Source organism: Halobacterium sp. NMX12-1 (assembly GCF_040435975.1).
In the GTDB taxonomy this organism is placed as follows: Archaea; Halobacteriota; Halobacteria; order Halobacteriales; family Halobacteriaceae; genus Halobacterium; species Halobacterium hubeiense.
The window spans coordinates 2,551,108-2,608,778 of sequence record NZ_CP159204.1; the positions used below are offsets into that span (position 1 = coordinate 2,551,108).

Annotated in this window: 53 protein-coding genes and 1 pseudogene (1 of these 54 running past the window's edge); 26 read left to right on the top strand and 28 right to left on the bottom strand. The window is 53.3% G+C overall.

Features of this window, described 5'->3' with window-relative positions:
- From ABSL23_RS15315 to ABSL23_RS15335, 5 genes are all read left to right on the top strand, one after another.
- Nucleotides 1-118: the final stretch of a methyl-accepting chemotaxis protein gene (locus ABSL23_RS15315; RefSeq protein ID WP_353634400.1), read on the top strand. Its footprint begins 2,156 nt before the window's first position; 118 of the gene's 2,274 nt are visible here — the last part of the coding sequence; the start codon falls outside the window, past its left edge; its stop codon occupies nt 116-118.
- The gene (locus ABSL23_RS15320; RefSeq protein WP_353634401.1) at nt 115-828 is read left to right on the top strand and encodes a bacteriorhodopsin; all 714 of its coding nucleotides are present in this window, start codon (nt 115-117) and stop codon (nt 826-828) included. Before ABSL23_RS15315 ends, ABSL23_RS15320 begins: the two co-directional genes overlap by 4 nt.
- A 171-nt stretch (nt 829-999) precedes the next feature.
- Entirely contained in the window at nt 1,000-2,391 is a 1,392-nt protein-coding gene (locus ABSL23_RS15325; RefSeq protein ID WP_353634402.1) for an FAD-dependent oxidoreductase, read from the top strand.
- 210 nt (nt 2,392-2,601) lie between these two features.
- Nucleotides 2,602-2,817 (top strand): hypothetical protein, encoded by a 216-nt coding sequence (locus ABSL23_RS15330; RefSeq protein WP_353634403.1) that lies wholly within the window; start codon nt 2,602-2,604, stop codon nt 2,815-2,817.
- 314 nt (nt 2,818-3,131) lie between these two features.
- Entirely contained in the window at nt 3,132-4,115 is a 984-nt protein-coding gene (locus tag ABSL23_RS15335) for a hypothetical protein (protein ID WP_353634404.1), read from the top strand.
- A gap of 4 nt (nt 4,116-4,119) precedes the next feature.
- On the opposite strand, the gene ABSL23_RS15340 is transcribed toward ABSL23_RS15335, so the two are convergent.
- From ABSL23_RS15340 to ABSL23_RS15350, 3 genes are all read right to left on the bottom strand, one after another.
- Nucleotides 4,120-5,352, bottom strand: a complete 1,233-nt coding sequence (locus ABSL23_RS15340; protein ID WP_353634405.1) for a hypothetical protein — start codon at nt 5,350-5,352, stop codon at nt 4,120-4,122.
- Nucleotides 5,345-6,571, bottom strand: coding sequence for an AAA family ATPase (locus ABSL23_RS15345; protein WP_353634406.1), 1,227 nt, complete (start codon nt 6,569-6,571; stop codon nt 5,345-5,347). The genes ABSL23_RS15340 and ABSL23_RS15345 overlap by 8 nt, the downstream gene beginning before the upstream one ends.
- A gap of 63 nt (nt 6,572-6,634) precedes the next feature.
- Nucleotides 6,635-7,441, bottom strand: a complete 807-nt coding sequence (locus ABSL23_RS15350) for an AAA family ATPase (RefSeq protein ID WP_353634407.1) — start codon at nt 7,439-7,441, stop codon at nt 6,635-6,637.
- Between the two features lie 200 nt (nt 7,442-7,641).
- On the opposite strand from ABSL23_RS15350, the gene ABSL23_RS15355 reads away from it, so the two are divergent.
- Nucleotides 7,642-8,664 (top strand): AAA family ATPase, encoded by a 1,023-nt coding sequence (locus ABSL23_RS15355; protein ID WP_353634408.1) that lies wholly within the window; start codon nt 7,642-7,644, stop codon nt 8,662-8,664.
- Here the strand turns inward: ABSL23_RS15355 and ABSL23_RS15360 are convergent.
- Complete coding sequence (locus ABSL23_RS15360) at nt 8,656-9,051, bottom strand: hypothetical protein (protein ID WP_353634409.1); 396 nt, start codon at nt 9,049-9,051, stop codon at nt 8,656-8,658. The two genes, ABSL23_RS15355 and ABSL23_RS15360, sit on opposite strands and share 9 nt — an antisense overlap.
- A 731-nt stretch (nt 9,052-9,782) precedes the next feature.
- Nucleotides 9,783-11,027, bottom strand: coding sequence for a tyrosine-type recombinase/integrase (locus ABSL23_RS15365; RefSeq protein ID WP_353634410.1), 1,245 nt, complete (start codon nt 11,025-11,027; stop codon nt 9,783-9,785).
- Nucleotides 11,028-11,273: 246 nt separating this feature from the next.
- Here ABSL23_RS15365 and ABSL23_RS15370 point away from each other — a divergent pair, with 246 nt between their 5' ends.
- A complete protein-coding gene (locus tag ABSL23_RS15370; protein WP_353634411.1) occupies nt 11,274-11,990 on the top strand; it encodes a hypothetical protein in 717 nt (238 codons plus the stop codon).
- Between the two features lie 28 nt (nt 11,991-12,018).
- Here ABSL23_RS15370 and ABSL23_RS15375 read toward each other — a convergent pair whose 3' ends face one another.
- On the bottom strand, nt 12,019-14,010 hold the full coding sequence (locus ABSL23_RS15375; RefSeq protein WP_353634412.1) for an ATP-binding protein: 1,992 nt from the start codon (nt 14,008-14,010) through the stop codon (nt 12,019-12,021).
- Nucleotides 14,011-14,145: 135 nt separating this feature from the next.
- Here ABSL23_RS15375 and ABSL23_RS15380 point away from each other — a divergent pair, with 135 nt between their 5' ends.
- From ABSL23_RS15380 to ABSL23_RS15395, 4 genes are read left to right on the top strand one after another with little or no spacing between them, the layout of a single operon-like run.
- Nucleotides 14,146-16,170, top strand: coding sequence for a class I SAM-dependent DNA methyltransferase (locus ABSL23_RS15380; protein WP_353634413.1), 2,025 nt, complete (start codon nt 14,146-14,148; stop codon nt 16,168-16,170).
- Nucleotides 16,170-16,433, top strand: a complete 264-nt coding sequence (locus ABSL23_RS15385) for a hypothetical protein (RefSeq protein ID WP_353634414.1) — start codon at nt 16,170-16,172, stop codon at nt 16,431-16,433. The genes ABSL23_RS15380 and ABSL23_RS15385 overlap by 1 nt, the downstream gene beginning before the upstream one ends.
- Nucleotides 16,434-16,477: 44 nt before the next feature.
- Nucleotides 16,478-17,155, top strand: a complete 678-nt coding sequence (locus tag ABSL23_RS15390; protein ID WP_353633501.1) for an IS6 family transposase — start codon at nt 16,478-16,480, stop codon at nt 17,153-17,155.
- Nucleotides 17,156-17,158: 3 nt separating this feature from the next.
- The gene (locus ABSL23_RS15395; RefSeq protein ID WP_353634415.1) at nt 17,159-19,360 is read left to right on the top strand and encodes an RNA-binding domain-containing protein; all 2,202 of its coding nucleotides are present in this window, start codon (nt 17,159-17,161) and stop codon (nt 19,358-19,360) included.
- A 140-nt stretch (nt 19,361-19,500) separates the two neighbouring features.
- On the opposite strand, the gene ABSL23_RS15400 is transcribed toward ABSL23_RS15395, so the two are convergent.
- The 3 genes from ABSL23_RS15400 to ABSL23_RS15410 all read right to left on the bottom strand — a co-directional run bounded on the left by ABSL23_RS15400 (nt 19,501) and on the right by ABSL23_RS15410 (nt 22,601).
- A complete protein-coding gene (locus ABSL23_RS15400) occupies nt 19,501-20,775 on the bottom strand; it encodes an IS4 family transposase (RefSeq protein WP_353635392.1) in 1,275 nt (424 codons plus the stop codon).
- Between the two features lie 101 nt (nt 20,776-20,876).
- Complete coding sequence (locus ABSL23_RS15405; protein ID WP_353634416.1) at nt 20,877-21,212, bottom strand: hypothetical protein; 336 nt, start codon at nt 21,210-21,212, stop codon at nt 20,877-20,879.
- 399 nt (nt 21,213-21,611) lie between these two features.
- On the bottom strand, nt 21,612-22,601 hold the full coding sequence (locus ABSL23_RS15410) for a DUF932 domain-containing protein (protein ID WP_353634417.1): 990 nt from the start codon (nt 22,599-22,601) through the stop codon (nt 21,612-21,614).
- Between the two features lie 141 nt (nt 22,602-22,742).
- Here ABSL23_RS15410 and ABSL23_RS15415 point away from each other — a divergent pair, with 141 nt between their 5' ends.
- On the top strand, nt 22,743-24,455 hold the full coding sequence (locus ABSL23_RS15415) for a hypothetical protein (RefSeq protein WP_353634418.1): 1,713 nt from the start codon (nt 22,743-22,745) through the stop codon (nt 24,453-24,455).
- A 392-nt stretch (nt 24,456-24,847) separates the two neighbouring features.
- Here ABSL23_RS15415 and ABSL23_RS15420 read toward each other — a convergent pair whose 3' ends face one another.
- From ABSL23_RS15420 to ABSL23_RS15430, 3 genes are all read right to left on the bottom strand, one after another.
- Nucleotides 24,848-25,579 carry a M48 family metalloprotease gene (locus ABSL23_RS15420; RefSeq protein ID WP_353634419.1) on the bottom strand — a complete coding sequence of 244 codons (732 nt, stop codon included), beginning with the start codon at nt 25,577-25,579 and terminating at the stop codon, nt 24,848-24,850.
- Between the two features lie 291 nt (nt 25,580-25,870).
- On the bottom strand, nt 25,871-27,040 hold the full coding sequence (locus tag ABSL23_RS15425) for an ISH3-like element ISH27-3 family transposase (protein ID WP_353633369.1): 1,170 nt from the start codon (nt 27,038-27,040) through the stop codon (nt 25,871-25,873).
- A gap of 20 nt (nt 27,041-27,060) precedes the next feature.
- Nucleotides 27,061-27,996, bottom strand: a complete 936-nt coding sequence (locus ABSL23_RS15430; protein WP_353634420.1) for a hypothetical protein — start codon at nt 27,994-27,996, stop codon at nt 27,061-27,063.
- Nucleotides 27,997-28,163: 167 nt separating this feature from the next.
- Here ABSL23_RS15430 and ABSL23_RS15435 point away from each other — a divergent pair, with 167 nt between their 5' ends.
- Complete coding sequence (locus ABSL23_RS15435; RefSeq protein WP_353634421.1) at nt 28,164-28,424, top strand: hypothetical protein; 261 nt, start codon at nt 28,164-28,166, stop codon at nt 28,422-28,424.
- Between the two features lie 207 nt (nt 28,425-28,631).
- Here ABSL23_RS15435 and ABSL23_RS15440 read toward each other — a convergent pair whose 3' ends face one another.
- The gene (locus tag ABSL23_RS15440) at nt 28,632-29,078 is read right to left on the bottom strand and encodes a hypothetical protein (RefSeq protein WP_353634422.1); all 447 of its coding nucleotides are present in this window, start codon (nt 29,076-29,078) and stop codon (nt 28,632-28,634) included.
- Between the two features lie 206 nt (nt 29,079-29,284).
- Between ABSL23_RS15440 and ABSL23_RS15445 the strand changes: the two genes are divergently transcribed.
- The 7 genes from ABSL23_RS15445 to ABSL23_RS15475 are packed head-to-tail and all read left to right on the top strand — an operon-like array spanning nt 29,285 to nt 35,543.
- A complete protein-coding gene (locus tag ABSL23_RS15445; protein WP_353634423.1) occupies nt 29,285-29,602 on the top strand; it encodes a hypothetical protein in 318 nt (105 codons plus the stop codon).
- Nucleotides 29,603-29,608: 6 nt separating this feature from the next.
- The gene (locus ABSL23_RS15450) at nt 29,609-30,691 is read left to right on the top strand and encodes a hypothetical protein (RefSeq protein WP_353634424.1); all 1,083 of its coding nucleotides are present in this window, start codon (nt 29,609-29,611) and stop codon (nt 30,689-30,691) included.
- Entirely contained in the window at nt 30,688-30,939 is a 252-nt protein-coding gene (locus ABSL23_RS15455; RefSeq protein WP_353634425.1) for a hypothetical protein, read from the top strand. The genes ABSL23_RS15450 and ABSL23_RS15455 overlap by 4 nt, the downstream gene beginning before the upstream one ends.
- A complete protein-coding gene (locus ABSL23_RS15460; protein WP_353634426.1) occupies nt 30,936-32,702 on the top strand; it encodes an ATP-binding protein in 1,767 nt (588 codons plus the stop codon). The genes ABSL23_RS15455 and ABSL23_RS15460 overlap by 4 nt, the downstream gene beginning before the upstream one ends.
- A complete protein-coding gene (locus ABSL23_RS15465) occupies nt 32,699-33,196 on the top strand; it encodes a hypothetical protein (RefSeq protein WP_353634427.1) in 498 nt (165 codons plus the stop codon). The genes ABSL23_RS15460 and ABSL23_RS15465 overlap by 4 nt, the downstream gene beginning before the upstream one ends.
- Nucleotides 33,193-35,112, top strand: coding sequence for a type IV secretion system DNA-binding domain-containing protein (locus ABSL23_RS15470; protein ID WP_353634428.1), 1,920 nt, complete (start codon nt 33,193-33,195; stop codon nt 35,110-35,112). Before ABSL23_RS15465 ends, ABSL23_RS15470 begins: the two co-directional genes overlap by 4 nt.
- A complete protein-coding gene (locus ABSL23_RS15475; RefSeq protein WP_353634429.1) occupies nt 35,109-35,543 on the top strand; it encodes a hypothetical protein in 435 nt (144 codons plus the stop codon). The genes ABSL23_RS15470 and ABSL23_RS15475 overlap by 4 nt, the downstream gene beginning before the upstream one ends.
- Here ABSL23_RS15475 and ABSL23_RS15480 read toward each other — a convergent pair.
- The 6 genes from ABSL23_RS15480 to ABSL23_RS15505 form a co-directional block, all read right to left on the bottom strand.
- Entirely contained in the window at nt 35,540-37,177 is a 1,638-nt protein-coding gene (locus ABSL23_RS15480; RefSeq protein ID WP_353634430.1) for an ATP-binding protein, read from the bottom strand. The two genes, ABSL23_RS15475 and ABSL23_RS15480, sit on opposite strands and share 4 nt — an antisense overlap.
- Nucleotides 37,178-37,795, bottom strand: a complete 618-nt coding sequence (locus ABSL23_RS15485) for a hypothetical protein (RefSeq protein ID WP_006601328.1) — start codon at nt 37,793-37,795, stop codon at nt 37,178-37,180. It abuts the gene before it with no gap.
- Between the two features lie 3 nt (nt 37,796-37,798).
- Complete coding sequence (locus ABSL23_RS15490) at nt 37,799-39,010, bottom strand: DNA double-strand break repair nuclease NurA (RefSeq protein WP_353634431.1); 1,212 nt, start codon at nt 39,008-39,010, stop codon at nt 37,799-37,801.
- Complete coding sequence (locus tag ABSL23_RS15495; protein WP_353634432.1) at nt 39,010-41,718, bottom strand: SMC family ATPase; 2,709 nt, start codon at nt 41,716-41,718, stop codon at nt 39,010-39,012. The genes ABSL23_RS15490 and ABSL23_RS15495 overlap by 1 nt, the downstream gene beginning before the upstream one ends.
- Nucleotides 41,715-43,088 (bottom strand): metallophosphoesterase, encoded by a 1,374-nt coding sequence (locus ABSL23_RS15500; protein ID WP_353634433.1) that lies wholly within the window; start codon nt 43,086-43,088, stop codon nt 41,715-41,717. The genes ABSL23_RS15495 and ABSL23_RS15500 overlap by 4 nt, the downstream gene beginning before the upstream one ends.
- Nucleotides 43,089-43,187: 99 nt before the next feature.
- Complete coding sequence (locus ABSL23_RS15505) at nt 43,188-44,204, bottom strand: TOPRIM nucleotidyl transferase/hydrolase domain-containing protein (protein ID WP_353634434.1); 1,017 nt, start codon at nt 44,202-44,204, stop codon at nt 43,188-43,190.
- Nucleotides 44,205-44,223: 19 nt separating this feature from the next.
- On the opposite strand from ABSL23_RS15505, the gene ABSL23_RS15510 reads away from it, so the two are divergent.
- The gene (locus ABSL23_RS15510) at nt 44,224-45,498 is read left to right on the top strand and encodes an IS4 family transposase (RefSeq protein WP_353635392.1); all 1,275 of its coding nucleotides are present in this window, start codon (nt 44,224-44,226) and stop codon (nt 45,496-45,498) included.
- Here the strand turns inward: ABSL23_RS15510 and ABSL23_RS15515 are convergent.
- Nucleotides 45,473-46,573 carry an AAA family ATPase gene (locus tag ABSL23_RS15515; RefSeq protein WP_353634435.1) on the bottom strand — a complete coding sequence of 367 codons (1,101 nt, stop codon included), beginning with the start codon at nt 46,571-46,573 and terminating at the stop codon, nt 45,473-45,475. The two genes, ABSL23_RS15510 and ABSL23_RS15515, sit on opposite strands and share 26 nt — an antisense overlap.
- An 83-nt stretch (nt 46,574-46,656) precedes the next feature.
- On the opposite strand from ABSL23_RS15515, the gene ABSL23_RS15520 reads away from it, so the two are divergent.
- Complete coding sequence (locus tag ABSL23_RS15520) at nt 46,657-47,481, top strand: IS5 family transposase (protein WP_353634436.1); 825 nt, start codon at nt 46,657-46,659, stop codon at nt 47,479-47,481.
- A gap of 57 nt (nt 47,482-47,538) precedes the next feature.
- Here the strand turns inward: ABSL23_RS15520 and ABSL23_RS15525 are convergent, their stop codons facing one another.
- On the bottom strand, nt 47,539-47,751 hold the full coding sequence (locus tag ABSL23_RS15525) for a KTSC domain-containing protein (protein WP_353634437.1): 213 nt from the start codon (nt 47,749-47,751) through the stop codon (nt 47,539-47,541).
- Nucleotides 47,752-47,895: 144 nt separating this feature from the next.
- Here ABSL23_RS15525 and ABSL23_RS15530 point away from each other — a divergent pair, with 144 nt between their 5' ends.
- A complete protein-coding gene (locus ABSL23_RS15530; RefSeq protein WP_353633369.1) occupies nt 47,896-49,065 on the top strand; it encodes an ISH3-like element ISH27-3 family transposase in 1,170 nt (389 codons plus the stop codon).
- A 334-nt stretch (nt 49,066-49,399) separates the two neighbouring features.
- Here ABSL23_RS15530 and ABSL23_RS15535 read toward each other — a convergent pair whose 3' ends face one another.
- From ABSL23_RS15535 to ABSL23_RS15560, 6 genes are all read right to left on the bottom strand, one after another.
- Nucleotides 49,400-49,630 (bottom strand): hypothetical protein, encoded by a 231-nt coding sequence (locus tag ABSL23_RS15535; protein ID WP_353634438.1) that lies wholly within the window; start codon nt 49,628-49,630, stop codon nt 49,400-49,402.
- 97 nt (nt 49,631-49,727) lie between these two features.
- Nucleotides 49,728-50,162 (bottom strand): JAB domain-containing protein, encoded by a 435-nt coding sequence (locus ABSL23_RS15540; protein ID WP_353634439.1) that lies wholly within the window; start codon nt 50,160-50,162, stop codon nt 49,728-49,730.
- Nucleotides 50,163-50,165: 3 nt separating this feature from the next.
- Nucleotides 50,166-50,480, bottom strand: a complete 315-nt coding sequence (locus ABSL23_RS15545) for a hypothetical protein (protein ID WP_353634440.1) — start codon at nt 50,478-50,480, stop codon at nt 50,166-50,168.
- Between the two features lie 249 nt (nt 50,481-50,729).
- Nucleotides 50,730-51,128, bottom strand: a complete 399-nt coding sequence (locus tag ABSL23_RS15550; RefSeq protein ID WP_353634441.1) for a hypothetical protein — start codon at nt 51,126-51,128, stop codon at nt 50,730-50,732.
- Between the two features lie 186 nt (nt 51,129-51,314).
- Complete coding sequence (locus ABSL23_RS15555) at nt 51,315-52,247, bottom strand: tyrosine-type recombinase/integrase (RefSeq protein WP_353634442.1); 933 nt, start codon at nt 52,245-52,247, stop codon at nt 51,315-51,317.
- Nucleotides 52,247-52,750 (bottom strand): hypothetical protein, encoded by a 504-nt coding sequence (locus tag ABSL23_RS15560; protein WP_353634443.1) that lies wholly within the window; start codon nt 52,748-52,750, stop codon nt 52,247-52,249. The genes ABSL23_RS15555 and ABSL23_RS15560 overlap by 1 nt, the downstream gene beginning before the upstream one ends.
- A 265-nt stretch (nt 52,751-53,015) precedes the next feature.
- On the opposite strand from ABSL23_RS15560, the gene ABSL23_RS15565 reads away from it, so the two are divergent.
- Complete coding sequence (locus ABSL23_RS15565; protein WP_353635393.1) at nt 53,016-53,798, top strand: formate/nitrite transporter family protein; 783 nt, start codon at nt 53,016-53,018, stop codon at nt 53,796-53,798.
- A gap of 132 nt (nt 53,799-53,930) precedes the next feature.
- On the top strand, nt 53,931-55,076 hold the full coding sequence (locus tag ABSL23_RS15570) for a cobalamin-independent methionine synthase II family protein (RefSeq protein WP_353634444.1): 1,146 nt from the start codon (nt 53,931-53,933) through the stop codon (nt 55,074-55,076).
- Here the strand turns inward: ABSL23_RS15570 and ABSL23_RS15575 are convergent.
- Entirely contained in the window at nt 55,073-57,220 is a 2,148-nt protein-coding gene (locus ABSL23_RS15575; protein ID WP_353634445.1) for a hypothetical protein, read from the bottom strand. The genes ABSL23_RS15570 and ABSL23_RS15575 overlap by 4 nt on opposite strands.
- A 146-nt stretch (nt 57,221-57,366) precedes the next feature.
- On the opposite strand from ABSL23_RS15575, the pseudogene ABSL23_RS15580 reads away from it, so the two are divergent.
- A pseudogene (locus ABSL23_RS15580) lies at nt 57,367-57,560 on the top strand (cold shock domain-containing protein).
- Nucleotides 57,561-57,671 lie beyond the last annotated feature (111 nt).

Consider the following 57,671-nt stretch of genomic DNA (forward strand, 5'->3'; position numbering starts at 1 on the left):
GACCGAGACGCTCTCGGAGGTCGGGGACGCCGCGGCGAATCTCGCGGAGCGCGCGGTCACGCTCGAAGACCTGCTCGCGGACTTCGACGCCCGCGGCGACGGGGGTGACCTGCAGTGACGCCCGAGACGTGGTTCTGGGTCGGCGCGGTCGGCATGGCGCTCGGCACGCTGTTGCCCGTGCGCGACGCCATCTACAACCCCTCGCGGCGGCGCTTCGACGCCGTGCTCATCGGCGTCACCGGCATCGCCGCGGTCGCGTACGCGCTGATGGCGGTCGGCGTCGGCAGCCTCGACGTGAACGGCTACACGGTCCAGCTCGCGCGGTACGCCGACTGGCTGGCGACGACGCCGCTGCTCGTGCTGTACCTCGCGATGCTCTCCCGCCCCGGGAAGCGGACCTACGCCGTGCTCGTGGTGGCAGACGTGGTCGTCATCGCGGCCGGCATCGGCGCGGCGCTGACGCCGGCGCCCGAGAAGTGGGCGTTCTACGCGGTCGGCTGCGTCGCGTACGTCGCGCTCCTGTACGGGCTGCTGCGCACGCTCCCGGCGGCGCTCGGCGAGGACGCCGACCCGCGCGTGGACGCGACGTTCACGACGCTGCGGAACCTCACGGTCGTGCTGTGGACGCTGTACCCGGTGGTGTGGCTGCTCGCGCCCACGGGAATCGGCGTCCTCCAGCCGGAGATGGAGGCCATCGTCGTGGTCTACCTCGACTTCATCAGCAAGGTCGGGTTCGTCGCGTTCGCGGTGCTGGGCGCCGACGCCATCGACCGCGTCGTCGGCGCGACCGAGCGCGCCGCCCCGGCGCCCACGGCTGACGACGACTGACGAAACACCCCTTCGTCACGTGGCGACTTTATCGCGAAAAATACTCCTACAAGCCCTGTAGCCTTCGTTTTCGCCGTTTCGAAATTCTTGCGCTCGTGCGGAGAAAGGGAGAGTTAAGTAGTCGAATCGCAACCCACGAAACTGTACGGAGTACGCGCGGGAGCCACAACCATGAGAGACGAATACGACCTACTCATCGTCGGCGGGGGTATCAGCGGAGCTTCGCTGCTGTACACGGCCGCGAAGTTCACGGACATCGAGAACATCGCGCTCGTGGAGAAGGAAGACGAGATTGCGGCCATCAACTCCCACAGCACGAACAACTCCCAGACGCTGCACTTCGGGGACATCGAGACGAACTACACCCTCGAGAAGGCCGAGGACGTCAAGGAGGGCGCGGAGCTGCTCGCCGGCTATCTCGAGGGCGCCGACCCCGACCGCGAGATGCACAGCAAGCGCTCGAAGATGGTGCTGGGCGTCGGCGACGAGGAAGTCCAGAAGCTCGAACAGCGCTACCACGAGGAGGGCTTCGGCGACCTCTACCCGAAGCTCCGGGCCATCGACCGCGAGGAAATCGCGGAACTGGAGCCGAAGGTCGTCGAGGGACGTGACCCCGACGAGGAGATGCTCGCGCTCCAGACCCCGGACGGCTACGTCGTCGACTACGGGATGACCGCCCAGTCGTTCGTCGACGAGGCGAAGGAGGTCAACGGCGTCGATGTCTACACCGGTACGGAAGTCGAGGAAATCAACGACACGGGCGACGAGTTCCTCGTGGAGACCGACGCCGGCTGGTTCGAGAGCGACGTGGCCGTCGTCGCCGCGGGCTCGCACAGCCTCCAGATTGCCAAGCAGATGGGCTACGGCGAGAACATGAGCCTGCTGCCGGTCGCGGGCAGCTTCTTCCTCGCGGAGGACTTCCTCAACGGGAAGGTCTACACCCTCCAGATGAAGAAGCTCCCGTTCGCCGCCGTCCACGGCGACGCCGACGTCCACGACGACTCCATCACGCGCTTCGGGCCGACCGCGAAGCTCGTGCCGACGCTCGAACGCGGCGAACTCGACACCGTCGGCGACTTCTTCGACGTGTTCGGGCTGAACGTCGACTCCTTCCTGAGCTACGCGAACATCCTCGCCGACCGCATCCTCTTCCCGTACGTCGTCCGCAACCTCGTCTACGACGTGCCCGAAATCGGGAAGCGCACGTTCCTCCCGGAGGTCCAGAAGGTCGTGCCGAGCGCGACCCTCGACGACATCGAGCGCGCGAAGGGCTACGGCGGCGTCCGCCCGCAGATCGTGGACACCGAGGCGAAGTCCCTGGACATGGGGGAGGCCAAGATTACGGGCGACGGCATCATCTTCAACATCACGCCGTCGCCGGGCGCCTCCACGTGCCTGAAGAACGCGATGCGGGACACCGAGCAGCTGCTTGAGTTCTTCGACGACGACCACGAGTTCGACGAGGACGCGTTCCGCGACGCGACCATCCGGAACTTCCCGCGCCTCGACGACGCGGACGCCGACGCCGACGACGCCACTGCCAGCGCCGCCGCCGACGACTGACGCGCCTGCGCCGCGACCCACCGCTCGACTCCGTTTTCTGCCGCCCGGACACGACGCCCGCCAGTTTGTCGTCTCTCGTCCCGTAGACGTACAGGAACTTTTATTATAGTTCGCGTCGCAGTCCGGGACACGTCATGTCGGTCCTACCTGTACGCGAGTGACTCCTTCCGGCCGTACAGCCTCCAGACCGACCCGCTACACACCCCACTCGTGATCACACACCCCCAGTACGCGACCGAATCGAGCCCGACCACCGACGCGCCGACCGAGGCGACGCCCGCCGAGACGGCGGCGCAGGCCACGCCGCCGGCCGACGACGCGGCGTCGTGGGTCGCCCGGTGCCAGTCCCAGTTCGACGCCGGCGGCTCCGCCCGCCTCCGCAACCTCGCCGACGACGCCAACCACGCGATGCCCGACGGCGTCTGACCGGCGGCGCCCGCGCTCGGAATCCTCTTGTCCGTGGCTCCAGTACCGCCACGTGGCCGATGACGACGCAACCGGGCCGACCCGGGGTGGCTCCCGCGGGACGACGAGCCCTATGAGTGCCGAGGCCTCATAACTAACGTTAGACTCAACGTGCTCTTTGCACTAGAGTCTAACGGGGTTATAAACAGTATTTTAGAAGTTAAAGCTCTGAGCTTCTTGTTCTACTTCCGGGTCGAGTGAGGGGTCTGTATCTGAGGCTGGTTGATCTTGTGGGTAGAAATTTAGTATTCGGGGTGTCACGCCTATTTGAGATAATGGGGAGCGGCCAACCAAATTCTGAGGAATTCATTGTCAAAGCAAAGTACTTCCTCCCTCTAGAGCCGACGGAAGAGAATCTGCGGCAGATTCAGACCCGGTTCACTAAGATTTTGCGAGAAGAGGGATACATTACAGACGACGCACCTCTTCCCTATGTCACTCTCGACCGAACAATGGAGTTTGTCAAAATTCCTCCTGAGCCAAAGAAATCTCGCTGGGATAAACTAAAGGAGAAGATCGGGCCTGGAGGGAGTGATGACATCCGTGAGAGACTGACGGACACGCAAAAATTCCTGAGTGGATTAGAGCGGGTTGCGGACGACATACCATTCCGCTTTGTATTCCGGTTCAAAACGTTTCACGGAGATGAAGTCGAAGGATACGATCTATTTGTCGAGGTCACGCCAGCTCTCCTTCAAAAGTCACGTCAACTTCGACTATCTGAGAACTACAGCTACAACACCGATAACATCGTAGACCGGAACAAACGAGAGCTACAGCGGATACTCGGCCGTCTGGAACTTGAACCAATCCAAGGCCCATACACCGAAGCCGAAACCCTGGATACACGGTTAAGTGAAACAACTATCGACCAGCTTGAAGAACACTCCTACGGTAAAACCGCTCTGAAATACATTAATGAAGGCGATCAATCTCTACGACGGGGTCTGCTTCATGCAGCCCTCTCTTGCTACATCCAAGGCATCGAATGGACCATCCTCTACTATAAAATACAGCAAGATGACGAAGACCTCGTCGAAGAACAACAAAACGGGGAAATCGGGCCTGTCTACTTCTCAGACCTGACTGAAGAACTAGAAGAAGATACTCCGGCCAGCCAAAAGACCATAAGCAAACTCAGTAACTTCAACCAGGCAGAGAGACGCTGGATGGCTCACCACAAATCCGGCGAACTGCAACGCCAAGACGTCGAAAACGTGCGGTCGACTCTTCTTCGGCTAAGCGACGAGCTATTTTAGAATATTACCAGTAGATGGCCACGAAGCTAACCTCTAGATATTTCCCTCCCTCTGTTGAAATAGAGACATCTTGACTCTCTTGATCGCTTGTTAGAGCCATACGAAGGTCTGAAAGCTCTCCTCTGTCCAAGTCGACGTCTTCCTGATCCTCCACCAGGTCGGTTATCTCTCGTAGTACCTCAGCTCGTGTCTCCATCCCTGAACCGCTTTCACTCGATACCCTCTCCGCAATTGCTCTCCCTACAAATTCCTGCCTGCTCTCTCCGTCAATCTCGATATCGCCTTGCTCCTCAATACGGGCAAAATACTCGTTATGATCTTCAGAGATCAAGACTTCGGAACCCCCGCCTTCTTCCAAATCTGAGTCATCTATCTCCTCCTTAGCCTGCTTCAGACCGAACTCAATCATACCACTCAGCTTATCACCAACATCCTCAGAAATACTCCTAATCACACGAGTTAGCTTAACGGGGTCCCAGTCATCTTGGAATTCTGCTTCAGGCACCCGAACATACGCCGTAAATTGATTCTCCTCATACAGAAACGTACTCGGATCTTGCCAAAGCATATCGGGGTCAAGTGTTCCTACAACTTCCAATGGTTCGGCTTCCGAATCCTCATCGATCATATCGGAGGACCGAATCTCATCATCAACAACCCTATAGTTCGCTGCCTCACCTACCACCGGAATTTGATCCCCAAAGAGCGACCCCATCAATTCAACAGTCTGCTTTTGTTCCTGATCCATCTCCTCTACATGCTCCTCAAACACATCAAAGAGATACTGATACGCCTTGTAGAAATGGTACAGCTCGTGTGCAGAGAACTCAATATCAAGTTCCATAACCCCGCCCTCTTCCAACTCCGAAACGGGGATATCTATCTCATCTTGTTCAGGCCCCAATTCGAATTTGCCGGCCGTCTCACCATACAACTCATCAAACTTCGACTGGATCTCAGACTTTCTAACTACCTCTTCAGTATCTCGATTTATGTTCAAATGTTCACGCGTTCCACCGAACCCAGGAATTTTCGATGTGAACGCACGAAGACGGAATCTCGTTCTTCGCTGACGTTCTGAGGTCTCCGTATCTGTCCGCGATTCCGTAATCTCACGAGTTAGCGAAGCTAAGAGGCTAACAACACTGACCTCATCCAAATATATGAATTCCCTTAGCGTGAGATCTTCATCCTCAGAAGATCCGAAAAACGGTACCCAACTTGGAAGACTAACCATCGTCCTCACCTGCCTGAACCTTTTCCTGCTTCTTCTTCCGAGACCGCTCAATTCTCCTAAATGCAAGCTCTAAATCCTCGGTTCGTATCTCCGTACGTTCATCCCTAATAGCATTAACAGCAGCATCATTTAACAGGCGCTTTAGATCAGCACCAGTCCACTTCTCAGCCTTCTCAGCATAGACCTCAAAATCCACGGAATCAGCCACATTCATATCTTCAGAGTTTGCAACAGTCTCCAAAATATCGACCCGGTCACTTACTGGCAGCTCCGAAGGAAACTCAACCTCACGGTCAAACCTTCCTGGTCTCAAAAGCGCCTGGTCAATATCCCCCGGCCGATTGGTCGCAGCTATCACACTCACATTATCATAGTCTTCAAATCCATCCATCAAAGTGAGAAGCTGAGCTACGAGCCGTCGGTCCACATCTCGTGAACCCTCGCGGGATGACGCTATACTCTCAATCTCGTCAATAAAGATTATAGCTGCTCCTTCCTGATCTCCTGCGTCCTCGAAAATTCGACGTAGTTGCCGCTCGCTTTCTCCATACCACTTATTCAGTATCTCGGGGCCTTTGATATTGTAGAAAGTACCCTCCTCAAGACTATTAGCAACTGCACGAGCAAACATTGTCTTTCCAGTACCTGGCGGGCCATAAAATAGAACTCCAGAAGGAGCTTTAGCACCGATCTCTTCAAACTCGTCCCCCTTGCTTAGCGGGAGTTCCACTACCTCCTTCACTCTCTCCTTGATATCCTCAAGACCACCAATATCGCCGAAGGAGTCACCTGGATTTTCTGTCTTGTACTCGTCAACATCGAATTCTTCCTCTTGAGCTTCGAAGGACGGAGGATCGACACCTTCGACTTTCCTTAGAATTCTTCCAGCGGCGGCGTTTAATTCGACGGTGTCTCCTTCTTCGATGTCCTCATCTTCAGGATTAGGAACTCCAATATGGGTGTTTTCGGTTTGAACAACAACTCTCTCAGATGTTTGTCGCTTTACTACCCCAACCAGATTCCCTGTATCATAGCCACCTTCTCTGACTAAATCGGTCGCATACTGGACTTGCTCATCTATGCGGACAATATCCCCAGCAGAGATCTCCTCCCCTGTGGAATCCTCGACTATGAATGAGTTCTGGTTATCGAAGATGACGATTAACTCTCCAGAATCCTCCAAAACAGACTTCACAGTGGCAACATTATTGTCAGGCATAAATTTACGACACCGATTTACATAATACGTGCATACCCGAAATTCATAACCTTACTGCTGAGATTAGCCATCTTGGATATAGCCAGATCTTAGCTTTGTTGCGTTGTCTCTATCGGCTTTTCTTCCTGCTCTTAGTAGTGTGCTAAGGGCTTGTCTACAGTCCCCGCTGTTTTCTGCGACTTGCTCCGCGATCTCTTTGATTACTTCGTCGGGTACTGCTCCGGGTCTGAAGGCCTGTTCTGCTCGTTGTTCCAGGATGTTGATTAGTTGTGGTGTGTCATATGGATTGAATTGGAGTGTGTGGCAGTTGAGGCGGGAGCGACTACGTGGATCTAGCTGGACCTTTGATGGATGGTGGTTGGATACCATTACGATTCCCAGCGAGTTCTCGGCCTCCTCGTTCAGCATCTGCAGGTCGTAGATCACCTCAGTCCTATCTTCCAGTTGATCGAATTCGTCGAGAGCCAGGGCTACTCCACGGTTCTTGTCCATCCATTCGCGGATTTTCGATAGTAGTTCGTCTACTGGTTTTCCTTTCCGAGGTGCTGGATATCCGAGCTGGATCAAGAGCTCTGTAAGCAGAGAGGAACGCGTGTTGTACTGCCAGCAGTTGATGTACACCGACTTGACGCCTGCTTCTTCCTCCAACCGGTCGAATACGTGCTTGACACAGGTGGTCTTACCAACGCCCGCCGGCCCATACACCAACAAGTTATCTGGCTTCTTTCTACGGGCTAAAGGCCGGACAGCATCAGCTATCGAATTGATTTCAGCTTCTCTACCCACCGGTTCGTCAGGCAAGTAATCCGTCGTCAGGTAGGATTCAGACCGGAGTACGCCGCTACCAGATTCCGAAGTCTCATTAAACATTCTTCGAGTTACAACCCCCTCTCCCCAAAACTTGTTGGAGAATATATGGTTTGTAGTAGCTCACCTATCTTGAAATATTGCTTCCCCGGACCCCGTTTCGCTTGGAACCAAGACTATATCAAAATCAGTTCCACTCAATTTTCTCATACGAAACCTGGTGAAGCTCAACCCCCGTAACACTCCACCTTTCCTAAACCAATATGGAACTCGCCAACGATGAAACACCACTTGAACAAGGCCACGTCCCTGAAAAAGTAGCCAACAGAGACACCGAAACCCAACAGCTCACCCAGGCTGCAAAACAGCTACACAATATACATCTACACGGACCTCGCGGCACCGGGAAAACACATCTCACCAAGAAAACTCTAGAGAAAGCTGAAGCAAAGATCTGCTATCTCTCCTGCATCGAATACGACACTCAGTACAAGGCCCTACGGAAAATCTACTCAGAGCTAACCGGAGAATCAATCGGAACCGGCCACCACACCTCCGAGCTACAAAGAAAAATCAAGGAACGAACCGGAGCCGTCGAAACCATCATCGTACTAGATGAGTTAGACTTCCTCCTTCTCAACGATGGAGACGACCTACTGTACTTTCTCTCCCGTCTAGAAACCAACGGCAACCTTGGTCTAGTTCTGATCACGGCCAACCACCAGGATCTCGAAGAACAAGTCGAACCACGGACATACAGCACCCTGCAACCACAGAGAATCGGATTCGAACCATACACCGGAGAACAGACGTATGAAATCCTTGCTGACCGGGCCTCGAAAAGCCTGAAACCTCGGACAGTACACCGAGCCGCGTTGACCTACATCGCCTCCTCAACACAGAACACCGGGTATGCGCTCACCTGGTTCAGAACTGCAGTCAACAACGCCGACGATGTCGTCACCGAAGAATTAGTCAAAAGGCTTCAGGAGAAGGCATACAGTCTCTACGTCGAAAATCAGTTATCACCACTATCTCAACACCACAAAATCCTCTACCAGGCAATCACCGAACTCTCCCAAGAATCCGGGCCGGTCATCAACACCGGAAGCATCTACAACCGATACGAGATAATCGCCGAAGAAAGAGGCAGCAAACCGTTGTCAGGCCGTCGGATCAGCGACTACCTGAAACAACTTGAACAGCTCAACCTGATCTCAGCCGACTACCATTACGGAGGAGAAAAAGGGAAAACACGGGAGATCCGGCTTGCCAGTCTACAGTAGGTCAGAAACCGAATCAAGCTCCTCCAACTCCTCCAGCTCACGTAATATCTCTCTTCTCTCCTTTTCCAAACGCTGCCGATCACTCCAATGACTCTGCCTCTCCTCCCGGATCAAACGATAGAACTCCTCGATCTCCCCCTTCAAATTCTGTATACGTTCCTCAGATTGGCCTGAAAAGAAGCTCTGATACTCTTCATTCAACTCATCGACGGCCTGCTCAAGGCTTGACGTCAACTCCTCCAGGGACTCCTGAAACAACTGATACCGCTGATCCAGCTGCTCTTTAATCCTCTCTAGCTCCTTCTCTAATCGCTGCTCCTGCCGACGACCCGAATCCTCCAGAAAATCTTCCACATCAAAACCCGACGAGTCTTCGTAGTAATCCACACCAAGTAATAGATAGAAAGAACAGGAAACCAGTTACTCCTGGCCCGTGTTCGCTAGCCGCCGAAATTCCCTTGCCTTCTCCCGATACAAACGCGGCAAACCCTCAATCTCATCCTCCGTCCAAGAATCAACCTCTGAAAGGAGTTCCTCCGCTTCGCTTAGTCTTGGAAACTTAGCCATAAACCAAGGTCACTCAAGAACAAAAATATACGCTGCTCAAGGCCACCTATCGGTTGGTGGAGTAAGCTTTTGTATTTTAAATCAGTAGTATTCAACGATAGAATGGCCTCCACTGTCTCAAGACTCTGGACTGGTGCCTCCTTCGTGAAAAATTGCGGAGAGGCCATTTCGACTGGCGGCAAATCTGAAATGAAAGAGATGGCCAGCGGCGTAAGCTGTGCCCGAAGCACGGCAAAGCTCTGGAAACAGGAGTGCGAAGAGGGAACTATCCCTGAGCAGTTCTGCCCTCCTTCCTGGCGGCCCCAAACGGAGTTCTCTCAGATACCCGCGCAGACACAGGAGGACCCATTCAGCTCACCACCAGTACACGAACCAATAGATCACAGCCAGTTCCAAAAGTTCGAGTCCGGTCACAGCTGCCCACGTTGCGGGACTAACATTGAATTCAGAACTCCTAGATGCGAACAGTGTATGACAAAGCTGGACTGGGAAGGTGGCAACCCCACAGCTGAAAACAAAAGAATAGAACTTGACGAAGGCCTTACCACTGTTCAGTCGAGATCTAGCTTCTGAATCTTATCTAGAATCCCCTTCTCGTCGAGCTCGGCCAGTCTCTCGATCACCTGTTGTTTCTCCTCTTGCTTCGTCTGCTGTTCCAAGCTAAGAATACGGCCACACGTCCTGCATTCGCTATGGTCTGACTGATTCTCAGTACCGCAGTACGAGCATCGAACGCTTTTCTCTTCCTCGTCTGAGGATTCTAATCCGTATTTGTCTCTGATCGCTTGGTTGACGTCGTCGTTGTTCAGGTGGACGTAGACTTTGGCACGGTCGCTTCCTGGCTTCCAACCAGCAAACTTGTTCAACTGCTCGTATCCCATAAACTTGGCAACTTCAGTTAAACGGGTGTGCCGAAGGTTGTAGGGCCGAGTCTTGTTCTCCGGGATATCGGCCTTCCGGCAGGCCTGTTTGAACCTTCTGTAGAATCCTCCGTGGTTCAATCGATCCTGAAGATCAGCCTCGTACTCACAAACTGAATCGTCGTGGTTCTGAGGGATTTCTCCGCAGTGACGACAGGTTTGCTGCTGAGTCTTCACCCAGAGAGGAGCACTGGGATCTTCGATATCTCCTAGTTCTCCACCACAAGGATGCTGAGCAAGCCACTCACGTACAACTCGGCCTGACCGGACCAATTGGTTCGTTCTATCAGGTGTGTTCTTCAGGCCCTGGAGGAAGATGAAGTCGCCTTTGCCGTTTGAGGTGAAGTCTGCGATATTGCAGGCTAAGAGTTCTCCTGGCCTGGCACCTGACTCGTAGAGAACCATCGTAAGGGCACGATCACGTGTACTCGTGAAAGATTGGAACAGGCGTTTCAGTTCGTCCTCTGTGAACAAGTCTTCGCGGGTGACTGAGGTGGATTTCTCTCCCGAGGAAACAGAGAAGAACTGGACTTTGTCGGGATGTTCGTGGCCGCCGTTATCGACCTTGTAGAACTTCTTTACAGCAGATTTGAACGTGTGCTTCGTGCTATCTGCGTAGTCGCTTCGATTCAGGCCTGCGATCAACTTTTTGAGTTCCTGTTCGCTTGCTTCTCTGAGAAGAAAGTCTTCGGGAGCAAAGTTGTTGAGCAATGATTTCAGCGCGGATGTGAGACGTGCTTGCCGTACTTCGCTGATTCCCTCTGCCGCACAGTGGTTTACGAAGTCGCGTATTGCCTCGACGTTTTTTGGCCGTATCTGGCTGTCTTTCAGGTTTTGAAGGGTTCTGTTGATGTCGACGTATTGTGTTGAGCTCATACCGTAATTTCACACTTGAAGTCAGAAGGAGTGTGGGGAGAGACACGTTTTCCCTTGAGCTTGAACACAAGCCTTCGGATGAAGGGCTTCGAACGCTTAGTGGTAAGCCCCGAGAGAGCTAGATATTAGCCATACGAACTCTCTGCTTGTCGTGTCTTGCCATACTCCTTCCTTCTGTTGGCTTTTCAAGTGAACATTGCTGTCAAGTTTTTAAATAACTACAGCACCTCACACACCACAACTCAAATGAAATGGAAGGTCCGACTCACCGGAAACGAAAGAGGGCTTGAAACACTAGCCGAGAGCTTCACCGACGATCCCGAAGTATTCGAGGATGACGACAACTTCTTTCTCTGGAGCTCTCAGTTCGAGGACCTCGAAGACACCGATGAAGTACGAGATACCGCAGAGGAAATCGTCCGAACCATCCGAAACCTCGGAGCCAAAGACTCACTAAGAACCGAGGACCTGCAGGCCTCCCACGTACACGAAATCAACGAGGACGGTACTGAGCACGTTACTGTTCGAGCAGAGAGTTCGACTGTCAAGATGAGAGCAGGACCTGTCCGGGTAACCACAACAGATGAGGATGGGAACACGAGTGTTCACAGGCCTGCTGATCGGACCTACGAATTGACTCAACTGGCTGCTGAGGACGATAAGGTACGAGAACTGGTTGCCTTGCTCGATAAAGGAGATGACTGGGTGAACCTCTACCGAATCTACGAATTCATCCAGGCAAACATCGACGGAGACGACAACATCGTCGACCGAGATTGGTGGTCCAGCAACGAGAAAGACCGGTTCAAACAGACCGCCAACAGCCGGGACGCAATCGGCGACGACGCCCGTCACGGCCAAGAAAGAATACCCGCACCAGACAACCCAATGACTTACTCAGACGCGAAAGCTCTAGTTGACTCACTCATCCGAAACTGGCTAGAACACAGAAGAGAACTATAATTCCGATACGGCGAAAGGCCCGAACAACCTATTCGGGAAGATTCTCAATCTCGTTGAAGTCCCGAACTGGTCGAAATACTACGTTATCTGTCTGTAGGCCTTTCTCCTCCATCCTTTGCTGTAGTCCTTCCATGATTTCCTGGTTGCGGGCTGTGATCCAGACGATGAAGTCTTTCTCCAGATGCTTCTCGATGTGCTCTATCTCTCTAGGGTTGTCGCCCATCGCTACCTCGACCACAAGCTCGGCAGTGTCCATATTCACGTAGACGTCGGCATCGAATACTTCCGTCTCAGCGTACCAGCCTGCTTGTTCGAATGCTTCCTTGATTCGAGTTTGCCAGTACCTGTGAACGACTCCGCCTCGCCCCCTGTGTTTCGTTTCCAGATCTAGTTCATCTTCGACGTACTGGCGGCCTTTCTTCGTCAACTCCAGCAGCTTTCGACGTCCACTCTTTGTGCGGACCTGCCTCTCGATCAGTACGCCTTCGTCGACAAGCTCATCCTTTGCCTTGTTACCCTTGTACCGGCTAGGAAATTCTCCGTACCGTTGAGTCAAGGGTCTAAACGGATTCTCGACAACGTCCTTGAGTAGGCGGTCTGCTTCGCTTGAGACGTTGACTTCTCTTGTAGGATCTTCCGGCGTATCAGGCTCAGGTACCTCACCAGAACGACCTTCCAATATCTCAACTTCGAACTCAGACGTAGTATCCCTTGATTCGTGAGACAGGTTGTTCCAGTTCTCGGCCTGGAGTATCTGGAGTTCGCTATCAGAAATTTGCTTGTCAACTTCGTAGTCGTCGAGTTTGACCGGTACTGGGCCACGGTTACCGACCTGAACTACCGCCTCCCCCACCTCAAGCTCAGAGGCAAACTCCATCTGTCTCTCAGACAAGTTCATCGAGTCTGTGACTGCTTGGAACTGCTTCCGGTCGCCCGTAGGCAGCAAGAACTTGGTGTACGTATTCGCCTTGATAGAATCCGTCAACTTGCTTGCCTCCTGATCACCTACGATGAGGCCCTCACCGAACTCCCGCATCTTCGCCGTCAACTGATCAATCTCCGGAATACCAGCCGCATCCTGCCTTTCTTTGTACACTGAGAAAACTTGCTTCCCCTCATCCAAGAGAAACAAGTGCCGTAATTCGTCACCACGCATTCCCTGACTCAAACGATACTCGTAGACACCAGCAAACAAAATCTCCATCAAAAAGTTCTGAACATCCCTGCTGAGACCATCAAACTCGAAAACCACCCTCCTGTTCAGAAGCTCCTCTATTGTAGGGCCTTGGCTGCATTCGAAGACTGTACCTGCTGTAAGGTTCGTCGCCTCCAACCGGTTCAACAAGCGATCCCTGTAATCCGCAGCAGTACGAACATAGCTCATCGAATCATTCTCAACCAACAACTGCAACTCGTGAAGGCCCGGGTACGGCCCTGAAACCTCCTCAAACAAACCGTACAAGTCGTAGAGCTCAATAATCTTCTTCAACAAGTAATTCTTCGACCCCGAAAGCAGCGAAGTAGCGTGCCCAAAAATTTCTGAGAAAACCTGAGCCCACCTACGAGGAGACACACCACTCGGAGGCCTCAACGGATTCAACTTCAACTCCGACCACGGCAACACCAACACCTGATCCTGACGAGTCAAAGGCCTGTAATCCCGCTTCAAATCAAAAACCCAGAACGGAACACCAACCTGGCCAAGCAGATTGAAGAACAGAGTTGTCTTCCCCGAACCCGACTGCCCCACAGCCAAGAGATGCCTTGTTAAATCGCTCTGTGAGAGGTAAAACGGCTGATTTTGGAGCGTCTTGCCTAAGCCGATATCTCCGAACTCAAGATTGTGATCGAATGGATATTCGTATTGCTGAATGGATCTGCTGAGAACCATTTTCTTAGCCGATTCTTGAAGTCGCTTATTGCTGGATAAACCGGCTGCCAACACTATCTGTCGAAGCTCGGGATTATCGAGTACACCGTTCTTTTTCGCCAGTTCGAGAAGGCCAGAATCTCGGTCCATACTACAGAACTACTCTCGCAATATTCTAACTAGGAGAGGTACCCCTCGCTTCAGATGCCTTGCCGAACACCCACTCATATCGCTAACGGATTTAACAGTACAGCCTTTATACCGACATAGGGGAATACCACTATTATGTCCGAGTTCAACGAGATATCCAACTTCGTCTATGGGACTGCTGATCTAATCCGAGATAAATTCAAACGAGGAGACTACGAGGAAGTCATTCTGCCATTTCTGGTTCTGCGAAGGCTTGACTGTGTACTCGAACCAACAAACGACGAAGTCAGAGAAACATACGAACAATACAGCGATGAGCTAAACGACCAAGCACTACAAGAGGTCCTGAAAGAAGCTGCTGACGCACCCTTCTACAACTACTCAGAATACACTCTCGAAACACTTCTCGACGAACCCAGCGACATTGAACGCAACTTCAAGGAATATATGCGCTCTTTCTCCCCCGAAATGCAGGACGTCCTCGACAACTTCGGCTTCGAATCCACCATCGAGGAACTCTCCAAACACGACCTCCTCTACCAAGTTGTAAAACGATTCACCCAACCCACCGTCGACCTACACCCAGACAGAATCGACAACGGCACGATGGGAGACATCTTCGAGGAACTAATCCGGAGATTCAACGAATCCCTCGACGAAAACCCTGGAGAACACTTCACACCGAGAGAAGTCGTCGACCTAATGGCAGAACTGGCTATAGAGCCAGACAGAGACGATTTCGAGGAGAACGAGATTCTCCAGATCTACGACCCTTGCTGCGGTACCGGCGGGATGCTCACAGAAACAGAGGAACGAATCAAAGACATAAACGAAGACGTAGAAACCTGGCTATTCGGACAAGAAGTCAACCCCCAGACCCACGCCATCGCCAAATCCGATATGTTCATCAAAGGCGAAGACGCCTCAGCAGCCAACAACATCGAAGACGGAAGCACACTCGCTGACGACGCCTTCCCAGACAAACAATTCGACTACATGCTCGCCAATCCCCCATACGGGAAAGACTGGAAGAGCGACAAAGAAGAGGTAGAAAAAGAAGCGGAACAAGGCTTCGGAGGCCGATTTGGTGCAGGCCTTCCATCGAAAACCGACGGACAGCTTCTCTTCCTGCAAACGATGCTCTCCAAGATACAGGAACCAGAGGACGGGGGGAGCAGAATCGCCTATATTACCAACGCATCACCTCTCTTCACAGCCGATCCGAACGTCTCAGACAGCAAAAACGAATGCAGTATCCGACGATGGATACTCGAAAACGACTGGCTGGAAGCACTAATTCGACTACCAGACGAACTCTTCTACAACACCAAGATCACCACCTACGTCTGGGTCCTCTCCAACGACAAACCCGAAGAACGAGAAGAAACAGTCCAACTGATAGACGCATCCGGTGAAGAGTTCTGGACCCTGATGGACGACAACAAGGGAGACAAGAGAAAAGAGCTCACAGAAGACCAAATCCAGGATATCATCGAACTCTACAGAGAAAACGAAGACACAGAAAACTCTCAGATCCACCCTGTAACCGAGTTCGGATACAGAAAGGTCAGGATCGAACGCCCGCTACGCAAGAACTTCAAAGCCACTGAAGACCGAATAGAGCAAATCAAGGAGGAGAGAGCATTTGGCAATCTCTCGGGTAGTGAAGAGGGCGAGGAAAAGCAGGAAGCCATCCTCGACATGCTCCACGGCATGGATGACAAACTCTACAAAGACAAAAAGGAATTCGAAGAGAAACTCGATGAGGCAATCGAAGAAACAGGACTCAACCTGAAGAAATCCGTTCGCGGTAACATCTTCAACGCACTCGGAGAGAAAGATCCTGACGCCGAAATCGTCCGCGATAGTAAGGGTCGGCCAGAACGAGACACAAACCTAACCGACTACGAATACGTCCCTCTGGACAAGGACGTTCGAGACTACTTCGAAGAAGAGGTACAACCCTACGTACCTCACGCCTGGATCAACGAAGATATGACCGACCCACAAGATGGAGGGCTTGGAAAGATTGGCTACGAAATCAATTTCAACCGCTACTTCTACGAATACGAATCACCTCGCCCTCTCGGAGAAATCGAGGAAGATATCGAAGAAGTAGAACAGCAGGTCGTTGATATGATTCAGGAGGTGACCAAATAATGGCTGAATTGACCGACTTTGGTCAAGAGACATTAGATTACAGATTTAGAGACGAAGAGAAATTTGTAGAGACGAATAGCGATTGGATTGGTAGTATTCCTTCGAATTGGTCTATCATGAAGATTGATAGATGTCTGAAATCAATGGAGACGGGTTCTAGAGAAAAATACGATGGGAATGATGGCGTTTTCAGCATTGGTGGAGAGCATCTTTCTGACAAAGGTGGATTAACTACTGAAAATGAGAAGGCACTGTCTAGTTGAGTTAGTTTGAGAAGTGAGCAGGTCGTTGAGTAACTTGTTCAGAGATGCTCGCAGACCTGCTCAGTGAGAGCTATGCGGCGGATTTAGAAGAATCTTGGGAGAATGAGCGGACGGCGACGCCCGTTAGGGCGTTCGCCGTCCGCCTCCACCAGACCGGTTGTTCGCTCCGCGAGACAACAACGATCTTAGCGGAATTAGGCGTTGAACGCTCGCATGGAGCGGTTTGGAACTGGGTACATCGGCTAGCTGACAGCGACTGCGACCCGCCTGAGGCGCAGCCGAAGCGGGTCGCCGTTGACGAGACTGCTGTCAAGATTAACGGTGAGTGGTCTTGGTTGTATGCTGCAATAGACATCGACACAAAATTGATCCTGGATGTCGCGTTATTTGGGCGGCATGGCACTGATCCAGCGGCTGCATTTCTGCAGAAACTCCAAGAGAAATATGATCTCTCGGAGGCTGAGTTTCTCGTCGATCAATTCGGTTATCGGACTGCCCTTGCTCGATTAGGATTGAGCGGTCGGGTCAACTATACCGACCGAAACCTCATCGAAAAGTGGTTTCACACGCTCAAAATGCGGGTCGACCGCTTCCATAACTCGTGGGTGGGCAGTCGGTCAAGCGTCCGAGAGTGGCTTGAACAGTTCATGCATTACTACAACTGCCACAGACCGCATCAAGGTCTTGATGGCAGAACGCCGATCGAGGAGGTCCAGAACTAGACAGTGCCCTCGGACAGAAACTTTGCAGTCTTAATTGATGAAGCTCATTCCTCCCAAACCGGCGAACTCAAAGACAGCCAAACCAGAGCTCTCTCGGAAGAGTCCTCTACGGAAGTCGAAGAAGACGAAGAAGTCTCTGTTCAAGATCGGCTGAATGAGGATATGGAAGGCCGTGGAGTCCTCTCAAACGTCAGCTCGTTTGCATTCACCGCTACTCCGAAAGAGAAGACCTTGGAAATGTTCGGTGAGGAAACCGAGGACGGCGGATACGAACCTTTCAGCCTGTACAGTATGCGCCAGGCTATTGAAGAAGGCTTCATCTTGGACGTTCTACAGAACTACACCACGTATCAAGACTACTTCAATCTGCTAAAGACTATCAAGGATAATCCGGAGTTTGAAGAATCCAAAGCTAAGAGACTTCTCAAGTCGTTTGTCGACAGCCATGATCTCGTAATTGAAAAGAAGACCGAGATCATCGTTGAACACTTCGCAGAAGAGGTGATGCATAGGATCGACGGAAAAGCAAAGGCGATGGTCGTCACAGGGTCAAGAGAACAGGTTGTCAAATACAAACGTGCCTTCGACAAATACCTCACAGAGAATAACTACAATTTCGAGGCCTTAGCAGCTTTCTCCGACTTCAAGTATGAAGGCGAGAAGCTCTCAGAGAAGGATGTAAACAAAGATCTAGATCAAAAGGTCGAAGATCGGTTCGAAGAAGACGATGCCAGAATCATCATTGTTGCAAACAAGTTCCAAACCGGGTTCGATCAACCTCTGCTACACACGATGTATGTTGATAAGAATCTGGGAGGGGTGAGAGCAGTGCAAACGCTGTCCCGGCTCAACCGGACCCATCCTGACAAGGAAGATACGATGGTTGTCGACTTTAAGAACGACCCAGAAGACATCCAAGACGCGTTCGAGGACTTCTACACCAAAACCCGGGTCAAGCAAGGAACAAATCCTCAGCTTGTCTATGATCTCGAAGAAGAGCTACGCGAGTTCAGGTTATTCAGAGACGAGGAAGTTGAAGAGTTTACTGAGCTCTGGTACGGTGAAGACGGTAACCAGGACCAACTGAGCGCAGTACTCGACCCTGTGAAAGATCGGTACAAGAGCACAGAAGAAGAAACTCAAGAGGAGTTCAGGAAGAAAATGAAGGATTTCATACAGCTTTACTCCTTCTTGATTAAGGTCGTGAACTTCCGCGACGAAGAACTTCACAAGCTCTATCAGTTCTCTAGAGTCCTATACCGGAAGCTGGATGTCGAACGGGGGGAAATGCCGAACGAGGTTAAGCAGTACGTCGATCTGGATCAATACCACATCAAAGAGGTGGCCAAAGAAGAAGACCGTTCCCTCGAAAGCTCGAACGGAGATCTCGGACCAACACACAAATCGAAGGACGGATCTACGAAGACAGAGGAAGAGAGGTCTCCATTAGAGAATATCGTCGAGATGCTTAACCAGCAATTCGGGTACGAAGTCGACGAGCAAGACAAGGCATTCATAAAACACCTCAAAAACCGACTGGAAGAAAATGATGCTCTGAAAGAAACCGTTGAGAAAAACAGCGCTGAAAAGGCCCAGACGAAGTTCGAGAAGGTTACTCGGAAAGAAATGCTGGATATGATTGATCAGAACACGAAGTTCTTCAACAAGGCGACGAACAACGATGAATTCGCCGAGGTCTTCCAGAACTGGCTTTTCAACCAGTTTATGAACTCTTCTAAGGATGATACCCGAGGACTAATCCAGAAAGGCAGGAACAAGACAGTAGAATTCAAGGAACATCTTCTGCCCGAAACTGAGTCCGACGATTTGGCTAAAAAGAAAGTCGCTCAGCACGTTGCAGCCTTCGCTAACACAGCCGGCGGCCATCTAATACTTGGAGTCAACAAAGATGGAGAAATCACTGGTCTAGAAAAGGACTTCAAATCCATTTCAAAGGGTCAAGAAGGATTCAAGAAACAGCTTGAAAACGCATTAGCTGAACACCTTGGAGAGACATTCGCAACACAAAAAACCGGGGTTCAGTTCAGCACCCTCGGAGATAAATCCATCTGCGTAATAAAAGTAGAGCCGAGCGATGAACCAATCGAGTTCAGCGGCGAAGACCTTTACATCAGAAAAGACGATGGGACCCAGCAGCTCAGCTCCAGAGACACAGATGAATATATCAAGAAACATTTTAGGTAAACCCGGAGTACTAAGCGGTGTACTCCGGGATCTCTATTTCACTCTGTATTCAGATTCTCACCAGTCTGTAAGTCCCGATTGCTCCGTCAGGACATCAGTTGCTTCCTCAACCTTCCTGTTACCGGACCATCCGTCTTTAGTTAAGCCTCACACCTCGGTTGTGTAGTGGTAGCGAGCGTCTCTTGTAAGATTGGTCGTTGCTGGTGGATCTTTTGAGCGTCTTCGATCAGCCGGTCGAGCAGCGGCGGTGGTGAATAGCCGAGGAACTCACCGAGTTCGTGGAGAATGAGCTGGGCGTGCGACCGGAAGGTCGCCGCCCAGCGCTCTGTCGGAAACACAAGCTCATCATCCGCCTGCTCAGTGACTAGATCCAACAGATCGCGGCTTACAAGCAGCGACAGCAGCGCTGCGTACAATAAGATCCTCACCACGTGTTCGTCACTCGTGTCGAACTCGTCCAATTCGTACTGCGTCTTCAGCTCCCGGAACAGCAACTCAACTTCCCACCGACAGCGGTAGATCTCCGCTAAATCCGCCGGAAAGAACTCCTCCCTAGCTAAATTCGTCATGTACAGGTGGTAGTCGTCGGCGTCCTCGTTGCGGACGCCGACGACGCGAAATCGCTTCGTATCCAGCGACTGTGTCCCATTGTACGGCCCCCGTTTGAATTCGACTTCGACCTCCACATCGATGTATTTCCGGTCAAGGTCATCGAGAACAGCTCGGAGCTGCTTGCCCTCTAAGGGAATGGCGCGGCCGCGCCATTCCCGTAATTCTGCCGTAATCACCGGGTTTGCGTTCTGCTTCAGCCGACTCACGAAGTAGCCGTCGTTCTCGTCGATCAGCGCAAACCGGCGGTACTTGAAGTAGGCAAGATCGAACAACACGAGGCGATTCTCAAGCCACGGCCCTGTTTTGAACAAGGTGCTGTCGTGCGTTTTCTCGTTAGCAGTATCGAGCCGTTCAATCGTCTGCTCTGTGGCATTGTGGAGCAGGTGGAGCTTCGCTCCAGCCTGCTCCTCGTGGCGGGCTTCGAATTGGTCTGAGAGAAATTCGTGTAACCGCAACACCGTTCCATCAGCGATCATCACGTCTCTAAATCGGTCGATATCAGCGTCAACAGCGTTAGGAACAGCGACCTCGTCGAGACCGCGCTCGACGAGGTCGCGGAGATACTCTGCAAGCGTCGGTGTCAACCGCTGATAGAATCCACCCGGAGAGATCGTCTCATCGGCAGTAGAGTTGTAACAGCGTCTAAACCCGGCGAGTGTTCGGCTTTCGCCTGCGGCGAAGCCGAACACGAACGCCCAAACGAAGGCAGGGATCTGGAGCTTGCGGTCACGTTCGACCACGCCGAGTTCCTCGGCGTGCTCTTCGAGGAACTCAGAGGGAAACAGTGTAGTGAGTCGACGCATAATTCGAGATGAGGAGTCCTTGTCGTGCACAGACTGGACTTCCTCATTCCTTCCGAAAGATGCCTCGATAAGCCGCCGCTATCTCGCGGTTTCTCGCTTAACTAAAGACAGATGCTGTTACCGGACTTTCTCAGTACCATCCCCGTGTACTGCTCATTGCCGTGGAGATCCGACAAGTTCTCAAGATACTGTTCTGCCTCTTCTACAGAGCCGAAGAACGGGTCGACGAGGTCGTCTCCTGATTCAGTGTGGTATACCACTCCGTCCTCCCCACTCCAGTAGTACTGCGTCCTGCTGCCACCATCAGGCCTCAAGTCCTCTCTTGCTTCCTCTTCGAAGGCCTGGTCAATCGCATTCTTGTAATGGGCTTCCGGGAAGTAATTCTCCAGTTCAAATCGTAGAGCCCCAGAAAAGCTGGTGCCGCCGGTAAGGTTCATCCAGTACGGCTTCTGCTCTTCGACGTACTGCTTTTCTTCCGCATATTCGTCGAGAAGTTCATCTACCTCTTGTATCGTGAATCACCTCGTTCTTCAAGCAAGGCCTCTAACTCGGTTTCGTAGATACCTACGACGTCCTCAACTTCGCCACCGTCTGGAAATAGCGGGGCCTCGTCCTCAGGATCTAGGTCAGTACGGTACGCACCCGCTTTCTCTAACTGGTCTTGGGTGAAGTAGCCGTACTCCCATCGTCCGTAGGTGTTCGGGGACTTTACTCGGCCGAAGTAGACGCCGTCTTCTTCTTTGTCGTAGGCTTCCCACTCCCAGTCCGGAAGGAGAGCTGCCTCCCACTCAGCTAACGGCTCCTCGTCATCGAAATCAGTAATCGTTGAACCACCTTTACGCTTGAAGTTCGTGGGCTTCCATTAGCTCTCTCAGGGTTTGCTCTTCATCCGGCCAATACGGTTCCGTATCTCCCTGTTCGATCAACTGGCGGCTTCGGCTGTCTACAGCTCTACGACCCAATGCTTCCGGCTCAGGAATCTCGTTAGCTCCGTTCTCCAAAAGCTGGGCCGCTTGCTCGAAGCCATCCGCCAACTCGTAATCAGGTACATCCTGAGTATAGTGTGTCAATGCGCGTGTAGCCGCATTGTAGGTCTCCCAGAGCGTTGGGGCCTCAGGATCGTCCACCTCATCGTATAATGCGTTAAGCAGGTCTGGAACAGGCTCTTCAAGGTAGCGGCCGACTCCAGAATCCATCAGCACCAAGAGGGCCTCGTCTTGGTTCATCAATTCACGGTTCTGGGCCTGTGCCAATCTCTGTTCTATCTCTGCCGGACTCTCAACTACTGCGTCGACGGCGTTGTATGCAAGGCCTGGTTGGAACGGTTCGCCGTGTGTCTGATCGAATCCAAGTTCAGAGATGAAGGCCGTCATCCCGTTACTGCATACCTGTCGCTCAGCTCCGATATCGTACTTCAGGCCGTGGAACCCACTGTGTCCGCTTTGAATCTGTAATCCGAGATCGATAGGGTCGTCTTGGTTTGCGTAGACCTCCTGATCAAAATCGAGTTTGGCGCTCATCTTGTGGGCCGTCGGAGAGATCGAAACCCTGCCGGAGGGCTCGATACCGTGGCGTTCGACGGCGTCACCTACTGTCTCCAGGATATCGCCGTACTGAATGACGTTGTAGAAATCTTGGCTGCTGGAGACAACGCCCGTCGCTCTCCCATCATCAGTCCACAACGAGTCACGATACGGGATCTGCTCCCACTCATCGCGTTGTTCATTCCGTGCGTAGACATCGTGCCTATCCACCTCCGGAAGCCTTTCTGCGGTTTCGTACAGTTCGTCTAAATCGTCGAAAACGTATTCTTCTCCTTGAATCAACTACCACCCTTCTACCAGACAGTTACCGGGGAAAGGGTAGGTACCTGGCCACACCCCCAATTTCAGATGAACCCTCTCCTCCCTCAACCTATAAAACAGTGACACCACTAACAAGACACAACAACCAGGTGGCACCTCTCTTTGAAACGACGACAACTCCTCCTCGGAACCACCGGACTCCTCACCACACTCGCCGGCTGCAACACTATCACCGGAAACAACCAAAATACAGATAACACTGATACGAACGGTAACACCGGCAACCCGGATATTTCTGTAAGTATTTCTACAGAGGCCCAGCCATCACAACTACCTTCAATCTGGAACGATCAGAGTATCGAGGACTTCCAGGCCAAATTCTCTATTGAGGCAAATGGAGACCCTGCACAGACCACAGTAAGTAATGGAAAAGTAGAGATCAACCAGGGTTCAGAGCAGTGGAACGGCAGCTCAGTAACCGTACAGCCAGGTCAGATGACAGAGGGAGAACAAGAATTCAAGGCCACAGCAAGTAAAAACGATACACAGGCAGAAGACACGGCAAAGGCCTCCAAGCCAACGCCTGGTAACTACAAGGTCGATGTAGTACCTGAGAGAAACCAGGAACTCCGGAAAACAATCAAGAATAATTCAGATGAAGAAAACTACCTGGAAGACCGCGGCGGATTCACTACAGAAGATCCTGTCTTCGATACGTACAGCAGCCACGAAGCCGTAGGATTTGACAAAGTAGGAGCCGACCTCACCGCACTCGAATGGCGCCACGACAACGACTACGAAGCTCTAGAAGAAGGAAGCCCTAAAGAAAGCAGCAAATTCGTAGAAAGCATCGGCACAGACACAGGCGACCCAGAAATAGAGGCGATTAAGAATGGGGAAAAGGGAGTGACTACTTATCCAAACGGAGAGTGGAACTCCCAAACCAGAGATGGTGGGAGCTTTGACTACGAGAAATTCGCCAACGCAGAAACATTAGGCGAAGCACTGGACGGCCTCCACACATACCTATTCAACTGGCAAGCAATCATGACAGATATCGGTCCCAGAAGTGATGAGGACTTCATCTATGCAGCTACTCTTGAGCAAGCGATCGAACAATCTGTCAAGCGTAAGAATGATACAGAACTAGAGGCTCACGCCTGGGACTTCGACCTTGATTCACACGGAAACGGGTTAATCTACGGTAAGAATGCTGATGGAAGCGACGAACTCCGTATCATGGAGACCGTAGCCAACCCAGTAACAAGCACACCTCAAACAATACACGACCAAAGACATCCATTAGTGGAAGAGTCGAATTATCTGAATCCGGAGCATGAAGAATTCAACAAGTACTGGCATCCACTACGGTTCGGATGGGAAGGCCATAGCGACAGCCAGAGATGGGACTTTGAACAGGAGAAGAGAAGAGCAGCTCAAATGGTTCAGAATATGGCTACTTCTCCAATCCTCGCAAGCACATCAGGCGAAGGATCGGGGATGGAAACTACCGAAGATATAGCCCTAACCACCGAATACCTGCAAGATTTCACAGAAAAACTAAGAACCTACAATCAGAATGACGCTAATTTCGATGAACTTTACAACCAGGCCAAAGTAATGAATGAACTACTTAGGAACGAAGATGGCAACCATGTAGTCTACGGAGACACAGAGAATCCTCAGTACGCGGTAGTGGAAGATGACTCTGTAATTGATGAAGTCTGGAATGATGAGAAGGGCCATTACGATGATTTCAATCAGTTCCTTCTCGACAATCCAAGCTACAGTATGGATGCAGAGGAGATCGATGCAACGCTTGAAGGAGAAGAAATGGATGAAGGGTTCGGCCAGGAAGCACTGGCCGGCGCATAAAAATTACTTTTTCTAATTGCTATGGACCTTCTTTCAGGTAAGAAGATAAATCCTCCGAACTCATTTGGCTGAAACCGTAGCTCAGGTTCTGCTGCCATTTACTCTGCAGATTCATCACCGGTGTGCTTACCAGGGAACCTGACAAGTCATTCTTACTTGGAACTATCCCAGTTTCCGAGCAAGTACTTCCACCACTACATACTTTCGATATATTAAACCAGCTATCTCTCAAGTTCGAGTTATAACTCCCGGAAAGGATGCTCTGGGCCCGAGTCTGCTGATCAGCAACATCTGCAGAAGAAACAACCTTAAGATTTCCTTCCGCTGTTATACTCCAATCATACTTTACATATAATTATATTTCAGAAGAATATGAAAAGTAGATTAAGGAATTAATCCTCCAACCGCTTCGTTCGCTCTTCCAAACTTAAATGCGACACATCGATCAGAAGACTGCCGAACAACAAGTCATAGAACTTGAACAGATAGGACCTCATTCCTGCATCTTCACTATTGCCCTCCTCTCTCATACTCATTTCATTCCAGAATACGCGTCCACCGGCCGCTTTCAAACGCAGGAGTTCCAATTCGTCTAATGCACTAATCAAATACTTCTCACCGACTATCTCTGCCGCATAATCATCGGCAGCACGCTCAACTTTCGGATAATCATAGAAAACAAGAATCGAATTCCGACCACCGACAAGACCGGAGAGTAACGTAGCCGCCAGATTCGCAAGCCAGTCACGATTCCGAATATGATACACTTCATGAGCAATCACACTTTCAAGCTCTCTTCGGGAAAGCGATTCAACCACTACTTGACTCACCACAATATACCTCTGCGCACAAAGTAGCGACATTCCTGCACGAATAACTGGGATATTACCCCGGTCAGCGACAATCACTCGAACATTTTCGGGAGCAACATCACTCGAATATTCTTCACCATTATCCAATAACCTCACAATCCCCAATTGACCACGAATCCTCTCCGACAAATTGTATAACCACATTCCTGTCAATAGCATTACCGGGATCAAATATAGGGCATAGTAAACAGCTAAAGCCGTGCCTGAAACCGGAAGCACCCCCGAACCCCAGTATCCGAAATTCCCAGACACCACTCCAAGAAAAACCCAGTCGCTAGTAAACCCGTACCGGACAATATCAACCAACGAAACAGTCGAAATGACAATCGATACATTCGATATCAACAGAGTAAGCAAAAGCACAATCTCAGTACCTCACAAAGCGTCCTCAGTTGAGTCAGTCTGAGGTCTGATTTCTGTTGCGGAGTGCAGTGACCGACCGCGATCTCCTCACAGATCGACGGGAAGCTGTCGCTGTCGGCGGCGCTTAGCCGCCGACGCGACAGCGTCGCCACTCAGTGCCGGGGCTGTCCCGGTCAGTGGTTAGCGGTGGAATCGGTCGTCAGGTGGTCGGTTCGCGGGGACGGCCCGACGCACCGCAAGGGCCGTCCACGCAGCCCGTCGAACCATATTCACGAACTCCTTGTACGGCCACCACCAGAGGCGACGCCCGCCTCGGCGCGGCGTCGCCACGTATTCGTAGTGGAGATACCGCCAAACATTCTGTAGCAGCAGACTCACTACGACGTACAGCAGTCTCACCGTCGCGTCTCGTGTCGTTGTCGTCGCTATCGCTTGCTCGGACAAGCGATAGCTCGATTCGATACCGAAGCGTTTGCTGTAGTGGTATCGCGCTTCGCGTGGCGTCTCGATGAACGGCGCGTCAGCGGCGTAGCCGTGACGCGCTACACCGTTCTCGTCATATCGTCCGTTCAGGTACGTACAGTCGATGTAGACGGGAAACTCGACGGTCCAGCTGTGACCGTCGAGTTTCCCTGTCAGGTTGTGTTGAATAATGCGACTCCATCCTTCCGAGAGTTCCTGCTGAATCGCCTCACCCCACTGAATGATTGGGACCACGTAGGCGTAGTTGTGCGCCTGAAGCAGCGTGAGACACTTGCTGTCGTAGAATCCGCGATCAAGGTAGACGGCCTTGACCTCGGTGTCAAGGCCGTCGAGTACACCAAGGAACTCAGCGAGGACGCTGCTGGCGGTGTCGCCGTCTTCGAGACGGCGCACCGCCAGCGTGTAGCGTTTGTTCTTCACACGCGCGTAGAGTGTGGCGTAGGCGTGGAACGAAGTGGTTCCACGCTTCGCTTCCGAGTGGTAGAGAGCGTCTGTGTCGTCTTCATCACCGTAGTAGGGTCGCAGGTGGAGGTCTGCGCAGACCTCCACCTGCTCGGGGAGCAGTTCGACGATGTCTCGTCGAAGAAGCGTGTTAGCGACTCGTTCGAGCCGTTCGGGCTCGAACTTCGTCCGTAGATGATAGAGAACTGTGTTCGCCGATGGCGAGTCTTCACTGGAGTTGCACAGCGTCGAGATCGAGGTCCCGTCGGCGGTCGCGCCGACGAGGACCTCGTAGATGTCCTCTGCACCGATTTCAGCGTTGTTGGCGAGATTCAGAGAAACTTCCTCGTCAAGGCAGTTGACGAGGAAGTTAAGGAGCTGGTCCTCGTGGATTTCATTGTCCGCTTGCTTTGCTTGCTTGGACACAACTCAGCAAGCGGACTCCTTCAACTTGCGAGCTTTGTGAGGTACTGAATCTTGGAAGTCGGACACTCAAACAACACCAGCTCCCGATTTGAGACAGAATCATAAATTACACTGCCAGAAAAGAGGACTAACGCAATAGAAACAACAGCTACAGCTAAGAAAACAAGGGCAAAGAACACCAACCCCGATACAGCAATCTCTCGAAGTAACTCTACCGACAACAGATGATACAGCGGCTCTTGTTGAGAAATTACCAGGCTGAAAAGTAGTGCCGCTAAAAGAGGAATAAATAAGAATAATACACCATGTAACGGGATAGCTAAAGCAACCACAGGCCAACTCAAGTCCCGCTGTCGATAAGAGACGTAGATACCACCAATCATGGCTGAAATAGCAAGTATACTGATCTTCATCAACTGATCGCCTATTAGAAATGAGGCAAAACCTACAGAACTTATCGCCAAAATATAATTCAGTGTAAACGCGACATAGGGGTTAGCTGAATCTTGCTTAATTACACCTACCGAATCAAGATTTACCTTAAACTCTGAGAAATTAGCCGACTCCCCCATCAAAACACAACCCCCTAACCCAATCAACAGCAGCACAACCTGCCAACGCACACGCCCATAATCACCAGCAGTAACCGCACTCTGAACAAACGTACTGAACATCTGATCAAGAGACAAAAGAAAATACAGCGGATACAACGCAAAAATAAGACCCAGCAAAAATCCGGCTTTCAATACATTAGACCCATATACTGACTCAGTCACCGCTCCTTCAGAGATACTGACGGTTACCTCCCTAGATACGAACCGTTCCTGCTCCCTCCACATCCACTGATCATCAAGTAGCTCCGGACTCAAATCCAACTCTTCAGAGACCGCTTCCCGTACCGTATTAACAGGAACGTCTTCAATTTTCCAAGTTCGTGACCTAATCTTCATGTCCACTACTTTCGGCGGTATGGCTTCGATTATCTCGGCAATTAGCTATCCTTTTATACACGCTTAAACGGGATTACGCGGTGTTGCTCTCAGGGAGCTACGATTTCATAGCTAGCTACAAAAACAAAACTATAAAAAAGTTGTTACTTACACGTTGTAATAGGACGATATCTATGGAACACACAGACGAACTCGACACAATTCTTGAAACCCTCGAAACCCATCAACAATACACAGAAGACGGGCAAGACGGCGAACGAGAGATATACAACATCACCGATACAGACGGATACATTTTCATCGGACCAACAAGAGAAGATGGAAAATCTGCCGAAGGTTCACTAGACTCACCTACAGAAATCACAGGAGAACCCGTAGCAGAAACCGAAGCCACTATCGTAGAAGAAAATCTGACAGAATACCTTGAACCTTAGAAAAATACAGAAATGGGCCTTATCGCATCAATTCAAATCCCAGAAGACTACGACCAAGAAGAATTGGAAGAAACAGTTGATGCAATGGCAGAGATCGCAGACGAAGTAAACACCTATCACAACCAACTCCTAGAAACCGCCACACAGCACTAATCCACCTCAACCACTCCCATTTCCCATCCTCTTCTTACTTTGACGCCCCTCCTTCTACGGCGAAGATAGGAAACCAGGAACATCCGAAAGCAAAGTCTCAGTCACACCTTCACCCTGAATCTCTTCCACCGGCAGAAACCGCCACGCCTGCTTCTCTGTCAACACATACGCCGACTTCGTATCACCCTCCATCATCTCCCCATACATAAAGAAATACACCACCTCCCCCGGCTCATCACTAATCTCAGTCTCATCCACTACAGCATCAGCAATATGCACCCAATTATCCTCATTCAACTTGTAAGTCTGAAAAGTCCCATCATCACTCTTCAAAATCTCAAAATCCGGCTTACTCAAGACATCACTACACAGAACAGCAAAACCCTGACTCTTCTCCCTCCCCCAAAACGCCGCAGGACTCTCCGGATAATCACGAAACACCACCTCCTTGAACGGATCAGGAACCGGAAGACGAGAATCCGCATTCACAGTCGAACTCATCAACTTACCTGGAATCTCCAGATTATCTCCACCCATTTACGAAATCATAGCCAGCTATCCCAAATAAAACCCACCGCTCAAACCCAGCTACGAAATCCAAACCATCTCACCCCAGCCACATAACCACTAAACAGCACCCAACTCAGAAAAAAATATAAGAACTATTATATTTTCACCACCCGGCCCCATAGCTGCATCTGGGAACGATGCAACCCAAACCCAGCCTAAGACCCACAGTACTGTCAGCAGCAAACAACAATCTTCCCTGCAGCCCCCCAGAGGCCTTCCAACCGCTGTTCGACCTGCTAAACTCGCTAACCCAGTTAGCGTTCATCGGCGGCATCGCGCTTGGAACGTTGGGCCTGTTGACCGCCTCGTTGTTCGTTTTGCTTCCAGGCGAGGACAATACACGCCGCGGTAAGCAGGTTGCCAAGAACACGCTGATCGGCACGATCCTGCTGCTGTCCTCCAATATGGTGATTCAGTTCCTCACCTCGGAACTCGGAACCACGATCTGCACCTGAAAAACAATGAACCGGAGAATCATCTTCGCCGGCCTGCTCGCCCTCACCTTAGTAGCTACACCCGTCGCCGCACAAGAAAACACGACTACAACCCCTACTGAAGACGAAGACAACAACAGCGGGATTCTAAACGGCATTCAAAACCTGATCGACACGATCCAAGACTTCACTCAAGGAAAGACTCTCGGAGAGACGATCACGGACATAATCTTCTGGCCCTTCCGAAAACTCGCAGAAGTCCTACTCAGCGTACTCATCACCGTCCTCACCACTACGCCAACAGTTCATCCCAACCCTGCCGTATCCAGCGTCCACCAGGACACACTCATCATATCATACGTTATAGCAGGCCTCGGATTCGCAGCCACCGGCATACTCTACATCATCGGCCCAATCCTCAACATCTCCTACAACCAAGCCCGGAAAACACTCCCCCGGCTCGTCATCGCACTCATCTTCGCCACACTCTCACCTCCCATCCTACAGTACGCAGTCGACCTCTCCAACGCCTTCACCCACGCATTCACACCAGAAATACAGAACATCCAGCAAGTAGCAGGCCTCTCAACAGGTCTCGTCATCGCCTGGGTAGTCGAATCAGTTCTTCTACTCGCAGTCGTCGCCCTATTCCTCATCCGCAATGTCTATATCTTGTTCGGAGCCGCAGTCAGTCCTTTGCTGGCCGTAATGTGGAGCTTGCCCAAAGTCAGGCGGTACGCAGACACATTCATAGCCGGCTGGTTCGCCGCATTGCTGATCGGGCCAGCGGACGTCCTCGTCCTCAAATTCTCGCTCTCACTACTTCGAGGAGCAGGCAACAGCGGTCTTCAAAGCGTGTCTAACTGGATGTTTGGAGTTGCATCCTTCACACTCCTACTTCTCGTTCCCTACCAGATCTGGACGGCGTCACAGACCGCCGTAGGCCAGGCACACACCGTCTCCAATAGCTTCGATAGCAGCGGCGATGCCTCGGACGATGATCCTGATCTCACTGCTGATCAACGTCAGCGTCTCCGAGAAAACCGGAGGAAGAGAGCGGACAGTGAGACCACAGGCCGAGTTGAGGACTTCCGGAGGCGGCTACGATGAAACCCCGCTTCCAGTTCCCCGGAACGGTCGAAGACGTCTCCATGCAGTTCTTCGGCCGGTTCACCTGGAAAGACGTACTCCGACTCGCCCTGCCCATAGCAACAGCAGCGGCTCTCACAGACGCCTACATCTACCTCGTTCCGGGCCTGCTGCACGGAACCATTCTCTACACAGTACGGCCATTCAGCCAGCCGCTGGACCACCACATCATCCACAGTATCCGGTTTCTCGCCGGGAGGTACCTATGACACAGTACGGAGCGATCCAGGTTACGCCGACAAACTTGGAGCTGATGACCGAGAAGGAGGCATTAGGAGTGCATCAGAACTTCAAACAGGTTCTGAATCAGGCCGACTACCCAATCAACATCTACTCGCTGCAACGCGATTTAGAGCTTCAGCCCTACGCCGAATACCTGAAAGACCGGTTCTCCATCCGTAGGGAGCTCTGGGAGGACTATCTCAGGTACTGCAGCCGTCTCAACGACGAATCACTCGTCGCCACCGAGCACTACATCACCACACCGGTCACCGCCTCAAGCCGAGGATTCCTTGCCTCAGTACTCGACTCTGAAAGCTCGGAGGATCTAGAGAGTGAGGTACAGCGGAGAACCCAACAGATCACCGACTCCCTTAACACCGCTAACCTCTCCGCAACGGAAATCCCTGCCGAAGAACTCGAAATCTCTCCCAGCAACCCAACACCTCGGTACGTCTCCACCGGACAGGAATACCGGCGGGCACTCATAATCACTGAATACCCCAGTCAGCTGGAACTGGCCTGGCCCTTGGAACTTCTCCGCGTCGACGGCAAAATCGACGTAGCTCAACTCATCAAACCAAGAGACTCCGCTAAGACCGTCTCTACACTCAACCGATTGAAAGAGAAGCTGAACGCCGAGATCAACTCCCGTCTCGCATCCGGCTTCCTCGACACCAACGAACTCGAATCCAAACTAGACGCCGTCGACTGGATGCTCGACAAACTTGCCAACAGGGAGCAACAGGCCTTCGACTACGCCGTCTACATCTCCACCCACGCAGACAACAAGGAAGACTGCGACCAGGCCTTCGAACAGGTCAAATCGCGGTTGAAGCGGATAGGTATCGGATTCGAGGAACCCGTCTTCAGAACCGATCAAGCGCAGAAGGCCTGCAACCCGCTTCAACTCGACCCGTTACAGGAGACCCAGCTACAGCTCAGTAACTCCATCGCTGCCGGATTCCCCTTCGCCACCCGGACAATCAACCAGTCATCCGGAATCATCTACGGAGAAGACCAGTACGACGGTACACCCATACTTCAAGATCGGTTCCAGTGGCACGCACCCCACCTCGCAAGATTCGGAGCCACCGGCTCAGGAAAAACCTTCCACACCAAAATCGAACTCCTCCGAGCCATCCTCGCATACCCCGACATCCAAGTCATCGTCATCGACCCGAAAAACGAGTACCACAACCTCATCAAAGCCCTCAACGGCCAAACCTACACCGTACAAGACCGGCCCGAAAAACTAGGTAAGGCCTCCTGCTTCCAAGTCACCTCAAGAGGCCAATCAGAGAACATCCCGGAGATCATTGACCTGATCGAACACCTCTACCAGGTTACCAGCCAAAATGATCGGCGGACCCTGGTAGTGGCCGATGAAGCCCACAACGTGTCAGGTGTGGGCCGAGGCCGAGAAATCCTGACACGCTGGGTGAGAGAAGCACGAGACACTTCCACCGCAATCACACTGGTCAGCCAATCAGCCAACGACTTCACCCAGTACACAGAGGGGAGAACCCTGCTCGACCAGATGCCCGGAAAGCTGTTCTTCCGGCACGAACGCGTCAGCCAGGAAATGATCGACCACTTCCAGCTCTCAGAACAGGAGGAGATCGATCTCTACGACCTCAAAACAGGGACCGACGCACCGTACTCAGAAGCCGTAATGAAAGTCAGCGGACGCCTCGACGCCAAAATCCGCGTACACGCAACACCCGCAGAACACCGACTCATCGAACAATGAGCCACCAGAAAACCCGAATCCAGATCCTCTTCCGACCGGTTATCGGCCAACCTCTACGCCGCTACTACTGGCGGAAACGGGCCTACCAGCGAATCGGCCACCTCCGGAGGGAGAAAGAGAAACTCTGGGGGTCAAGGCCTCCAACACCGCGGGAAAAGAAACAGGCAGACGCAATCGAGAACAAGGCTGGCAGCCCCCGATTCCACGTCTCGATCAGGCTGCTCATCATCAATGCGGCCGAGTACACGCCCAGCAGGGTTAAAGAGATCTCCGGAGCGTTCAACACCTACGAAAACCCGGAAACAGGCCAGTACCTGAACGCGACCACGGTAACACCGTTCCGCCGCAGCCAAATTACTTCTTTCGCACAGGCAGTCCAACGTAGAGAGTTCCAGGGCTGGAGCCAGAAATTCCAGGCCACCAAGGACGAACTCTCAGCTCTTCTCTCACTCCCGAACCGGAAACAGGACAACATCCAAAACGCTCAGCCATGAACCCCGAAGAAACCCAGAACCTGATACAGAGCACAGGCAACCTGAACACCACCTACCTCGGCAGCCGTGAAAGCAACCTCGGCGTCGAAGAAAACATCGGAGTAGACGACGAAAAACGCCTAACACACGTCCTCAACGTCGGCCCCACCGGATACGGCAAAACCCAGCTACTGATACACGTCGCATTACAGGACGCAGAGAAAGACCACGGCCTCGCAATCATCAACCCGAAAGGCGACCTAATAGACGAATTCCTCTCCAAACTCCCCGAAAACCGGAAAGACGACATCGTCTACATCAACCCCGCGAGGGACCCGGTTACACCGATCAACGTCCTCGAACCTCACATCACCGAAGAGATGTCGGAGGCCCAGCGAGAGAACCAGAAAGAGATCATTGTCTCCGACCTCATCGATCTGTTCAAACGCCAAAGCGAGAACTGGGGTGACCAGTTCGGCCGAGTCCTCGAAACCCTCCTGCGGGCCCACCTCGACCTCAACATCCAGAAAAACCAGGGAAACAGCTTGCTCGACGTCTTCCGATGCGTCGTCAACCAAGACCAGCTCACCGAGCTGATCGACGACACCGACGACCAGATCATCCGAGAACAACTCGTCCGCGTCAAAGAGAATATGACCTCGTATGAGATGGAACCGCTCCAACGCCGGCTAAACGACTTCGTGATGAACCCCACCATCCGGAAAGTTATCGGCCCAGAACAATCCGGAGTCAACTTCCGCGACGTCGTCGACGACAGCAAAATCCTCCTCGTCGACATCCAAAAAGGCGAAGTCGGAGAAACAGTCTCCCAACTCGTCGGAAGCATCGTCACCACCAAAATCTGGGCCGCAACACAAAGCCGGGTCACCCAGCCCGTCGAACAACGCACACCCTTCTTCCTCTACGTCGACGAACTCCAGAACTTCGGCGGCGAAGGCAGCAACTTCACCAAAATACTCAGCGAAGCCAGAGAATACCGCTTAGGGTGCTGGCTCGCCACACAATACCTCCAACAACTCGCAACCGACATGCGGAGAGCAGTCGTCAACAACTGCCGCACCAAAATCACCTTCAACCCCAGTGGCAGCGAAAACGAAACCCAGATCGCCGGAATGTTCCAAGGCCTCTCCAAAAACCAGCTCAAAGCCTTAGGCAAGTTCCGGGCAGCAGTCCAGAAACCCAGCAAACAAAGCCACAACTCCGCCGTACTCTTCAACACCTACCCACCCTGGGAACCCGAAGACACCGACGTCGACCAACTCAAAAAACAGGGCACCGCCGCCACTACCCAAGCAAAAGCCCAGATCAAGGCCTCCCAAAGCCTCGGAAAAGGAAACAACGCCGGCGGAGACAAACACCGAGAACTCCTCGCACAAGCCAAGAAACAACTCGAAGAACGCGGCTTCCAAGTCAACCTCCTGTACCAAGACTCGGGCGACAACAAACCAGACGGCCACGTACACCTCCCCGACGAAAGCATTGCACACCTCGAAGCAGAACACAGCACACTATCACGGCCCGTCAAAGTCCTACGCAACCTCAAAAGAGCCGTCGAGGACGACAGGGAAGTCTTCTACGTTGTCCAGCAGGGGAAAGCAGCGAAACTTCAGAACATCGTCGACGACCCCAAAAACCGTCGCGGCAACGAATACAACGACGACAACGGAGGCTACAGCTACTACACTGATGAAGACGGCGAGGCATTCACCCAATTCGAAGAACTAGAAGAAGCAGAGTACCGGGTAATCGAAGTTACCGAAGACGACCTGGAGGTACACGACGAAGCTGTCGAACCAGAATGCCCAGAACTCGATGCAAACAGCCGTGACGACTTAGAGGCCTTCTGCCTACACCGCGACGAAAACGGATTCTGCACCGAACTCGAACAGCAATGCGTCCTACTTGAAGGAGAATGACCGCAGAAGAAATCGAGGAGATACGGGACAAGGACCACGTCGTCCTCCAACACATCGAAGAAGGCCGTGACGACGTACAGAAAATCACCGCAGAAACCACGCTCGAAAACCACCATGTCTCCTACTGCTTCGAAAAACTGGAGGATCTGGGCTTGATCGCCGTGGAGAAACCGGACACTATGGTTGAACGAGTGATCGACGGACAGAAACGGGTCTTCCAACACCCCAAGGAGGCAGTACTTACGGAGAAGGGCTACCGGTATTTGGATCAGTCAGAGTCGGAGAATGTGACTGAGTACGAGGATTTGAGTCATAGTGAGCTCGTCGAAAAATCTCAGGATCTTGAAAGAAAGGTAGAGCAGTTGGAAAAGTCGTTAGAGGCCTTCCGACGACAGATACTGAAAAAATTTGAAGAAACAGAAAGGCGCTAAAGCCTCTGATCTCGGTCTTCCGCACCTTCCTCTTGATCCGCATCCGCCCTGCCGTCGACCTCGATATCATTGTTCTTTCGCCAGGTCTTCTGCCATTCATCGGTAGCTGGCACGCTCTCGGCCTTATGGGTCGTGTAACGCTCTCTGATTCGGGCCGGGAACGGCGTGTTCACACTGTCCCCAGCGATAATCGCTTGTCCCGGCGTAAGGCCTGGAAGCTCGGAGAGAAGATCCTCGCCAACGTCCTCAACCCCTTTCTTCACAGCATCTTGATCTAGAGGGTTCTGAATCTGCATAATGATCTGGGTCTTGCACTGCGACAGGACATCGTCGTCAATCTTGCTCGGTCGCTGACTGATAATTCCGATACCAATCCCGAACTTACGTCCCTCACTCAAAATAGTAGATAGAGGCCCGAGAGACTGAGCTTCACCATCTGCTGGAGCAAAACGGTGTCCCTCCTCAAGAAGGCCGAAAACCGGGAAATCAAGATCTCCTTCCCCATCCTTCTCATATCGTACCCTCGCACGGTTGATCTTCTGGAACAAAACACTGACCAGCATTTGCTGCTCCCGCAGACTCATCGTGTCAAGCTGGAGAACGGTACACTTCCCCGGCTCTAACAACTGCGACAAAGCCAAATGATTGTTCGCATCAAACAAATCACGATCTAAGGCCTTATCCAGCCTCCATTCGAGCGCATTAGCAGTACTGTCGTTATCCGCTACCTCTTGACACCGCTCCTTGATCTGATTCAGGGTAACGTAGTTGAAGTCGACGTCATCATCGGCTTTGAGACTGCTCCAGGCCTCAGAGAGAACGTGTTCTTGTGCATCGGAGGGATCGTCGATTACTGAGTATAGGTCGGAGAGATTGAGTTCGGAGATACGGATGTGGATATCCTCCGGGTTCTTGAGATCGATTTCCGGAGTATAGCCTTCATCCTCATTCTGAAACCGTTCATCTTCCTCCATTTCTTGAAGAGAGTGGTACTCGCCGTGCGGGTCGATGATCAGCATCGCTGCACGGGAATCTGGCTGCATCATCTCCTCTACCAAGACGGAGGCGGTGTAGGACTTCCCGCTACCCGTTGAAGCCAGAATTGAGAGATGTGTCGAGGCGAAGTTGTCTATTGGGAGATGGATGTCCGTACCTCCGGGAGGTCTGTGGAGTAGATCGCCTATGTACGCTGAGCCGTTCTCCTTGGGGTCTGCCTCCGTTAGGTACTCTTCAAGATCATCATCCGCCGCTAGCTCAACCTCTGTACCGGGTTTAGGAACGATACGCGGATTCGTGAAATCATTCAGTTTTTCGTTGTAGTATCCGATGACGTTGGCAGTGAGTCGGTAGAGATCCACCCCTTCCGTCGCTATCCCAAGCTTGCCAGCTACAGCTTCCGGCGAGACACCTGGGTCCGACATAAACTGGTCTGGATAGCCGCGTTTCTGCTCTCGCTGAGTGATACGGGCGAAAATCTTCTTTTCTTGCTCTTCTAACTCGCCGCCGTCGTTCTCAACCTCTACAGTTCCAGTATAATAGATGAACTCTCCGTTCTTGATTTCCGTGTCGTCTGGCGTGACAAAGACGAATTCGTTGGCTTCGTCCCCAGGCTCAGATACAATTCCGTCAACCATCTACATCCCCTCCATTTTGGTTTGCCATTCCAGATTTCGTTGAATCACATCTAACGCGTCCGCCTCACCGGGTTTCTCTTGCTTCAGCCGCTCCAATATCTGTGATAGAATATCCTCAGCAAATCCTTCTGCAACGTCTACCATCCGCTGATAGTACTCAAGCTTGACCTCGCCGTCGACCTCGTGGAACTCCACCATGTCTTCCTCTGGCAGTTTTGCGACCACGTCGTCAACTTCCAGCGTCCAGCGAGGGATTGAGTGGTCTGCTTCTTCGATCTCTCCGTCTTCTACGGTTACGTGACCCAGCAGGGCAATACCTGCCAAGACCTGCTTTTCGTCGACATAGCTCGGCTGAAATATCTCCTGCTCCTCGGGCTGTGACAGATTCGGACCGGTTCGCCCCTGATCCGGGTCGACAATCTGGGTGTCGTAAATGACCCCAATAAAACAGCAACTCCTGTCCTGGATCTCCTTCTCTATGTACACGAACTGACCGAACTCATAGTCCGTCGGATCGGGAGACTCCTCCCTCACACTGTCATTGTAGATTTCGCAGACATAGTCGATATGAGATTTTGAACCAACGATCTTGCCGAGCTCCATGTCGTCTTCATTCATAATTTATCTACGCCTCCTATTCTTGCTGAGAGCCTTGTTATTCCACTGCAACTCAATATCATTCTCTTCCGAAAACTCCTGGTACATCCTTAAGAACTGCTGCCTGTCCTGACGGCTGATAACTGCATCTGCATCAACAGATTGCAGAATCTCAGGGTAACCTCTTCCAACACCGGCCTCCGCACGAATCACCGAAATCACGTAATCAAACAGGTCCTCTTCAACGACCCATTGAGGGAGTTCGATACGATCCATCTGAGGCCCACTACCTACGTCCAAGTACGTAAACAGCAACTTGTCCGAGAAGTCGAAATCCTCTCCCTGGTATGTTGTATGAAGCGTCTCCAAAGTATCGTCTCTCCGGGACTTGAATAATGCAGTACGATCACCCCAGTTCTCAGTAAAGGCCTGAAGCATCTGGTAATCCCGTACTGTCTGACCTGTATTCACCAGATCTAGACTATCCAGCATCTTGGTCAAATCCGTAGCTACCGACCCAGAGACGTAGCCAACCACGGGGACACCGTGGTATCGACTGGCAGCCAACAGACGAGACATTGCTTCAGCGTACCTGCCCTGGATTTCACCGTCAAACTTCGCGGCGAAGGACAAGAGAAGGGAGCCATCATAGATCACAACTGGTGGCTGCTCTCTATCGCTAAATTTCTCGATCTGCTTTTCTAAGACTCGCATCTCGGTTTCAAAGCGTTTCGTGTCCACCTCTTGATCATCAATCTGCTTCCTACCTTCCTCATCCGAGTAAAGAATATCCTCTGGAGTCAGAACTTCGACGGTAGCGTTTTCCTCATAATCCCTGCTCTTCGTATGGCCATTAGCTATCGAAACAACCTGAACCAGGCCTATTGGCTTTTCAAACTCCTCTACTGGATCAATTTGAGAACCGTCTGCTGCAATCGTAGTAACGTTTTCAAGCTGGCTCCTTGACCAGTTATTAACTGCTTCATGTGATTTCCAGGAGCCGCTTTCCTCGAAAGGAATAATCCACTCTTCTTCCTTCAAGAACTCTTCAGTAGGTACCGCGCCTGGGTACTGTAAAGTCTCCAGTTTATCGACGATCTCCGTCTCTATCTCTGATTTGAGGTCTTCTGCGGCATCTCTGAATTGCTCGATAACCGCTTTATCGAAGCCTACACCGTCAAAATCTCTTTTCTTATTCTCTAATTCCTTGGCGATACGGTCTCTATAAAGCGGCATTACTGAAGCTGCACCTCCGTTGCACCGTCCACTTTTTCCAACGTAATCGCGTGCTCAGTCACACTCTCGAAAGCACCGTCATGACTGATCACGGTCAACTGCTCGAACCCTTCCAGGTTCTGAAGCTGGTCAACAAGGTTACGCCGCTTCTCCTGATCCAGGTTCGTTGTCGGCTCATCAAGGAACACGATGTCCACATCGCTCAGAAGCTCTAAGATGGCAAGACGGACAGCCAAGGCAGCACTCATCTGCTCCCCGCCACTCAACTTGTCGAAGGCCTTCTCCTCACCGTTCTCACTGATAACAATCTCGTAATCAGGCCTCCACTCAAGCTCCTCAGTAGCGGTCCCACGGAGCTGCCGATAAATCTTATTCGCCTCCGCAGAGATCTCCTTAACCAGGATCTCCGTCATCAGAGGCCTGGCATCGTCGACACTCTCACGGATGAACTCGCCAAACTCCAAGTCGGCTTCTAACTCCTCAAACTCGTCCCGCTTGTCATCCAGTTCTTCCTTCTGTTCCTCCATCTCCCCAATCTCGTCTTCAAGGTCTTCGAGATTCCCTTGTTTCGTCTCGATAGTACCTTCAAGACCACCGATATCGCCCTGAAGCTCACTAACTCTCTCCTGAACTTCTTCGTATTCGTCCTCATCGAACTGCTCTTCCAAGTCTTCGAGATCGTCTTCAAGCTCGTCGACATCGTCCTCTAACTCTTCAATATCCTCTTTGAGACCGTCGACCTTCTCCTGACGTTCCTCGACTTTCTCGGCAGTTTCCTTCTTACTGATATAGGTCTCGTGAGCGTCCTCTAACTCATCCAGACGCTCTTTTATCTCCTCAATGTCATCGTGAAGGCCTTCGAACTCCTCAAGCTCTTCTTCCTTCTCCTCGATCTTGTCCTCTAAATCGTCGAGATCCCGTTCGACATCTTCAAGATCGTCTTCAGCCTCCTTGTTATTCTCGTAGGTGGTCTCAGCAGAGTCGTACTCGCTCTTCGGATCGCCGAGTTCATCCAACTCTTCTTCGAGTTCGTCCTTCTCATCGACATCGTCCTCTAACTCCTCGATATCGTCATTCAGGCCTTCTATCTCCTCTTCCTTCTCATCACGGTCATCTTCTAAGCTTTCGAGCTTGTCGTTAAGATCGGGTAGACGGTTGACCTCTTTTTCGGCGTCTTTCGCCTTGTCGATCTCATCTTCGAGCTCATCCAGTTCGTCTTCTATCTCGGAGATTCGTTCTTCGGCGTCTGACTTTTCTTCTCGTTTCTCCTTCAACACCTCTCCCCGGTGTTCCTTGTCCAGGTCCTGACCACAGGTAGGACACTCAGCTTCCTCAGCGTCCTCTAACGTCTCGATAGCCTCCTCTAAATCATCAATACGGCCCTCAAGCCGCGACTTCTCATCACGGAGGTCCTGTTCGTCTTCCTCTAACCCCTCCAACTCGTCTGCCTTATCCTCTAACTCCTCAATCTCAGAAATCTCCTCCTCTAACTCTTCGATATCATCCTCGATCTCTTCTAAGTCGTCTTCCGCCTCATCGAGATCGTCCTCAAGGCCTTCAATCTCATCTTCCTTGTCTTCTATATCCTCCAGCTTATCCTCTAATTCATTTTGACGCTCGACGTCGTCCTCAAGCTCCTCCATCTTCTCCTTCGCTGCCTCAGCGTCTTCGACATCGTCTTCGAGATTCTCCTTCTGCTGCTGAAGCTTGGTCTGCTTCTTCTCTAACTCGTTTATATCGTCCTGAATATCGTCACGCTCGCTCTGCCGCTCACGGAGATCATCCAGCTTGTCGTCTTTCTCCTCGTATTCCTCGTATTCTTCCTCGACTTCCTCGACAGTCTCCTGGGCTTTCTGGGCCTCTTCCAGGGCTTCTTCGGCGTCTTCCAGAGAACCTTCTTTGTTATTGATGGTATTCTCTTTCTTGTCAATGTCGCCCTCCAACTCGGAGATCTTGTCGTCTAACTCTTCAAGTTCTTCCTCACGTTCCTCAAGCTCCTCTTTCTCTTCCTGTAGTTCTTCGAGCTTATCCTGCTTCTGCTCGATCTCCTCTTCCAACTCATCCTTCTCTTCGCGTTTGTCGTCGAGGTCTTCGACTTTCCCTTTTAGATTCTCAATATCCTCTTTCAGGTCCTGCTTCTCCTGTTTGATGGCCTTGTTCACGTCCAGCAGGTCATCCCAGGCTTCGTCGTAGACGTCGACTTCAAGTAGAGGATTGAATACGTCTTCACGGTTGCTCGGTGTCTTGGCGAAGTCGTCTGTGAACTGGGTCTGGGGCACTCCGATACTGGATTTCCACAGTTTCTCCAGATCTGTTGACTCGGGGACTCCGAGGTGATCCCGCAGCCAGATGATGATATCTTCCTTGTTCGCGTCTGACCGGGTATCAAGAAGCTCTTTGTTATCCTTCTCACGAATCACGCGGTAACGGGAGCGTCCAGCTTTCCTTTCAACAGTATACTTCTCGCCGTCCATATTGGAGACGAAGGTCACCCGGACCGTTCCGGAGTTTTCCCCGTTCCGGACGAAGTCGTCCTGCGAGGAGAGTCCGAGGTAATCGAATAACGCATACCCGACGGCCTCTTGGACTGTGGACTTTCCTGCTCCGTTCTGCCCGATAACAGCATTAATACCCTCTGTGAGATCGATACGGTTGATATCGTCGTCGTAGCTCTTGATGTTCGAAAGTTCGACTTCTGTAATCTTCATTCATCATCACCTCCCATCTCAGGGAACAACTCCCGGCGTCGATTCTTGATAGTCTCCGCAACCGACTCCGGAGACTCATCCGCCAACACACTGCTCTTGACCACAGTCATCGTCTCAGCAACCTCTTCCTCCTTATCCCGGAACCTGGAATCCTGACCGGCTAACTTCCGGAAAACAGCAGACTCCAACATATCCCGGTCAATCTGACCATCCTCATTACGGACCTCATCCTCACCCTCATCTAACTCCTGAAGAATATCCGCAGTCTCCTTCGACTCCGTAGCATCGCTAATATTCACATACAACGCATCAGTCTTCTTCTCAACCAAGTCACGAACCCAGTCAACATCCAACTGAGAACGACTGAACTGGAGAAGACCCTGTAGGTGAAGATCAATCACCGGCTCACGGACATCACCACCGGCCTTGTAGTACTCCGCCTGCTGCTTACTTCGCAGATCAGGCAAGACCTCATCCAGCTCCTGCTCAAACTCTTCTTCGAACTCCTCCGGAGTGTTACAGTTGTCAACGACGAATTCGATTCGGAAGAAAGGCCGCCGCTTAGACTGATAAAACTCGGATTCGAAACCGTCCTCGTTTGAGTCCACTATGTAGTATCCATGGTCCCACTGGGCCTCACGCGTATCATGGGACTCCAAAGAACCTGGATTGAAAACCCACTCACCGTGGCTGTACTGCTTGTGTAGATGTCCAAGGCCTAGATAATCAACGACCTCCTCCACGGGTTCTAGCTGGTTGAAGGAGATGCCACCAGCCATCCCAGGTACGTGATCCTCAATCCCGAAGTGACCCAGCAGAATAGTCATTTCCGGCTCACCTTCCTCCTCATTTACCTTCTCGATGGCCTCAGCCACGTCTTCAAGGTAGTCGCCTGTCCGCTGACCCAGGTACTGAAGCCCGAAGATACGGACGCCATCAATATCGACATAACCTGAAGAGGTACCAGGCTCATCGAAATCGTGCTCCTCAAAGACAGGGCCTTCACCCTGTAGATCAGCCTCCAACAGGATCATTCGTCCCCGACTGTGCAAGTATTCCAGCCAGTTCAAATCCTCCTTGTACAGATTAGCATCGTGATTCCCCTGAATACCGACTACAGGAATATCCTCCTTAGCGAACTCTTCCAACCCGTTTTCAGCGTCGCTCAAGGCCCGAGCATTCACATCCTTGTTATGGAATAAGTCCCCGCTGAAAACCGCGAAATCAACACCCTCATCGATAGCGTCAAGAATCGTTGATCTGAACGTCATATACATATCGTCCCGGCGCTTCTTCACACCGTACTGCCGGTGGCCGACATGAGCATCTGAAAAGTGAACGAACCTCGGACCCTGACTTGATTGTGGCATAATTGTTAATCCTCCTTGGTTTTGTTATATTATGGCCCTGTTTTCCAAGCACATCAATCCCCTGAGGATAGCATAGAACCTTGGTCTCCGACAATTCCACTACTCGTCAAAGACTCTGTCTAAGAAGGCCTCAACATCTGTTTCCTCCCTTTCCGGCAGTTCTATGAAGTGCTCCCGTAACTCTTCTGCGCTATATCTAGTGGCAGAAAACTCCAATGCGGCTTCTATCTTGTTTCCTGAATCCACCTCCGGATAGTAGTCCTCTACATCACCCATTAAGACCAAAATATTCTCCTCCAGTAGCCTAGTCCTCACCTCTCCTCGAATTGAATCGATCTGTTCATTCTTATCTATAATCGGCTGCTTCCACCCATTTTCCCCAATCTCGCCGGCTTTTCCCTTCAGGCCATTAATCTTGTTTCCTAAGTCATCATCTTCAACCATTTGTGGTATATTTCGGCTCAAAGCGCCGATATCTCCCATTGCGAATACTTCGATTCCTAACTCCTCTAGAAACTCCTTGAACAGAGGCAAATCATCTTTCCCACCTAACTCCAGAATCGGGATATTTTGGCTTTCAAAAATCCACCCCGAATTGAGAGTTGAGGAGATTTTCTTCAGGACAATCTCATCAGATTGCCCCTCTACGAGTACAACTCTATCTGAGAAAATGTAGGAGGAGATCTTCTGCAAGTCCATAAGCCGAGACTGCTCTCTTGCATCCCTGTCTTCTAGAACTGTGTGGAATTGAGTAACCTCGGTCCCGTTATCGTCTCGAACTATGTTTATAGTGTCAATTATTCGATTCTGTATCAAAACAGGCGAGTGCGTGTTGAAGATTATCTGGGCCTCTCCTTCAGTGAGACTTCTGAATACTCTGAGCAGATTTTTCTGCAGGTTCGGATGTAAGAACAGCTCTGCCTCTTCATAAAGAATGAGAAGAGGCTGTTTATGTTCATCTTGATCGTCCCCATTGCCGATTGAGAGAGTCCCGTCCCTGAGATCTGCTATAGTACGCAGCCATCTGTCTTTAGTTAAGCGAGAAACCGCGAGATAGCGGCGGCTTATCGAGGCATCTTTCGGAAGGAATGAGGAAGTCCAGTCTGTGCACGACAAGGACTCCTCATCTCGAATTATGCGTCGACTCACTACACTGTTTCCCTCTGAGTTCCTCGAAGAGCACGCCGAGGAACTCGGCGTGGTCGAACGTGACCGCAAGCTCCAGATCCCTGCCTTCGTTTGGGCGTTCGTGTTCGGCTTCGCCGCAGGCGAAAGCCGAACACTCGCCGGGTTTAGACGCTGTTACAACTCTACTGCCGATGAGACGATCTCTCCGGGTGGATTCTATCAGCGGTTGACACCGACGCTTGCAGAGTATCTCCGCGACCTCGTCGAGCGCGGTCTCGACGAGGTCGCTGTTCCTAACGCTGTTGACGCTGATATCGACCGATTTAGAGACGTGATGATCGCTGATGGAACGGTGTTGCGGTTACACGAATTTCTCTCAGACCAATTCGAAGCCCGCCACGAGGAGCAGGCTGGAGCGAAGCTCCACCTGCTCCACAATGCCACAGAGCAGACGATTGAACGGCTCGATACTGCTAACGAGAAAACGCACGACAGCACCTTGTTCAAAACAGGGCCGTGGCTTGAGAATCGCCTCGTGTTGTTCGATCTTGCCTACTTCAAGTACCGCCGGTTTGCGCTGATCGACGAGAACGACGGCTACTTCGTGAGTCGGCTGAAGCAGAACGCAAACCCGGTGATTACGGCAGAATTACGGGAATGGCGCGGCCGCGCCATTCCCTTAGAGGGCAAGCAGCTCCGAGCTGTTCTCGATGACCTTGACCGGAAATACATCGATGTGGAGGTCGAAGTCGAATTCAAACGGGGGCCGTACAATGGGACACAGTCGCTGGATACGAAGCGATTTCGCGTCGTCGGCGTCCGCAACGAGGACGCCGACGACTACCACCTGTACATGACGAATTTAGCTAGGGAGGAGTTCTTTCCGGCGGATTTAGCGGAGATCTACCGCTGTCGGTGGGAAGTTGAGTTGCTGTTCCGGGAGCTGAAGACGCAGTACGAATTGGACGAGTTCGACACGAGTGACGAACACGTGGTGAGGATCTTATTGTACGCAGCGCTGCTGTCGCTGCTTGTAAGCCGCGATCTGTTGGATCTAGTCACTGAGCAGGCGGATGATGAGCTTGTGTTTCCGACAGAGCGCTGGGCGGCGACCTTCCGGTCGCACGCCCAGCTCATTCTCCACGAACTCGGTGAGTTCCTCGGCTATTCACCACCGCCGCTGCTCGACCGGCTGATCGAAGACGCTCAAAAGATCCACCAGCAACGACCAATCTTACAAGAGACGCTCGCTACCACTACACAACCGAGGTGTGAGGCTTAACTAAAGACGGATGAGTACGCAGCATACTGAAAACTAGAACCCGCCTCACTCCCTCACCGACGTTCTCATGGGACAGAGTGTCCTCAAGCTGTTCGTCCTTAATCCGGATATCAACATCACGGAAAAGCCGTTGGCTTTCGATCTGATTGAAATCCAGGTTTACAGAGTAATCCCGGAAAGCCTGCTTCAAATATTCGCTTATCTGACTTTCAAAGGATTCTGAGCTGGTATCTAAGCGGTCGTATACACCTTCCAACCGATCATCAAGTAAATCGTCGATATCCTCCTCAAGTTCGCTGTACAGCGCGTCGGTCATTTCACCGAGTTCGCCCGAGGCCTGAGCAGCATCCTCAACCTCCTTAATCGCAGGAATCTTGATCACGTCGGGAAGCACCACATCTCTAATCGATTGCTTAGTTCTCGAAGGGAAATCTGTAGGCTTTGGTTCGAATTCAAGATCCTCAGGACGAGAGTCAATATAGCTTTCATACCCGTTCTTCCAGGCATTCATCTGAGTAAGACTGTCGTCGTCTACATGTTCAGCCACTTCGGGATACTCCTCTTGCATCGCATCCCGATAATCTGTGCCTGTGAAGCCGTCTTCCTCATTTGTTTTATTCCACTGCTCATTCCAGTACTCATCAAACGTATCTTCACTAAGCCGATCATCAACCGGTCTAGGCTGAATAATTTGTAGTGATGAATTCCCGCCGTCCTCCTGCGGTTCTGTAGTACGGCATATTCCAAGGTGATTGTCGAAGCCATTCTCGTGTAGAAGGCTTTCACGTACCTTCTCCCGCTTGCCTTCATCTTCTATCCGTTCCAGGTCGTCTTCTGTAACTTCGAAGTATCCGCGGACTTCAACGGTGAGAGAAGTATCCTTGTTCCAGTAGAGCTCTTCGTCTTTGTCTTTATCCTCTTCTTCAAGCAGATACTTGATCGCAGAGATGATGTTGGTCTTCCCAACGTTGTTCTTTCCTACGAGACAGTCAAGGCCTTCAAATGTGATTGCGTTCTCGCCCCACTGATCCTTGATAGAGCGATGGTTTCGGACTTCTAGCCTCTCAAGATCCATTTATATTGCTCTGTTGAATAGCGATCTATTCAGCTGATATCACGGGTTTAGAAGGGCGAAGCCGAGGAATTCGATTCTGTCCTATGGAAATCGATCTCCTCGACTTCATCGAGCAGTGTCGTGACCTAGCTAAACAAGCGTTGGGGAAGCACGCGGGCGAGCCCGCCAGCGGCGGGTTCGCCCGCTGGGTCCACGTTGTTCTGCACTGTTTCCGGCTTGAAGACGGCCATAGCTACCGTGAAACGCCGAATCGGTTGAAGTACTTGACCGAGGTTCGTGACGCCCTCGGCCTAGATCGGGACGAGCTGCCGGATTACAGCACGATCTACAAATCATTCGACCGGCTGAAAATGTGGGTATGGCGGGCGCTGCTGCGCGTTTCCGCGCAGCAGCACCCGCAGTCCGGCCACGCCGCTCTCGACAGTACGTTCTTCGACCGGCGGCGTGCGTCGTCGTACTTTCGCCAGCGGGCAGGACGGACGATTCAGACGCTGAAAGTGACGACATTGACTGATGTGGAATCGCTGGCTGTTCTTGATGTTCACATCGCAGCGCGGTGGAAGCATGATACGAAGACGGGACCGCAGGTCGTCCGCCGAAATGCGGACGACCTGCAGTCCGTGGCCGCCGACAACGGCTTCCAAGACTGGCACACCGAGTACGAAATCGCCGCACATGACGTTGAGTATCTCGTTCATTACCGCGGGTCGTCGGCGAACGCAGCTGCGAACAACGCGCTCAACCGAGCAAACGGCTACTCTCAGCGCTGGATGGCGGAAACATCGTATTCGACAACGAAGCGCTCGCTCGGCGATGCCGTGCGAGCGCTGGGCTGGTATCGACAGTTCCGTGAAATTGTCTTGATGTTCGCCATCATCAACATCGAACCGCTGTGTGAGCCGCTATAACCGTGACTCAACATCTATTCAACACAGCAATTTATATAGTCCTCATCTGAATTTGGGTTATCTGATTTGGTCGTAGCGGAAGTTTTCCTTGATGTGGCTATGGAAGTATGATCCATGGGAAGAGGCATTCATCAATTCCTTATGGATTCTGGGAGGAACGTCGTAGTACTGGTAGACACCACCGCTATTGAACTCAATCTCTAAAACACGGTCCTCCTCGTCGTATCCGACACTGCTCAAGTTGCTTGAAGACACAGGGGTCCGATCCATGTCGGCAAATGTACAAGGAAATCCTATAATATTACCCCTTATAGCAACCAGGCTACTAACCTCACTGTCACCAGCTACTGTATCTCAAGACAAGTCTCAGTACCTCACAAAGCTCGCAAGTTGAAGGAGTCCGCTTGCTGAGTTGTGTCCAAGCAAGCAAAGCAAGCGGACAATGAAATCCACGAGGACCAGCTCCTTAACTTCCTCGTCAACTGCCTTGACGAGGAAGTTTCTCTGAATCTCGCCAACAACGCTGAAATCGGTGCAGAGGACATCTACGAGGTCCTCGTCGGCGCGACCGCCGACGGGACCTCGATCTCGACGCTGTGCAACTCCAGTGAAGACTCGCCATCGGCGAACACAGTTCTCTATCATCTACGGACGAAGTTCGAGCCCGAACGGCTCGAACGAGTCGCTAACACGCTTCTTCGACGAGACATCGTCGAACTGCTCCCCGAGCAGGTGGAGGTCTGCGCAGACCTCCACCTGCGACCCTACTACGGTGATGAAGACGACACAGACGCTCTCTACCACTCGGAAGCGAAGCGTGGAACCACTTCGTTCCACGCCTACGCCACACTCTACGCGCGTGTGAAGAACAAACGCTACACGCTGGCGGTGCGCCGTCTCGAAGACGGCGACACCGCCAGCAGCGTCCTCGCTGAGTTCCTTGGTGTACTCGACGGCCTTGACACCGAGGTCAAGGCCGTCTACCTTGATCGCGGATTCTACGACAGCAAGTGTCTCACGCTGCTTCAGGCGCACAACTACGCCTACGTGGTCCCAATCATTCAGTGGGGTGAGGCGATTCAGCAGGAACTCTCGGAAGGATGGAGTCGCATTATTCAACACAACCTGACAGGGAAACTCGACGGTCACAGCTGGACCGTCGAGTTTCCCGTCTACATCGACTGTACGTACCTGAACGGACGATATGACGAGAACGGTGTAGCGCGTCACGGCTACGCCGCTGACGCGCCGTTCATCGAGACGCCACGCGAAGCGCGATACCACTACAGCAAACGCTTCGGTATCGAATCGAGCTATCGCTTGTCCGAGCAAGCGATAGCGACGACAACGACACGAGACGCGACGGTGAGACTGCTGTACGTCGTAGTGAGTCTGCTGCTACAGAATGTTTGGCGGTATCTCCACTACGAATACGTGGCGACGCCGCGCCGAGGCGGGCGTCGCCTCTGGTGGTGGCCGTACAAGGAGTTCGTGAATATGGTTCGACGGGCTGCGTGGACGGCCCTTGCGGTGCGTCGGGCCGTCCCCGCGAACCGACCACCTGACGACCGATTCCACCGCTAACCACTGACCGGGACAGCCCCGGCACTGAGTGGCGACGCTGTCGCGTCGGCGGCTAAGCGCCGCCGACAGCGACAGCTTCCCGTCGATCTGTGAGGAGATCGCGGTCGGTCACTGCACTCCGCAACAGAAATCAGACCTCAGACTGACTCAACTGAGGACGCTTTGTGAGGTACTGAAAGTTGTCTTCGCTGTCTCCGGTAACTGATCCGGCGTCGTCGAACTGTATATCTATGATTTCGCCTTTTCTGCCGTGGAGGTGGGTGTCTGGGCCTTTTTCTTTGTCGAGTATGAGTTTGACTTGGTCTCCTTTCTGTAGGGCCTTTGCGATGGTGGATCACTCTGTGGCTTGGTTGAGGAGTTTTTCTTGGGTTAGAGTGGAGATGAGTAGTAGGCGTTCCTGCGCTTTCATTTCTTGGAAGGCCTTTTTGTAGCGGCTTACTGTCTGGCGCGAGACGTCGAGTTCTTCTGCGGTCTGTGTCTGGTTGGAGCGGGTGATTGTGTCTATGTATTTGGTTGTTGTTTCTCGGGAGAGCCCGTATTCTTCGAGTATTTTCTGTGTGTCCATCTTGCTGCCCTGGATGTGGTTGGTGTTTTGAGTTTTATTAGAGAACTCCACGGACCGTCGATTTAGAAAATGTGGAGACGGGTGTGTTGAGTGATTTTTAGAATGGTCCATCGTTTTCACGTCTCATACTGTAGTGGCTGGTTTTGGAGATGATGACGTGGTCGAGTAGTTCGACGTTGATCTTGTCCAGTACTTCGTGGGCTTCCTGGGTGACTTCGATGTCTTTTGTTGTGGCTGTAGATCTTCCTGATGGGTGGTTGTGTATGAGGATGATTGCGCCGGCGTTGGTGAGTGCGGCAGTTCTGACCACGTCTTGTATGTCGATCTCGACGGTATCGCGGCTTCCTAACCCGATTATTTTGTCTCCGATAAACTGGTTGCTGTTAGTGAGGAAAACGGCGTAGAGGTGTTCTTTCTGCTTGTGTTTCAGTGATTCGTACCTGTTGACTACGTCGTGAAGTGACTCTACTGTATCCCTTTCCTGTTCCTGTATTTCGGCTTTGACTGTGAGGTTGCCGAGTTCCTGCTTCACTTGTTACCTGCCTCGTTCGCTGTCTTGGTATCCGTCGATGTGGTATTCCTCGTAGTGCTGGACCATGTGGTTGATCTCTTTCTTGGCTATCCGGGTGGCGTTCTCTGGCCGTAGTTCAAGCTCGTGTGCAACGGCGAATTCTCTAAGGTCCCCGCTGTGTGCGTCGTCTTCCCACTCCTTGGCGACCTCGTAGAATTTCTCTCCGCCGATTCTCTTCACTTCGTCCAGTATTTCCTGGATTGCGACGTGCTTAGTGTGTTCTTCGCTGGTTTTGAAGGTTTGACCGCATTTGCAGGTTATCCCGTGTTCTGGCTCCAAAATACAATCACCTTATCTTACATATAGCATACAAGTTTTAAATAAGTATCTTACATTTTGACAGGCGAAGGTTAGAAAACCAGCACAGAAACAGGCATGTACCACATAAACAGGCCTGAACAAAGGCCTCGAAACAGGCCTGGCCGGATCACTCAGCCCTGAACAGAGGCCGTCAACCAGCCCTAAAACCGGTAGCAACTAACTGGTGTATGGCGGTTATTTGGGAGAGAGAATGGGTGGCGAGTCCGGTTATTCGGTGTTGAACCAATCGTCGATATTATTTTGCATTCGTTCCGTGGCCGTTTTCACGTTTCTAAGTCTATCTTCTTCCTGATTCAGCTGTTTAGCAGCGTGAATCAGCTCCTCAAAGGCCTTCTCCTTGTCTTGCAAGATTTCTTCTGGCGTGTGTAGCATCTCATCTTCAAATCCCTCAAAATCTTCACGAGCTAGGTCCTCTGCTTCACTTGGTTCTATTCCGTGATCATTCAGGATCTGTGTGATGTTGATGTCTGAGTCCTGATTCTGCTGTTGGCGTAATTCGAGGACTGTCTGTTCTGATTCTTTGAGTTCTTGTTCAAGAAACTGAATCCGGTCGTGCAGGAAATCAATGTACTCATCCTTCCTGTCCTCTGGAATGTCGTCTCTCATTGTTTCTGATTCAATTGCTGGCTGATTCAATTGCTGGGTTATTTGATGGCGTAGATCTGAATGGATTGTCCGTTGCGAAGCTTCCGTACTTCCTCTGGGCTCAGCAAGATACTGGCTCCGAGCAGTTCGCCGTTCTTATCGGTCCATTCGTTGATTTCGTGTTCTATCGTTGGTTCACCTCCTGTGTTATAGTTCGAGGGTTTTGATGCAGTCCAAATACTGTTCGCGGGCCTGGCTGCGGTCTACGCGTGTGTAGATGTCCATTGTTTCGTCGTTGCTGTCTCCGCGGATGTAACGTAGGATGTGGTCGGGCATTCCTTGGTTTCGCATTAGAGTGGTGAAGACGGTTCTGTAGGTGTGTGGCGTGAATTTCTTGTGAAACCTGTCTTCTCCCGGCTCCATTATCCCGGCCTCTTCTGCAGCGTTCTTCACCGCTCTTTGTACCGAGGTTTTGGAGACTCGTTCTCCCCGTATGGAGACGAAGAGGTAGTCGGTGCCTCGGCCGTTCCGGATGAACTGGAATCTTTGAATGGCCTTGATGGTTTCTTGGTCGATGGGGACGACGGTCTGTTTCCCGCCTTTCCTTTTGCGTAGGCGGATGAATCCTTCTTCCAGCATTAGGTCGCCCATCTGGATTTCGAGGGCCTCTGTCAGCCTGCATCCGGTTTTGGCGAGTACTGTGGCGACAGTTTTGTCTCTGGGGTCGGAGATGTTGTGGATGATCTGTCGGCCGTTTTCCCAGGTGGCGCAGTCCGGCCGGTCTCGTACTTGTTTGGGGATTTCTTCGAGGACGACTGCTGCCGGGTTTCCTGTTATTTTCTCGAACCTGGGGCGTTTCATCGCGTAGCTGAAGAACGCACTGAGTGATTCGAGGTAACGGCGTTTCGTGTTCTGGCTTAGATCCCTCTGGGCCAGCCTCATCACGTAATCCTCGATGTGATGTACCTCTGTATCCTCTGGCTTCAGCTCCGGGAATTCTTCGTGGTAGAATTTTTTGAGGATACGGCTGTAGGCGTTGAGAGTGCGTTCACTGCGGCCTGTAACCTGCTTCCTCTTGATGAACTCGTTAATCGATTCATGCTTGTTCTCGTAGACCGTCTCATACCAGTCATCCGCCATCACTTCTCACCCCCACTCTGAGAGAGTTTCCAGCCGTGACCACGCTCGAACTCTACCCGGTTTTGTTGTGCGAGGAAGTACAGTTGATCCTCTACTCTTTTCCGAATCAAGTCATCCAGGGCTCCGCTCTCTACGATTTCGCGGAGAATCTGGTCGAGGGGCTTGTAAGTCTCTTCGAGGAATTTTTCGAGGAAGTCGACGTCGTCGACCTTTGTCCGGCCGCTGCTCTGCTGTTCTTGGTTCTCTAACCGTTTTTCGAGGTGTTCGATTTTCTGCTTGAGTTCCTCGATCCGTTCTTCGCTTTCGTGGTGTGCGAGGAACCCTTGTTCTCTGTAGGCGCGTGCCTCTTGGATCAGTTCGTAGAGGTAGGCGCTTCTGCTTCTGTAGCCTTGCTCCTCCACTTCTTGATCCCATTCTTCTTTATCATCTTCTGAACAGTACAGGGTGGCCTTCGTGGTCGACTCTGGAATATTGACTGAGTCTTTCCAGCCGCTGCCTGTCATTTTTCGACACCTCCCAACGCATCCATCACGCTAGCAGGATTAACTATCAGTATTTTTATAACTAACGTCACTCCGCCTTTCGATGAGTGCCGAGGCCAACATTCCTCTCGACGGCGCCGCGGCGGGCGTCGATTTAAACCGTCACCGAGCGAACGTGAAAACGAGCGATGAACGGAACGCCGCCAGTCACGGGGTCGTCGTGAGCGACAGTCCAGAGGACCCGACGGGAGCGTCCCTCTCGTACGCCAACATCCTCGAACGGGAGATGGAGAACGCCGTCGAGGAGCTGCGTCGCCCGGGCCGGGGGCTGTTTGTCTCCGGGCTCTCGGCGGGCCTGAACCTCAGTTTCGGGGCGCTGTTCATGGGGATGGTGTTGACGTTCTCGGCGCCGTTCTCGTCGGAGCTCGTCAAGCAAGCGCTGCTGGCGGGCGCCTCCTCCATCGCGTTCCTGTTCGTCGTCCTCGGGCAGACCGAGCTGTTCACCGCGCACACGACGCTCGCGGTGCTGCCAGTCCTCGACGGTCGAACCGGGCTCCGCCGGCTCGGCCGCCTCTGGGGGGTCGTCTACGTCGCCAACCTCGTGGGCTGTGCGCTGTTCGCCGGGCTCATCGCGGTCCTCGGTCCGGCGCTCGGAATCGTCTCGCCGGCGGCGTTCGACAGCCTCGCGGGTTCGCTGCTCGCTCACTCTGCGTGGGTCATCCTGCTGTCGGGCGTCGTCGCCGGCTGGCTGATGGGGCTGACCACGTGGCTGGTGGGGGCGAGCCGGGACACCACCGGACAGATACTGGTCGTCCTCCTCGTGACGGCCACCATCGGGTTCGGCCCGTTCCACCACGCCATCCTCGGGACGACGGAGGTGCTCGGCGCCATGTTCCTCGGGACCGGCGTCACGCTCGCGGAGTTCGCCCGGTTCCTCGTCGTGACGACCGTCGGGAACACCGTCGGCGGCTCGGTGTTCGTGGCGGGGCTCAACTACGGCCACATCGCGCTCGTCGGGGACGACGCACAGCTCGACGTCGACGGCTCGCAGCCCGAGGACGACGACTGACCGGTCGCCGCGTCGCCGCCGCAGCCGCGGGTCGTCGGTCGCGGCACCACTCGGAATAACTATGGGGAATATTCTGATTTGAGATACTACCGCAAGTCATATCCCGGCCGTCGGCCTCTGGTCTGACGACGAATGAGCGACGAGCACATCTCCACGACGCACGTCGGCAGTCTCCCCCGCGACCCCGACCCCCTCGACCTCCTCCAGCGCCGCCAAAACGGCGAGGACGTCGACGCCGAGCAGTGGCGGCGAACCGTACAGGACGCCACCGAGTCCGTCGTCCGCAAGCAGGCCGACGTGGGACTGGACGTCGTGAACAACGGCGAACAGCCCCGCGTCTCCTTCAACTGGTACGTCGCCAACCGCCTCTCCGGCATTGGTGGGGAGCGCGACGCGCCGCTGTGGGACGACCTCGCGGACTTCCCCGAGTACGCCAGCGACGCCTTCGACACCGAGACCATCGATCTCACGAAACAGCCCGCGGTCACCGGCCCCGTCGAGTACGACGGCACCGAAGCGGTCGCGGAGGAAATCGAGACGTTCGCGGACGCGCTCGACGCCGTCGACGCCGACTTCGAGGGCACGTTCCTGACCGCTGCCTCCCCCGGCGTCGCGGCCGCGACGCTCGTCAACGAGCACTACGACTCCCACGAGGCGTTCGTCCACGCCGTCGGCGACGCGCTCCGCGAGGAGTACGAGGCCATCGCCGACACCGGCGCCGTCCTCCACCTCGACGCTCCCGACCTGCTGACGACCGGGCACCGCGGGTTCGGCGACCGCCCCGTCGAGAAACTCAAGCCCATCGTCCGCCTGCACGTAGACGCGCTCAACGAGGCCACCGAGAACATTCCCGACGACCAGATTCGCGTCCACACCTGCTGGGGGAGCTACGAGGGACCCCACCACCGCGACACGTCGCTCGAAGACGTCCTCCCGGAACTCTACGAACTGAACATCGGCGGCATCTCCATCGAGCAGGCCAACCCCCGCCACGAACACGAGTACCGCGTCTTCGCACAACACCCGCTGCCCGACGGCTGGGACCTGCTGCCGGGCGTCGTGGACGTGAAGACGAACGTCGTCGAACACCCCGACGTCGTCGCCGACCGCATCGAGCGCGTCGCGGACGCCGTCGGCGACCCCACGCGCATCGTCGCCGCGCCGGACTGCGGGTTCGACACGCAGGCCGGCCTCGCGATGGTCCACCCCGAAATCGCGTGGAAGAAACTCGAAGCGCTCGTCGACGGCGCCGCCGTCGCGACCGACCGCCTGTTCTAGTCCTCCGCGTCCTCGCTGAGTAGCCCCCGCCGGATGCTCCCCACCAGCACTTCGAGGTCCTCCGGGTCGGCGTCCACGTCCACCTCCAGCGAGAGCGCGTGCTCGTCGCCCGACTCGCCGCCGTCTCCGTTCGCTTCCGCTGTCGCCCCGGTAGCGGTCTCGATTTCGTCCACGAGCGCCTCGACGTCCGAGACGCCCGCCGCGTCCACGAGCGCCTCGATGGCCTCTGCGGGAACGTCTACGCCCTCGACGTCGCCCGTCGCCGCCGCGGACTCCGCCGCCTCATCCGCTTCCTCTGCCGCTCCTTCCGCGGCTTCTCCACCCGCTTCGGCCGTCTCCGCCACCTCGCCCGCTGCCGCTTCCGCCGCCTCAGCCGCCTCCTCGGCTTCTGTTTCGCCTCCCTCGATAGCCGCCTCTCCCTCTTCGGACTCTGTGGCCTCCTCGGGTGCTTCACCTTCTTCGGCTTCCGCTTCGCCTTCTTCGGCTTCTTCCTCCGTCGTTTCTGCTTCCGCTTCCTCGGCCGCCGCTTCTCTCTCTTCGCTCTCCTCGCCTTCCTCGGCCGTTGCTTCACCTTCTTCTGCGCCCTCTTCGCCCGCTTCGCCGGACTCCTCGCCGCCGACCGAAATCGTGATTCCGGGGTCGGCGCCGACCTCGATGGTCACCGCCCCGTCGTCCTCGGAGACCTCAACGTCCGGCTCGGGCTCGCCGCCGTCGGGCTGGAGGTCGTCGGACGCGCCCGCCACTCCGTCGACGTCGAGGTCGCCGCCCACGCTCAAGTCCGCCAAGTCGACGTCGCCGTCGACGGAAATCTCGACGCCGTCGTCGTCCCCGACCGCGATGTGGACGTGCGTGCCGTCGTCCAGCTCCAGTTCGACTTCCGGGGGGAGCGACGCGCCGGCAGGCCCCGCGGCGGCGTCGCTCTCGTTTTCGGCTTCGCCGTCGGCTCCCGGGCTGATGCCGCGGCTCGCCTCGCGCGCGACGTCCTGTACCGACTCGACCGCGGACTCGGGCGTCGTCGCCGGCTCCGCTCCCTCGTCGGCCTCGACGCGCTCGACGGCGGAGTCGAGGTCCTCGGCCACCAGCTCGGCGGCGGACTCCACCGCTTCACCACCCGACTCGGCCGTCTCCGTGACGGCCTCAGTTGCCGGCTCGACCGCCGATTCGACCGTCTCCTCGGCGGCCTCGACTGCCGGCTCCGCGGCCTCGATGTCCTCCCGCACGGTTCTCGCCGTCGCTTCGGCTCCCCCGGCGGCGTCACTGGCGCTCGCTGGCGCGCGCTCCTCGGCGCTCCCGACCGTCTCCGCGACCGACTCGACGGCCTCGCTGGCCTCGTCGACGGTCGCCTCCGCGGCCTCCGCGGCCTCGGCAATCGACTGGATTCGGTGGCGCGCCCGCTCGGCGGCGGACTCGACGTTCTCGACGGTCCGCTCGACGGACTCGCTGGCCGCGTCCGCGCGCTCGGCCGCCTCGCGGGCGTCCGCCGCGGCCGCTTCGGCCGCCTCCCTCGCCGTCTCCACCTGCTCGGCCGTGGTTTCGACGTCCTCGGCCGCGGACTCGGCGGCCGCGGCGACCCGGCCGACCGCCGCGGTGGCCTCGGGCTCGCGTTCGCCAGTCGCCCCGTCCTCCCCGCCGCTCGTCGCGCGCTCGCCCTCGGGGAGGCGATACGTCCCGTCCTCGTCGCGGTCCAGCAACCCCGCCCAGTCGTACAGCTCCAGCAGCGTGGTGATGCCGCTCCGGACGCGGCTCGCCTCGGGGTCGTGGCCCGTGATGGCGGCCACGAGCGGCACGAGTTCGTCCTCCGTGCTGGGGTTCCCGCGGACGATACCGCGCAGCTCCTCCGTGACCGGCCAGTCCGCCAGCAGTTCGCGGGCGCGGCCGCTCGCGCGGTCCTCGTCGTCGACTGCCAACGCGCCGGCCAGCGCCTGCCCGCGGTCGGTCAGCCGGTGTTTCTGCCCCTCACCGGTGAGCACGCCGACGTCTTCGAGGAACCGCGTCTGCCGGCCGACCGCGTCGCTGATGTCCGTGGCTTCCTCCACGGCCGTGGTGTACTTCGGCTCCGCCGCGGCGCCGACCGCGTCCCAGCCGGCGATGATCTCCCGGAGCGTGTCGAGGCTCACGCCCTTCGGAATGTGGTGTGTCGCCATCACCGAAGCGTGCGGTCCAAGCCGCCAAAAATCAGTTGGCCGCTCGAACCGTCGCTGCAAGCCCCGAGCGTTCGTGTCGCGTGCGTTCGCCGGTCGAACGGGCGGATGCCAACCCTTAACCGTGTCCCGGCCTTCGTCTGGTCGTAATGGCAAACGGTACGTTGACTTCTTCAACGACACGGGCGGCTACGGTTTCATCGAGACTGAGGCCGCGGGACGAGGACGTTTTCTTCCACATGGAGGACGTCGGCGGCGAGGACCTCACCGAGGGCACCGAGATCGAGTTCGACATCGAAGAGGCTGAGAGGGTCCGCGCGCGACGAACGTCGTCCGGCTCTAATTCGGCTCTTTCCGTCGCCTCACGGCGACACAGACACTAGCGTTTCTTTCGGAGTCTACGACACGCAGCGACGGCTCCGTGGCGCCGGCCGGCCGAGCGAAATCCCGGCGC

Bases quoted from the DNA above. Each gene is read 5' to 3' on its own strand.
- ABSL23_RS15385 (WP_353634414.1), top strand. From the start codon at position 16,170: ATGGCTGAATTGACCGACTTTGGTCAAGAGACATTAGATTACAGATTT.
- ABSL23_RS15465 (WP_353634427.1), top strand. From the start codon at position 32,699: ATGAGCCACCAGAAAACCCGAATCCAGATCCTCTTCCGACCGGTTATC.
- ABSL23_RS15565 (WP_353635393.1), top strand. From the start codon at position 53,016: ATGGAGAACGCCGTCGAGGAGCTGCGTCGCCCGGGCCGGGGGCTGTTT.
- ABSL23_RS15325 (WP_353634402.1), top strand. From the start codon at position 1,000: ATGAGAGACGAATACGACCTACTCATCGTCGGCGGGGGTATCAGCGGA.
- ABSL23_RS15390 (WP_353633501.1), top strand. From the start codon at position 16,478: ATGCTCGCAGACCTGCTCAGTGAGAGCTATGCGGCGGATTTAGAAGAA.
- ABSL23_RS15560 (WP_353634443.1), bottom strand. From the start codon at position 52,750: ATGACAGGCAGCGGCTGGAAAGACTCAGTCAATATTCCAGAGTCGACC.
- ABSL23_RS15575 (WP_353634445.1), bottom strand. From the start codon at position 57,220: ATGGCGACACACCACATTCCGAAGGGCGTGAGCCTCGACACGCTCCGG.
- ABSL23_RS15450 (WP_353634424.1), top strand. From the start codon at position 29,609: ATGAACCGGAGAATCATCTTCGCCGGCCTGCTCGCCCTCACCTTAGTA.
- ABSL23_RS15375 (WP_353634412.1), bottom strand. From the start codon at position 14,010: ATGGACCGAGATTCTGGCCTTCTCGAACTGGCGAAAAAGAACGGTGTA.
- ABSL23_RS15470 (WP_353634428.1), top strand. From the start codon at position 33,193: ATGAACCCCGAAGAAACCCAGAACCTGATACAGAGCACAGGCAACCTG.
- ABSL23_RS15440 (WP_353634422.1), bottom strand. From the start codon at position 29,078: ATGAGTTCGACTGTGAATGCGGATTCTCGTCTTCCGGTTCCTGATCCG.
- ABSL23_RS15525 (WP_353634437.1), bottom strand. From the start codon at position 47,751: ATGGATCGGACCCCTGTGTCTTCAAGCAACTTGAGCAGTGTCGGATAC.
- ABSL23_RS15510 (WP_353635392.1), top strand. From the start codon at position 44,224: ATGCGTCGACTCACTACACTGTTTCCCTCTGAGTTCCTCGAAGAGCAC.
- ABSL23_RS15340 (WP_353634405.1), bottom strand. From the start codon at position 5,352: ATGGTTAGTCTTCCAAGTTGGGTACCGTTTTTCGGATCTTCTGAGGAT.
- ABSL23_RS15500 (WP_353634433.1), bottom strand. From the start codon at position 43,088: ATGCCACAATCAAGTCAGGGTCCGAGGTTCGTTCACTTTTCAGATGCT.
- ABSL23_RS15380 (WP_353634413.1), top strand. From the start codon at position 14,146: ATGTCCGAGTTCAACGAGATATCCAACTTCGTCTATGGGACTGCTGAT.
- ABSL23_RS15475 (WP_353634429.1), top strand. From the start codon at position 35,109: ATGACCGCAGAAGAAATCGAGGAGATACGGGACAAGGACCACGTCGTC.
- ABSL23_RS15350 (WP_353634407.1), bottom strand. From the start codon at position 7,441: ATGTTTAATGAGACTTCGGAATCTGGTAGCGGCGTACTCCGGTCTGAA.
- ABSL23_RS15490 (WP_353634431.1), bottom strand. From the start codon at position 39,010: ATGCCGCTTTATAGAGACCGTATCGCCAAGGAATTAGAGAATAAGAAA.
- ABSL23_RS15445 (WP_353634423.1), top strand. From the start codon at position 29,285: ATGCAACCCAAACCCAGCCTAAGACCCACAGTACTGTCAGCAGCAAAC.
- ABSL23_RS15365 (WP_353634410.1), bottom strand. From the start codon at position 11,027: ATGAGCTCAACACAATACGTCGACATCAACAGAACCCTTCAAAACCTG.
- ABSL23_RS15485 (WP_006601328.1), bottom strand. From the start codon at position 37,795: ATGAATGAAGACGACATGGAGCTCGGCAAGATCGTTGGTTCAAAATCT.
- ABSL23_RS15550 (WP_353634441.1), bottom strand. From the start codon at position 51,128: ATGAGAGACGACATTCCAGAGGACAGGAAGGATGAGTACATTGATTTC.
- ABSL23_RS15520 (WP_353634436.1), top strand. From the start codon at position 46,657: ATGGAAATCGATCTCCTCGACTTCATCGAGCAGTGTCGTGACCTAGCT.
- ABSL23_RS15400 (WP_353635392.1), bottom strand. From the start codon at position 20,775: ATGCGTCGACTCACTACACTGTTTCCCTCTGAGTTCCTCGAAGAGCAC.
- ABSL23_RS15460 (WP_353634426.1), top strand. From the start codon at position 30,936: ATGACACAGTACGGAGCGATCCAGGTTACGCCGACAAACTTGGAGCTG.
- ABSL23_RS15370 (WP_353634411.1), top strand. From the start codon at position 11,274: ATGAAATGGAAGGTCCGACTCACCGGAAACGAAAGAGGGCTTGAAACA.
- ABSL23_RS15345 (WP_353634406.1), bottom strand. From the start codon at position 6,571: ATGCCTGACAATAATGTTGCCACTGTGAAGTCTGTTTTGGAGGATTCT.
- ABSL23_RS15495 (WP_353634432.1), bottom strand. From the start codon at position 41,718: ATGAAGATTACAGAAGTCGAACTTTCGAACATCAAGAGCTACGACGAC.
- ABSL23_RS15435 (WP_353634421.1), top strand. From the start codon at position 28,164: ATGGAACACACAGACGAACTCGACACAATTCTTGAAACCCTCGAAACC.
- ABSL23_RS15515 (WP_353634435.1), bottom strand. From the start codon at position 46,573: ATGGATCTTGAGAGGCTAGAAGTCCGAAACCATCGCTCTATCAAGGAT.
- ABSL23_RS15555 (WP_353634442.1), bottom strand. From the start codon at position 52,247: ATGGCGGATGACTGGTATGAGACGGTCTACGAGAACAAGCATGAATCG.
- ABSL23_RS15355 (WP_353634408.1), top strand. From the start codon at position 7,642: ATGGAACTCGCCAACGATGAAACACCACTTGAACAAGGCCACGTCCCT.
- ABSL23_RS15405 (WP_353634416.1), bottom strand. From the start codon at position 21,212: ATGAACCTTACCGGCGGCACCAGCTTTTCTGGGGCTCTACGATTTGAA.
- ABSL23_RS15535 (WP_353634438.1), bottom strand. From the start codon at position 49,630: ATGGACACACAGAAAATACTCGAAGAATACGGGCTCTCCCGAGAAACA.
- ABSL23_RS15455 (WP_353634425.1), top strand. From the start codon at position 30,688: ATGAAACCCCGCTTCCAGTTCCCCGGAACGGTCGAAGACGTCTCCATG.
- ABSL23_RS15480 (WP_353634430.1), bottom strand. From the start codon at position 37,177: ATGGTTGACGGAATTGTATCTGAGCCTGGGGACGAAGCCAACGAATTC.
- ABSL23_RS15335 (WP_353634404.1), top strand. From the start codon at position 3,132: ATGGGGAGCGGCCAACCAAATTCTGAGGAATTCATTGTCAAAGCAAAG.
- ABSL23_RS15570 (WP_353634444.1), top strand. From the start codon at position 53,931: ATGAGCGACGAGCACATCTCCACGACGCACGTCGGCAGTCTCCCCCGC.